Below are 56,761 nucleotides of genomic sequence, written 5' to 3' on the forward strand. Positions count from 1 at the left end.
TGCTCCCCGGTGACACCTTCACCAGCCGCGCGCCGGATCCGGTGCTGCAGCAGGTGGAGCATTTCGGCGACCCGACGGCCACGGTCAACGACGCGTTCCGCCCGGTGAGCCGATATTTCGACCGGATCGTCCGGCCGGAGCAGCTGCTCTCGACGCTGCCCCAGGTCGCCAGGGTGCTGACCGATCCGGCGGACGCGGGCCCGGTGACGCTGGCCCTCCCTCAGGACGTCCAGGCGGAGACGTACGACTTCCCGGACGCGCTCTTCTCACCGGTGACCCACCGCCCGCCGCGTCCGCGGCCCGATCGCCGAGCACTCACCGAAGCGGCCGGCGCGCTGCGGGCGTCCCGGAAACCGTTGCTGGTGCTGGGCGGCGGCGTCCGCTACTCCGGCGCCGGTGAACGTGCGCTGGCCTTCGCCGAGCGGCACGGCATCCCCATCACCGAAACGACGGCCGGGCGCACCCTGGTGCCGCACGGCCATCCGCTGCACGCCGGTCCGCTGGGCGTCACCGGTTCAACGTCGGCGAACGTCCTGGCCGCCGAGGCCGATGTCGTACTCGCCGTCGGCACCCGCTTGCAGGACTTCACCACGGCGTCCTGGACGGTGTTCTCCCCCGACGTCCGGCTGATCACCCTGAACGCCGCCCGGTTCGACGCCGTCAAGCACGGTGCGCTGGCCGTCGTGAGTGACGCCGACGCGGGTCTCACGGACCTGGCCGCCCAGCTGGAAAGCTGGCAGGTCGATCCTTTGTGGACAGAGCGGGCGGCGGCGGAACGCGGCCGATGGGACGCGCATATCGACGTGCTGCGCGGTGCCGCCGGCGAAGTGCCGACCTACGCCCAGGTCGTCGGCGCGGTCAACGACCTCTCCGAGCCGCACGACTACGTGATGACCGCGTCCGGCGGGATGCCGGGAGAACTGATCGGCGGCTGGCGCGGATCGGGATCGGTCAGCATGGACGTCGAGTACGGCTTCTCGTGCATGGGGTACGAGCTCGCGGGCGCGTGGGGTGCCGCGATGGCGCACACCGGCGGCCTGGTCACCACGATGCTCGGCGACGGTTCGTACCTGATGCTGAACTCCGAACTGTTCTCGGCGGCCTTCGCCGGACATCCTTTCGTGGCGGTGGTCTGCGACAACGACGGCTTCGCGGTCATCGCCCGGCTACAGGAGGGGCAAGGCGGCAAACCGTTCAACAACTTCCTCGCCGACTGCCGGAGCGCGCATGCCACTCCCCCGCGGGTCGACTTCGCGCGACATGCGGAGTCACTGGGCTGCGCGGTGTTCACGGCGTCCTCTTTGGACGATGTGCGCGCGTCGTACGCGAAGGCACGGGAAGCCGCGGTGGCCGAGAACCGTCCGGCGGTGGTCGTGGTGCGGACCCAGCCGAACTCCTGGACCGAGGCCGGTGCCTGGTGGGAGGTCGGCGTCCCGGAGCACCTCGCCGGCAGGGAGGGATTCGAAGCCGGAAAAGCGACGCAGGTGCGCTACGTGAACCGCAAGTAGGTGACTACTTGCGGTCGAAGGAGGCGAAGTAACCGGCGGCCATGTCCTCGTCGCCGTGTCCGGCTTCGGACGCGCGAGCGAAGCGGGCTCGCCCCGCTTCGACCGCGTCCATCCGGACACCGGCGCGAGCCGCGGCTTCCAGCACCAGCCGGGCGTCCTTCTCGGCGTTGTCGACCGAGAAGGCGGTGGTGTAGTCGTTCTTGAGGATCGCGGCCGATTTCGCCTGGAAGTAGCCGTTGTCCATCGGGCCGCCGGTGACGACGTCGACGAAGTGCCGCGGGTCGACACCGAGTCCTTCGGCCAGCGCCAATGCCTCGCCGACGCCGTGGGTCAGCGCGATCACCCAGGTGTTCAGCACCAGTTTGAGCCTGCTCGCCGCACCGGAGCGGCCGTCTTCGCCGACCCACAGCGTGCGCTTGCCGATCGCGTCGAACAACGGCTGGACGGTCTCCCGCGCCTCGGCCGTGCCCGCCGCGAGCACGACCAGCTGGCCCTGTTCGGCGGGCTGGCGGGTGCCCTGCACCGGAGCGTCGACGAAGACGAGACCCTGCTCGTCGGCGTACGCGACCAGTTCGTCGACCGCGTCGCCGACGGTGCTGAGCTGCACCCAGATCGTGCCGGCGGCGGGGGCGGCCGCGCGGATCGCCTCCAGCACCGCCGGGCCGTCGGTGAGGACCGTGATCACGACGGACGCTTCCTCGACGGCGTCCGCGGCGCTCGCCGCGACCTGGACACCGTCCCCGGAGAGCGCTTCGGCCTTGGCCGCGGTGCGGTTCCAGGCCCGGACCGCGAACCCGGCCTTGCTCAGGTTCCGGGCGACCGGGGCGCCGATGATTCCGGTGCCGAGCACCGCGACCGTCTCCGTCATGACTGGCTTTCACTCCTCGAGATAGTGGAATGTTCGTTAAAGAATGAGAACACAGGAAAACCGCGCGAGCGCGGGGTCCTGTCACGAAACCTGGAACATCACAACGCCTGGATGGTGGTTTCGACTACTTGGGTGAGCGCCTGCCGGTCCGCGGTCTTTCCGAGCACTCGCAAGCCGTACATCGCGGCGAGAGTGAACTGCGCCAGTGCCCGCGGATCCCGGCCCTCGCCGATCTCGCCCTCCTGCCGCGCGGCGGCGAACTCGGCGTGGAACGCGTTCTCCACCCGCTCGAAGTTGTGACGGACGCGGGCGGTGACCTCGTCGTCCATCCCGCCGAGTTCGAGGGCGGCGTTGACGGCGAGACAGCCGCGATGTCCGGCCGAGGAGTCCAGCTCGTCGTCGACCACGTCCATCAGGACGCGTCTGATCCGCGCGCGGATGGTCCCCGGCGCGGCCAGCATCTCCTCGACCCGGGTGGCAGACGTCTCCTCGTAGCGGCGCAGCGCCTCGCTGAACAGCTGCCGCTTGCCGGAAAACGTGTTGTACAGGCTTCCCCGCCCCAGGCCGGTGCCGTCGACGAGGTCCTGCGCCGACGTGGCCGAGTACCCCTTGCGCCAGAACGTTCCGACCGCGGCGTCGAGCACCTCGGTGGTATCGAATCCCTTGGGACGGGGCATGCCGCCAGCATCCCACGTTCTGTAACGACCAGTCAAATACCGGTCGTTCAGTGCTCCGACAGCAGGGAGCCGAAGCCGCGTACACGGTCGGCGATGCCGTTCTGGCGCAGGGCATGCCAGTACAGGACGACGTTGTTCGAAAGGACCGGTTTGCCGAGCCAGAATTCGGCGGCCGCCGCGACCCGCGCCATGGCGACGTTGGTGCCGACCTGGACGATGGCTTCGACGTCGGCGCCGTCGACCTCCTTGACCGCGTCCCGGAGTTCCGTCTCGGAGACGTGCGAGATCTTGGCCGGGCTGGGCATGCCGAGGCCGTGGAGGTTCAGCAGGTCGTAGCCGCTGTCGCCGAAGAACCGGCGCACCGAGTCGTCGCCGACCGGCAGGTACGGCGTGATGACCGCGATTCGGCGGACGTCGTGCGCCGCGAGCGCGGCGTTGATCGCGTCCGGGCTCATCGTCACCGGACGGCCGCCCGCCGCTTCCCGCATCGCGGCGTGGACACGCCCGTGCGCGGGCGTTCCCTCCCAATGACTCTCCGGTGAGACGCCGATGATCACGCAGCCGGGGTCGCAGCCGATGACGCTGCGGACCGCCGGCCGCGTCGACCGCCGGATACCGGCCATGACGTGGCCGAAGCCGGGTTCGTCGACCATCGGGTCGTCGTCGATGACCATCCGGCCGGTGTGGTTGGTGACGCCGTCGGGGCGCAGCGCGTCCAGTTCCGGCTGGGCCGAGGTGTTGGTGGACGGGACGACGACGCCGACCTTGAGGCGGGGACCGAGAGAGTCGGGCACTGGTTCTCCTTCGCTGGTCAGAGCCGGGCGCGGATCGCAGACACCAGTTCCGCGACCCCGTCTTCCTTGAGGACGCTGTAGTGATCGCCTTCGAGCGTGACCACCTCCGGTGGCGTGGCCGAATACCCGGAGCTGTTCTCGACGAACGAGTAGTCGTCGCCGTCGGCCTTGAACAGCGTCACCCTGGCGGCGATCCGCCGCCGCGCGAGTTCACGAAAGCTGTAGTCGAACTCGTAGGTCTCCTCGACGATCCGGACGATCCTCCGGATCAGCTGCTCGCCGAGGGCGGGCATCAACTTCGCCACGAAGGCCACGAAGCCGTCTTCGTCGCGGACGGTCTCCCGGCAGGCCAGCGGTTCCGGTCCGGAGATCGTCCCGAGGAACACCGACAGCAGGATTGTCAGGTACGCCGGGTTCGTGTAGCTCGCCACCCTGTCCCCGCTATCCCCGACCTCGGGGTTGCCCGGGCAGATCAACAGCAGGTCGTCCACACGCTGCCCCAGCCTCTCCAGCTGCCAAGCCGTTTCGAAGGCGACCCGCGCGCCGAACGAGTAGCCCCAGAGCGTGTACGGACCCTCCGGCTGGACGCGCCGGATCTCGGCGACGTCGGCCTTCGCCATCTCCTCGACAGTGGCGTACGGCGTCTCGTCGGCGTTGATCCCGTGAGCCTGCACGCCGTGGAACGGCCGTCCCAAGCCGCTTTCCGAAGCCAGCGGCCGCAGGTTCATCGGATAACCGCCGAGTCCCGGCCAGCAGAACACCGGGCGGCCGCCGCCCGTGGCCAAGGGGACCAGTCGTGACGAGGGTCGAGCGGAGTGCTCGCCGATGCGGGCGGCCAGCTCGGCGAGCTTCGGGCGTTCGAAGACGACCTGCAGCGGCAACCGGGTGCCGTACTCGCGATTGATCCGGTTCACCAGGGAGACCGCGGTCAGCGAGTTGCCGCCCGCGGCGAAGAAGTCGTCGCGGACCGAGACGTCGTCATAGTTCAGCGTCTTGCCCCACACCTCGGCCAGCCACCGTTCGTGGCTCGTCGAGGGCGCGACGTACGGCGCGCCGCTGCTCGCGGAGCGGACGGCGCCGGTCTCCGCCAGCGCGTTCGCGTCGACCTTTCCGTTCGCTGTCAACGGCAACGTGTCCAGCACCAGCACCCGGTTGGGGAGCATGTAGCCGGGCAGGGTGGTCGCGAGCTCGTCGCGGATGATCTCCGCCGGGCCCTTCATGTGCACGGCGTCTTCCCGCATGCCCTCGCTGCGTATCTGCTCCGGGCTCACCTTGCCGCCGAGGAAGAAGTACGACGGTCCGGGGGCGATGCCCTGCCCGGTGAGGATGTCGTCGATCCGCCGGGCGGCGGGCAGCGGGTGACCGCTCTTCGAGCTGTAGCCCGACGACATGAAGCCGAATCCGGAACCGTTGCGCTGCAAGCGATGCAGCTTGGCGCCGAGACCGGCGTACTCGAGCCGCTCGTCGGCGGTGCGGCTGACCGCGGTGATGCCGAAGGCCGCGCGCCCGTACACCTGCTGGTTGATCGCGATCACGCGCTTGGACTCGATCAGCTCGGCGGAGATCCGTTCGAAGTCGCCGTCCCGCCAGCGGTAGGTGCCGGCGGGGAGCCCCTCGACGCGCCCCGGATGGGTTTGCACGAACAGCTCGATGTCGTCCCGTCGTGGCTCGCCGTCGTCGGCGTGCAAGGAGAACGTGCCGAGATAGTGGTCGCCTGCGGCGGCCTCGGCGCGGACGGCGACCGCGGGGTCGAACGCCGCCGGGGTGATCGTGAGGCCGTATCCGGGGAGGATCTCCTCGAACACCCCGACCATATGGCCTGCCTCGAATTCGAGAACCTCGCGGATGTTGTTCCGGTAGACCGGCTCGATGGCGCCGGTGTGGCCGATGAAATGCACCGAATGCCCGGTGCCCGCGCTCGCGCCGATCCGGACCAAGGTGTGGCCGATCGGGTGGTAGTAGTACATCCCTGCGCCGAGGCCGTCGAGACCGCTGGTCTCCAGGTACAACTGCGTCGCGTAAAGCGCGCCCGGCGAGGCGTAGGAGTACTTCGGGAGCAGCCGCTCGTCGCTACGGAACCGGCCGAACCACCGCAGGAGCTCGCCCAGTTCGGCGAACGCGAGCTCGCCGGGTTCACGAGAGTACGTGCCGACGGGGCCCGGCGTCAGGAGCGCAGCGAGGTCGTCGCGGGTGACGGCGCCACCCTCGTAGTGGCGATAAGTCTTGCGGGCGAAGACCTCCCGGCGCTGATGAGCGGTTTCCCGCTTGCCCGGCAACGCGATCACCGGACGATCCCCGGCGTCGCGCACGCCTGGATTCGACAGCTGTGCCTTGACCTGCAGCTTGTCGGCCTTCGACTGGTGGTGCCCGCCGTGGTTGCCCTGATCCATCACCGCGGCCTCGCGCGGATTCAGCTCCACGCACGCGACGAGCGCCTTCGACCCGGTCCGCGGGTCGTCGGTCACCACCGCCGCGGCCCGGCGCACCCAGGTGTGCTCCTCGATCGCCACCGCGATCTCGTCGAGCTCGACGCGGTAACCGCGCAGCTTGACCTGGTTGTCGGCGCGGCCGACGAACTGGAGGGTGCCGTCCGCGTTCCAGCGGACGAGATCTCCGGTGCGGTACAACCGTTCGGTCGGGATGAACGGGTTCGGCACGAAGTTCTCGCTCATCTGCTCGGGCCGGTTCAGGTAGCCACGGGCCAGCTGGACGCCTCCGATGTACAGCTCGCCCGTCTCCCCGATGTCGACCGGGGCGAGGTCGGCGTCGAGCACGAAGCACTGGGTGTTGTCGACAGGCACGCCGATCGGGACCGTCGCGGCGCTGTCGTCGAGCGTGTCCGGGTCGACGACGTGGGCGGTCGCGTTGATCGTGCATTCGGTCGGCCCGTAGAGGTTGACCAGTCGCGCCGACGGCAGCTCGCGGGCGAGTTCCTTGGCGAGCCGTCGCGAAAGCGCCTCACCGCCGGAGAACAGCTTCCGCAAGGAGGTGCAGCCGCCGAGGCGTTCCGTGTCGAGCAACGCCTGCAGCGATGTCGGCACGCACTGCAAGGTGGTGACGTCGTGCTTCACCACCGTGTCGATCAGGGCTTCGGGATCCCGGAAACTCCCCGGCGCGCCCAGCACCACGCGGGCACCCGCGGCGGGCGCCAGGATCTCCCATTGCGCGGCGTCGAAACTCATCGGTGTCTTCTGCAGCACCGTGACGTTCGTGTCCAGATGTCCGCAGGCCTGGAGCCAGCGCAGCTGCGACACGACACTGTGGTGCTCGATCATCACGCCCTTCGGTTTCCCGGTGCTGCCGGAGGTGTAGATGACGTAGGCGAGCGAGTCCGGCGAAGGCCCGCGCGGGATCCCGCCGCGGGCATCGGCCACCGACACGATCCGTGTCCCGTCGGGCACCCATCCGGCGAGCCGCCCGGCGAGACGCGGCTGCGTGACGACAACGCCGGTGTGGCTGTCTTCGAGCATGTACCGCAACCGATCTTCCGGATACTCGGGGGACAACGGCAGATAAGCCGCCCCGGAAAAGAGAATGCCCCAGACGCCGACCATCAGGTCCGCGGAAGGCTCGACGTACAGGCCGACGGTGTCGTTCGCGCCGATTCCCAGCCCGGCGAGGTGCGCGGCGAGTCCCGTACTTGCTTCTTCGAGTCCACGAAAAGTCATTTCGCGGTCACCGTCGACGACGGCGACCGCCTCCGGCCGCGTTCCCGACCAGTGTCCGAGCAGCTCCGGAAGGCAGGTACCGGAACGGACGCGGTCAGGCGGCGCGGCGTGGTGAATCGAAGACATGTTCATCCCCCATGGCGAATATCGCGGTTTTGTTCCCCTGTCGGAAAGTGTGGGTGTGACCTTCCGGAGATACCGGACAGAGAACAAGACGCCCCGCCGACCATTCTTTGCCACCCTTTGGGGCGACCGAGCTCGACGGGCGCCGGGGATCATCGCGCCGGCAAGGACCGTTCGATGCCGCTCGCCGCGCGGCGGCCAGCCGAGCTGGCCGGGATCCTCGACGACGTCAGCGTCCGAGCAGGCGCCGGATCTCGGTGACGGCCGCTCGCCCCGCCCGGTTCGCGCCGACGGTGCTGGCGGACGGGCCGTAGCCGACCAGATGCAGCCGCGGTTCGGCGACGACCCTGGTGCCGTCCATCCGGATCCCGCCGCCCTGCGCGCGCAGGCGCAACGGCGCGAGATGGTCGATCGCGGCACGGAATCCGGTGGCCCACAGGATGATGTCGGCGGGTTCGAAGGTGCCGTCCGCCCACTCCACCCCGTCCGGCGCGATCCGCTGGAACATCGGACGCCGGTCGAGGATGCCCGCGTCGAGCCCCGCCCGCACCTCGGGCGTCACCGCCAGATCGGTCACGCTCACGACGCTTTTCGGCGGCAGGCCCTCCCGGACCCGCCGGTCGACCTTGGCGACGGCCTCCCGGCCCCAGTCCTCACTGAACGGCTCGTCGCGCCAGACCGGCGGACGCCGCGTCACCCAGCGCGTCGAGCGCGTGAAGGGCGCCATCTCCAGCAGCAGCTGGACGGCCGACGCGCCACCGCCGACCACGACGACGCGTTTGCCGCGGAAGTCGCCGACGCCGGTGTAGTCCGCGGTGTGCAGCTGGCGGCCGCGGAAGGTCTCCTGCCCCGGGTAGTACGGCCAGAACGGGCGGTCCCAGGTGCCGGTCGCGCTGATCACCGCACGCGCGGCCCAGGTTTCCGCAGCGCTCGCCACGACCAGCCTCTCGTCCTCGGCGCTCACCGACAGGACGTCGACGGGCCGATGGACTGGAAGGTCGTAGGTGCGCTCGAAACGGCCGAAGTACTCGGCGACGGCCTCGGCCGCGGGCTGTTTCGGATCCGGAGTGCCGAAGGACATGCCCGGAAGGTCGTGGACGCCGTGGACCTTCTCCATCACCAGCGAAGGCCAGCGATACTGCCAGGCACCACCGGGTCGTTTGCCGTGGTCGAGCACGACGAAACCCGCCTCGTTGGCGAATCCCGCGCGGCGCAGGTGATACGCCGCCGACAGACCGGCCTGACCGGCCCCGACCACCACCACGTCGACTTCGTGATCCGCCTTCATACCGGGTTCAACGGCTGACGGAAGCCGCTATTTCGTCCGTTGCGTCACAGCCCGCACGATGGCGACGACCAGGAGCACCCCGGCGAGCACCACCAGCACCGGAGCCGCGCGTTTCACCACGGATCCGCCCACGTACTCCATCAGGTCGATGGCTTCGCCCTCCGTCACCGGCTTGACCGCTTGCAACGGCGGGCGTTCCTGGGGTTTCTCGGGCTCGGGCGTGCCGAGTTTGCCGGACAGGCAATCCGCGAAGGAGTCGAGGATCTTGCCGCCGACCTCGGAGATCATCCCGCGCCCGAACTGCGCGGGCTTACCGGTGACCGCCAGCTCCGTGGCGACGGCGCCATGGGTGACACCGTCCTTCTCGGTCAAGGTGAGCGTCACCGTCGCCGACGCCGTGCCCGCTCCCCGCGCGTCCTTGCCCGCGGCCTTGATCACGACCTTCTTGGTGTCGGCGTCCTTCTCGACGAAGTGTCCGGTTCCCTTGTAGAGCAGGGAGATCGGCCCGAGCTTGACCTTCACCGTGCCTTTGAAGGCGTCTCCGTCGACTTCGGTGACGGTGGCGCCCGGCATGCACGGCGCCACTCGTTCCGGGTCGATGACGGCCTTCCAGACCTCGTCGACCGGGGCGGGAACGGTGAATTCGTGGTCGAGCCGCACGGGCCGACCTCCCTTCTGTGTCTTTTACGAACCTGCCGCGGCGAGAACCGCCCTGCCGGTCAGCACCCTGGCGAGGTGCTGCCGGTATTCGACATCGGAATTGCCGTCGGCCGTGGGGTTCGTGCCCTCGGCCGCGCGTTCGGCCGCGCCGCGGATCGCCTCGGCGGTGGCCGCGCAGCCGACCAGCGCCTCCTCGACCCCGGCCGCCCGCACCGGTGTCGAGCCCATGTTGGTCAGCGCGACCCGCGCTTCCTCGATGGTGCCCGCCTCGGTGCGGACGCAGGCCGCGACCGCGACCATCGACCACGCCTGGGCGACCCGGTTGAACTTCTCGTAGTGGGCGCGCCAGCCGGTGTGTTTCGGCACGCGGACCTCGATCAGGAGCTCGTCCGCGGCGAGCGCGGTGGTGAACATGTCCTGGAAGAAGTCCGCCGCGGCGACCGTCCGCCGTCCGCCCGGCCCGGCGACGACGAGTTCGCAACCGAGCGCGAGCACGGGGGCGAGCAGGTCACCGGCGGGATCGGCGTGCGCGATGGCGCCGCCGAACGTGCCTCGATGGCGGATCTGCGGATCGGCCACCGTGTCGGTGGCGGCCTTGAGCAACGCGGCGTGCTCGGCGACCAGCGCGTCCCGCTGGACGTCGTAATGCGTGGTCATCGCGCCGATCACCAGCGCGTCGCCGTCGTCGCGGACACCACGGAGTTCGGCGACCTTCCCGAGGTCGACCAGTGTGGTCGGCGTGGCGAGCCGCATTCGCAGCACCGGAAGCAGGCTTTGCCCGCCCGCCAGTACCTTGGCGTCCTCACCCGCTTCGGCGAGCGCGCTGATCGCTTCGTCCACTGTGGACGGAGCGACGTAGTCGAACGGGGCCGGGATCACTGGGCACCTCCGGTGGCGTCGATCGAACCGAGACCGCCACCGGCTTCGGAGCCCAGCCCGCCCGCGGCGGCCGACCCGTGCTGGACGGCGTGCCAGACCCGCATCGGGGTCAACGGCATTTCGATGTCGTTCACCCCGAAGTGCCGGACGGCGTCGACCACGGCGTTGACCACCGCCGGGGTCGAGGCGATCGTGCCCGCCTCGCCGACTCCCTTGGCGCCCAACGGGTTCGTCGTCGACGGTGTCTCGGTGCGGTCGGTGGTGAAGCTGGGCAGGTCCGCCGCCGACGGGAGCAGGTAGTCGGCGAACGTCCCGGTGGTCAGCGTGCCGCCTTCGTCGTGGACGGCCTCCTCGAACAACGCCTGCGCGATGCCCTGCGCGAGCCCGCCGTGCACCTGGCCTTCGACGATCAGCGGATTGACGGCCACGCCGACGTCGTCGACGCAGACGTAGGAGCGCAACCGCACACGCCCGGTTTCGGTGTCGACCTCGGCCGCGCACAGATGCGTGCCGTGCGGGAAGGAGAAGTTCTCCGGATCGAACGTGTCCGACGAATCCAGCGACGGTTCGACGCCGTCCGGCAGGTTGTGCGCCGAGAACACGGCCCACGCGATGTCCTGGATGGACGTCGAGGAATCCGTGCCCTTGACCGAGAACTTGCCCGCCGAGAATTCGAGGTCGTCCTCGGCGCACTCCATCAGATGTGCCGCGATCGGCTTGGCCTTGGCGAGCACCTTGTCCGCCGCCTTGACCACCGCGATCCCGCCGACCACCAGCGACCGCGAGCCGTAGGTGTCCATGCCCTTGTGCGAGGACTGGGTGTCGCCGTGGATGACCTCGATGTCCTCGAACGGGATGCCGAGTTTGTCGGCGACGATCTGGCTCCACGCCGTCTCGTGGCCCTGGCCGTGCGCGGAGGCGCCGGTGATGACCTCGATCTTGCCGGTCGGCAGCACCCGGATCTCCGCGTGCTCCCAGCCGCCTGCCGCGTAGTCCAGCGAACCGAGCACCCGCGACGGCGCGAGACCGCACATCTCGGTGAACGTCGAGATGCCGATACCGAGCTGGACCGGGTCGCCCGATTCCCGTCGCTCCTTCTGCTCGCGGCGAAGCCCGTCGTAGTCGAAGAGTTCCTTGGCCTTGGCGGTCGCGGCCTCGTAGTTGCCCGAGTCGTAGGTCAGCCCGGCCACCGTGGTGAACGGGAACTCCTCGTGCTTGATCCAGTTCTTCTCGCGGATCTCCATCGGGTCCATGCCCAGCTCGACGGCGAGTTCGTCCATCATCCGCTCGATCCCGAAGGTGGCCTCCGGCCGCCCGGCGCCGCGATACGCGTCGGTGAGCGTGGTGTTGGTGAACACGTTGGTGCAGGCGAAGTGGTACGCCGGGAACTTGTAGATGGCGTTGAACATGAACGCGCCGAGGATCGGCACGCCAGGGCCGACGAGGCCGAGGTACGCGCCCATGTCGGCGAGCAGTTCGACCTTGAGGCCGGTCACCGTGCCGTCGCGGTTCGCGGTGATGGTGAGGTCCTGGATCTGGTCGCGGCCGTGGTGCGCGGCGACCATCGTCTCCGACCGGGACTCGTTCCACTTGACCGGTTTGCCGAGCCGCTGGGCGATGAGCGTCGACATCATCTCTTCGGGCAGCACGGCGATCTTGCCGCCGAACCCGCCGCCGACGTCGGGCGCGATCACCCGCACCTTGTGCTCGGGCAGGCCGAGCGTGGCCGCGGTCATCGTCTTGAGGATGTGCGGGACCTGGGTGGCCGACCACATGACCAGCTGGCTGCCCGTCGGGTCGACGACGCACGCCCGCGGTTCCATGAACGCCGGCACCAGGCGCTGCTGACGGAAGCGTCGTTTGAGCACGACCTCGGAGTTCGAGATGGCGTCCTCGACGCTGGAACCCGTTCCCGCGTCGGCGGAGTCGAAGACCCAGACCGCGTTCTGGTTGGTGCCGAGGTCCTCGTGCACCAGCGGCGCGCCCTCGGCGAGCGCGTTTTCGAGCCCGAGAACGACCGGCAGTTCGTCGTACTCGACGTCGATCGACTCGAGCGCGTCGTGTGCTTCGGCCGACGTCCGGGCGACGACCACCGCGACACCCTCACCGGCGAAGTTCACCGTGTCCGAAGCGAGGATGGGCCGCCTCGGCGACTTCATGTCCGGGGTGATCGGCCACGCGCACGGCATGCCGATGGCGCTTTCCGGGTCGAGGTCCTTCCCGGTGAACACCGCGACCACACCCGGCGCGGACTTCGCCTCGGTGACGTCGATCGAGACGATCTTGGCGTGCGCGAACGGACTGCGGAGCACCGCGAGATGCAGCATGCCGGGCAAGGTCAGGTTGTCGGTCCAGCGGGTCCTGCCGGTGATGAGGCGCTCGTCCTCCTTGCGGCGACGGGACTTGCCCACCTCCGGTTCGATCGTGGAGGTCATCACTCACCACCCGCGCCGACACGGGAAGCGGTGTCCGAGGCGAGCCGCTCGGCCTCCGGACCGGCACCGGGCCGCATCTGGTGGGCGGCGTCGCGGACCGCGCGGACGATGTTCTGATAGCCCGTGCACCGGCAAAGGTTGCCTTCGAGACCTTCCCGGACGGCCTTCTCGTCCGGATCGGGATTGTCGGCGAGCAGGTCGATCGACTGCATGATCATGCCGGGCGTGCAGAAACCGCACTGGAGCGCGTGATTCTCGTGGAAGGCCTTCTGCACCGGATGCAGTTCGCCGTCGCGGGCGAGTCCCTCGATCGTGGTGACCTCGCAGCCGTCGGCCTGGACCGCGAGTACCGAACAGGATTTCACGCTGTGCCCGTCGAGGTGGACGGTGCAGGCTCCGCAGTTGCTGGTGTCGCAACCGACCACGGTGCCTACCTTCCCGACCCGTTCGCGCAGATGGTGCACGAGGAGGGTTCGGGGCTCGACGTCGTCTGTGTAGGTGGTTCCGTCGACGGTGACGGTGATGCGCATCAGGCCTCCAAAAGCAAGAGAAACCCCGCGCTGGTCCGGGGTCGTTCGGGAGCGGCCGGTCATTCGGTTGTCACGGACCGACCCCGGGGCGACCGTGATCGGACTCACAGTCGAGCGTGCTACTCAGGTCCGGCCAGGGCAACCCCCACCAGGGGGTGACTCCTCGACGGTGGCGCAGATGCGTTGAAAGAGCAGGGTTATCGCCGCAGGCGCGGAGATGCGGCGAGTGTCCATTCGGTACTGACTCATAAGTGGTAAGGACGGTCATCGAGAGGAAGGCAAGAGAACCGTCCTCACCATTCATGAGGCCAGGCGGCGTTCGCCCCGGTGACCACGGTGGCGACCCGGTCGCCGGGGATGTCGTGCAAGGTCAGCGCGGCCAGGCCGGCGGCCCCCGCCGGTTCCGGGAGGATGCCGAGGGTTTCCGCGCCCAGCCGCATGGCCGCGCGCAGATCGTCGTCTTCGACCAGCACGAAGTCGTCCACGAGCGAGCGCAGGCGCCGGATGGATTCGGGTTCCGGGGTGCGGATCGAGATGCCACCGGCGAACGAGTTCACCCGGTCGACGGTGACCGGCTCACCGGCCCGCCAGCTCGTCACCATCGCCTGAGCCGACGTGGTCCCGACACCGACGATCCGGACGTCCGGCGTCTGCGCCTTGAGCCAGAGCGCGACGCCGGCGATCAGCGCGCCGTCGCCGACCGGCAGCACGACCGTGTCGATCCCGCCCGCTTCCGCCAGTTCCAGCCCGATCGTGCCCGCCCCTTCGGAGATCGCCGGCTCACGGCCGTCGACCACGAAGACGCGATCCGGGGCTTCGGCGGCAAAGATGGCCGCGGCGACCTTCGCCTCGCCGTCGACCCGGCGCACCCGCGCGCCCAAGGTCTTCATCCGCCGCAGTTTGACCGGGGAGATGTCGGCGGGGACGAACACCTCGGCCCGCAGACCGTGTTCGCGGGCGGCGTACGCGACGGCCTGCCCGAAGTTGCCGCTGGTGCCGCACACCATCGTGGTGCCGGGTTCCAGCCCGGCCGCGAAGTAGTCCGCGCCCCGGCCTTTGAAGCTGCGCAACGGATTCAGCGTCTCGATCTTCACCAGCACGTTTCTGCCGAGCCGTTCGTTCAGCTGTTCGTCGCTGTACTGCGGGGAATTCAGGAAAACGGGATCGATCACCTTCGCCGCCTCGGCGACGTTGTCCAGCTTCAGGTCCATGACGCTCAAGCTAGGCCCGGAGCCGATCATGGCGATTGTAAATTTTCCCGCCCGCGTGCAAAAATCTTGCGTGCCTCTCGACGAGATCGACCACCTGCTGCTCGACCTCGTCCAGGCCGACGCGGCCCGTCCCCTGCACGATCTGGGTGATGCCGTCGGCCTCTCCCCCAGTGCGGTCCAGCGACGGCTGACCCGGCTGCGCGCCACGGGCGTGATCCGCGCCGAGGTCGCCGTGCTCGATCCGGACGAGCTCGGCGCGGGGATGACGTCGGTCGTCCTCGTGGCGCTGACCGACGACGACGAAAAGCACCACACGGCCTTCCGCGAGCGGATGCTGGCCGAGCGTCGCGTCCAGCACTGCTACAGCATCGTCGGGCAGTGGGATTACGTTGTCGTCCTGCTCAGCCCGGATCTCAAGGCGAGCCGGTACCTGTCCAGGAAGCTGTTCGACGAGCACGTCAAACGGTTCGAGACGCTGCCCGCCTTCGAGGTGGTCAAGTCGAGCCAGTCGGTGCCGGTGCCCGGCGTCAGCCGTGGATCCGGCCGCTGAGTTCGGCGAGCCGCGAGCCCGAACCGCTCCACCGCAGCGCGATGATCTCCGCCGCGATCGACACCGCCGTCTCCTCGGGGGTCCGCGCGCCGAGATCGAGGCCGATCGGCGAGGACAGCCGTTCGAGTTCCGCCTCGGTGACCCCGGCCTCGCGCAGCCGCGCGAACCGGTCGTCGTGGGTCTTGCGCGAACCCATCGCGCCGACGTAGCCGACGTCGAGGCGCAACGCGACCTCCAGCAACGGCACGTCGAACTTCGGGTCGTGGGTGAGCACGGCGATCGCGGTCCGGCCGTCGATCCGGCCGGCGTCGGCTTCGGCCTCGAGATAGCGATGCGGCCAGTCGACGACGACCTCGTGCGCGTCGGGGAACCGGCTCTTCGTCGCGAACACGGGCCGCGCGTCGCAGACCGTGACCTGATAGCCGAGGTACGCGCCCATCTTCGCCATCGCGGCCGCGAAGTCGATCGCGCCGAAGACCAGCAGGCGCGCGGGCGGTTCGAAGGAATTGACGAAGACCGTCATCCCTTCGCCGCGGCGCTGCCCGTCCGGCCCGTAGCGCAGGGTTCCGGTGCGGCCGCCGGCGAGCATGCCGCGCGCGTCGTCGACGACGGCGTCGTCCATCCGCGACGAACCGAGCGAACCGGCGACCCGGTCCGGCCAGACGATCAGATGCTCGCCGACCAGGCCCTCCCGTTCGTGCTCGGTCACCGTGACCACGGCGACCGGCTGTCCACTGTGGACCGATTCGACGACATCGCCGAGCTCCGGCATCGAGTCGCGGTCGATGTGCTGGACGTAGATGTCGATGATCCCGCCGCAGGTCAGCCCGACGGCGAACGCGTCGTCGTCGCTGACGCCGTAGCGCTGCAGCACGGGCGCGCGGTCGGCGACCACCTGCTGCGCGAGCTCGTAGACGGCGCCTTCGACGCAGCCGCCGGAGACACTGCCGGTGACCGTGCCGTCCGGGGCCACGAGCATCGCCGCCCCAGGGCTCCGCGGCGCCGACGAGAACGTCGCCACCACGGTGCCGACCCCCACCGTCTCGCCTGCCGCCCAGCGGCGGTGCAGTTCGTCCAGTACGTCACGCATCGGCGATCTCCACCAGCAGTCGTTCCAATGTGGCCAAGCTGTGCCCGGCGAGCAGCCGATCGAGGTACGGGAGCGCGGCCACGATGCCGGACTGCACGGGAGCGTAACCCGCCCGCCCCGCGTGCGGATTCACCCAGAATACGACGTGCGCGAGCCGCCGCAGCCTGGCGAGCTGCTCGCCGAGCAGGCCGGGGTCGCCCCGTTCCCAGCCGTCCGAGAACACGGTGACCACGGATCGCCTGGCCACGCCACGTTGTCCCCAGCGGTCGAGGAACGCCCGCAGGGTCTCGCCGAGCCTGGTCCCGCCCGCGAAATCGGGGACCGCGGCGGCCGCGGCGAGCATGGCGTGCTCGGGATCGCGCAGCCGGAGCTGGCGAGAGACCCTGGTGAGCCGGGTGCCAAGGGTGAACACCTCGACCCGGCCCGGAGCGCGCCGCGTCACGACGTGCGCGAACCGCAACAGGGAGTCGGCGTACGGCCCCATCGAGCCGGAGACGTCGATCAGGAAGACGACGCGGCGTGGTTTGACGCCCTTCCGCCGGTACGCCAGGCGCACGGGCTCGCCGCCGCCTGCCAGCATCGCCCGGAGCGTGCGTGACGGATCTAGAGTGCCCCGCCGGGCGGCGCGACGGCGGGGCGACGACCGCAGCGGGAGGGCCGGGCGCAGTTTCGCGAGCAGTTCCCGCAGGTGAGCGCGTTCGGCGACGCTCAGTTCGGCGAGATCGCGATGGCGCAGGATCTCTTCGTCACTCGCCGCCACGCGGAGTTCGTCGGGCTCCGCGCCGGACTCGCCCTGTCCCGGCGCCTGCGCGAGGGTGGCGATCCTGGCCCGCTTCGGGGCCGCTTCCCGGCCTCGCCGTCGTGGTCCGGCTTCCTTTTCGGTGAACCAGCCGTCGAACGCGGCGTCGTAGCGCGGGAGGTCGTCGGGGTCGGCGCACAACGTCAGCCGTCCGGCCCAGTAGAGCTGCTCGGGATCGGCTAGGTCGATCGCGTCGACGGCTCCGAGGTACGCCTGCACTCGGTGCGCGTCGCACGGCAAACCGGCTTCGCGCAAAGCCTCCGCGAAGCCGACGAAACTCGCCAGTGGGTCGCTCACCCCTCCATTGTGCGCGCAATTCGGCACCTGGTTGCGGTACTTGCGCGCGCAAGTACCGCAACCAGGTGCCGAATTGCGAGGTCAGCGGCGGGCGAAGACCGGGGTTTTCTCGCGCAGGGGGCCGATGCCGCCCATGAAGGCCCCGAAGGCGGTGAGCTGCGGGAAGCGGTCCGATATCCGGAGTGGCAGCGGCACGGTCCGCTCGTTCAGGGTCCCGTCGAGGGCGGGCTCGATGAGCATCTTGTGCTCCACCAGTTGCTGCTTCTGGGCGAGCGTGACGGCCACCGACCGACGGCGCTGCACCCGGGCGAGATCCCGCGCGGTCAGCGTGCCGCGCAGCAGCGGGGCCGCGAGGATCCGAGCGGCCGCGACGGCGTCCTGCACCGCGATGTTGACACCCATCCCGCCGACCGGCGACATCGCGTGCGCGGCGTCGCCGATGCAGAGCACCCGGCCCGAGTACCAGTGCGGCAGCTTCGACATCCGGACCTTCAGCAGTTTGACGTCGTCCCAGTCGCGGATCTCGCTCACCTGCTCGTCGTTCCAGCCGAACAGGCCGCCGATGCGGGCACGGAACTTGTCGATCCCTTCGGCCCGCCGCGCGGTGTCCTGCCCCTTCCGGATCAGATACGAGGTCTGGAAGTAGTCGCCGCGGTCCATGGTCACGCCGGCGAGCCCGCCCTCGAACCGGCCGAACACCTGGGCCTCTTTGCCGGTGTCTTCGAGTTTGGGCACCCGGACCCACCAGACGTCCATCGGCACCTCGTACTCCTTCGGCACGAGTCCCGCTTCCGCGCGGATCAAGGAATCCCGGCCGTCGCAGCCGACCACGAGCGGCGCGGCCAGTTCCCGCTCCTCGCCGTCGGAATCGCGGTAGCGCACGCCGCCTCCGTCGCGCAGGCCGAGCACCTCGGCCCCCATCCGCAGGGTGAACGTCGGTTCCCCGGCCGCGGCTTCGGCGAGCAGGTTCAGGAAATCCCATTGCGGGACCATGGCGATGTACTTGTGCGGCCCGGGAACGCGGCTGAAATCGGCGGCGACGATCGTCCTGTCGCCGATCAGCATCCGCATCTTCTCGAGCCGTTTCGACGGCAGTTCCGCGAACCGCTCGCCGAGGCCGAGTTCGTCGAGCAGCATCAGCGTCGGCGGATGCACCGTGTCGCCGCGGAAATCGCGGAAGAAATCCTTGTGCTTCTCGAGAACGGTGACTTCGACCCCGGCTCGCGCCAACAGGAGCCCGAGCACCATCCCCGCCGGACCGCCCCCCACCACACAACACTGTGTACGTTCCATAGTCGAGTTTTAGCGTGCCTCGTGGACCATTACCACGTATTCGGCTCCGAAGAGGACCTAGGTCCCGAGTCCCGCGATGAGGATCCCGACCATCTTGCGCGCGTTGTAGCGCGGATCGCTTTCGGCACCGATGCAGAGGTTCCCGACCCCGCGCATGACTTCCATCGCCTGGAGATCGGAGCGGATCTCGCCCGCCTCCGCGGCGGCGTCGAGCAATCGGGCGCACACCGGCAAGAGGGTGTCGAGGAAGTAGGCGTGCAGCGTCTCGAATCCGGCGTTGTCGGACTGCAGGACCGCCGCCAGGCCGTGTTTGGTGACCAGGAAATCGACGAAGAGGTCGATCCAGCGCCGCAACGCCTCGTACGGGGAATCGCTCGACGCCAGCAGTTCCGGTCCGGCTTCGGCGCACGCGTCGACCTGGTGCCGGTAGACGGCGATGATGAGGTCGGCCCTGGTCGGGAAGTGCCGGTAGATCGTGCCCATCCCGACGCCCGCCTTGGCCGCGATGTCGCGGACCGGCGCCTCGACCCCCGAGGTGACGAAGACGGCGGCGGCCGCGTCGAGCAACGTCTTCTCGTTGCGCCGGGCATCCGCGCGTTTGGCCTTGGTGCCTTCTTGAGCCATCACGCCACTCCTCCACCGCCGAGCCGGGTTGCCAAACGGAACATTGCTCCGTATGGTTAGCGGAGCAAGGTTCCGCTTGCTCATCTTGCCATGGAGGACACCGTCATGCAGTACCGCACCTTGGGCAGGACCGGTGTGCAGGTCAGCACCCTCGCGCTGGGCGCGATGAACTTCGGCGCGATCGGGCGCACCACCCAGGACGAGGCCACCGCCCTCGTCGACACCGCGCTGGCGGCCGGGATCAACCTCGTCGACACCGCCGACATGTACAGCGACGGCGAGTCGGAGAAGATGGTCGGGAAGGCCATCGCGGGCCGCCGCGAAGACGTCGTGCTGGCCACGAAGGCGAGCATGCCGATGGGCGACGAGCGCAACCATCAGGGTGCTTCACGCCGCTGGCTGGTCACCGAACTGGACAACAGCCTGCGTCGCCTCGATGTCGACCACGTCGATCTCTACCAGATCCACCGCTGGGATCCGAAGACCGGCGACGAGGAGACGCTCTCGGCGCTGACCGATCTGCAGCGCGCGGGGAAGATCCGCTACTTCGGTTCGTCGACGTTCCCGGCGTACCGCATCGTGCAGGCCCAGTGGGCCGCACGCGAACACCGGCTGAGCCGGTACGTCACCGAACAGCCCGGCTATTCGATCCTGCAGCGCGGAATCGAAACCCATGTGCTGCCCGTGACCGAGGAATACGGGATGGGGGTGCTGGCGTGGAGCCCGCTGGCGTCCGGCTGGCTGTCCGGTGCGGTCCGGGAAGGCCGCGAGATCAGCACGAACCGTTCCGCGGTGCTGCCGCAACGTTTCGATCTGTCCCGGCCCGGCAACCGGGTCCGGCTGGAAGCCGTCGAGCGGCTGGTCAAGGTGGCCGACCAGGCAGGGTTGAGCCTCATCCAGCTCGCGCTCGGCTTCGTCGTCGCGCATCCGGGCGTGACCAGCGCGCTCATCGGGCCCCGCACACTGGAGCACCTGGAGTCTCAGCTCGCCGCCGCGGACACGGTGCTTTCCGCCGACGTCCTCGACGCGATCGACGAGATCGTCGCCCCTGGCACCGATCTCGCCCCGGAGGAGAAGCACGACACCCCGCCTTCCCTGCTCGACGCTTCGCTGCGGCGCCGCTGACGCTCAGGCGAGCAGGTTGTCCAGCTTGGCCCGGACACGGGTGAGGTCTTCGCTGTACTTGAGCACCGAGCCGAGCGTCCGCGCGGCGGCCGCGGCGTCCAATTCGGACATTCCGAGGGCGAGGAGCGCCTGAGCCCAGTCGAGCGATTCCGCCACGCCGGGCGGCTTCAGCAACTCCATCGCCCGGAGCCGCTGTACCGCCGTCGCGACCTGCGCGGCGAGCGCTTCGCCGAGGCCCGGGATCTTGCGGCGCAGGATCTCGATCTCACGGCCGAGGCCCGGATGTTCGAGCCAGTGATAGAGACAGCGGCGCTTCAGCGCGTCGTGCACCTCCCGCGTCCGATTGGAGGTGAGCACCACGAGCGGCGGATGTTCGGCACGCACCTCGCCGAACTCGGGGATCGTCACCGCGTTCTCGTCGAGGAGTTGCAGCAGGAAGGCTTCGAACTCGTCGTCCGCCCGGTCGATCTCGTCGACCAGCAGCACACACGGCGCGGTCTGCAACGCCTTCAGCAGCGGCCGGGCCAGCAGGAAACGTTCGGTGTAGAGGGACTGTTCGGCGGCCTCGACGTCGAGGCCGCCGTCACCGGAGGCTTCCAGTGCCCGCAAATGCAGCAGCTGACGGGGAAAGTCCCATTCGTACAGCGCCTGCGCCGCATCGATCCCCTCGTGACACTGGAGCCGGATGAGCGGCACGCCGAGCGCTTCGGCCAGCCCCAAGGCGAGCGAGGTCTTGCCGGTACCCGGCTCGCCCTCGCAGAACAGCGGGCGGCCGAGTGCCACGGCGAGGAATCCGGCTGTGGCGATGCCGTCGTCGGCGAGATAGCCGACCGATTCGAGGGCTTCGGCCAGTTTCTCGGGCGATTCGACGGTCACTTGCCGATCGTAAGCCTCGCCGAGCCGGAGATCAGCCTGAAAGATCCTCGCGGCGGTCCACGTCGTGGCCGGTGCCGAGGTCGCCGCATTCGACGAGCCGCAGGTCCTGACGTCCCTTCAGCCAGTCTCGGGCGCCCCTGTCCCCGGAAGCGCTCGCCACGATCTCCGGCCACCAGCAGCGGCCGAGCACGACAGGATGACCGGGAACGCCTTCGTAGGCGGCACGCGCGACCGTGTCCTCACCCGCCCCGGCGGCGACCCGGCGGACCACGTCGGCGCCGACCCCGGGCAGATCCACGAGATGCACGACAACGGCTTCGACGTCGGTTCCGGTGAGCGCGCTCAGACCCGCCCGCAGTGACGCACCCATTCCGGATTCCCAGTCGTCGGCCACAACGGCGGCTTCGGGAGCGGGCAAGAGCGCGCGGACCTCCGCGGCCGAGGCACCCAGCACCACCCGGACCGGCGCGCAGCCCGCGTCGGTGAGCACCCGCAGCGCCCGGACGACGAACGGCTCGCCGTCGAGGACGGCCAGCGCCTTCGGCCCGCCGAAGCGGCGCCCGGCCCCCGCCGCGAGCAGCAACCCGGCGAGCTCAGCCATGCCGCGCTCTGGTCGGCGGCGCCGACGCCAGGTCGGTCTCGATGGCGCGCGCCGCCGCGAGCAGGGGCGGCAGCAGTTCCTGTTCGACCGACTCGCGTGTGGTGCGGCTGGCGTGCGTGGAGAGGTTGACCGCGGCCACGACCTTGCCCTGCCGGTCGCGGATCGGCGCGGCGATCGAGCGGAGGCCCTCTTCGAGTTCCTGGTCGACCATCGCGTAGCCCTGCTCATAGACCCTGACCAGCTCGGCGAGCAGTTCCTCCGGCCGGCTTTTGGTGCGCACGGTGAGCTTGTCGAGCTTCGCCCCGGCGAGGTAGTCCCGCAGGTCGGCGTCATCGAGGCCGGCCAGCAGTACGTGTCCCATCGAGGTCGCGTGGGCCGGGAAGCGGGTGCCGACGTTGATGCTCACGGTCATGATCCGCGAAACGGCTACGCGTGCGACGTACACGATGTCCATGCCTTCGAGCACGGAGACCGAACTCGACTCGTGCACCTCGGCGGAGAGCCGTTCCAGATGCGGCTGGGCGACCTCCGGCAGCGACAGGCTCGACAGATACGAGTAGCCGAGTTCGAGGACCCGCGCGGTCAGCGAGAAGTACTTGCCGTCGGTGCGCACGTACCCGAGGTCGACGAGGGTGAGCAGGAACCGGCGGGCGGCCGCCCTGGTCAGCCCGGTGGACCGGGCGACGTCGCTCAGCGTGAGTTCCGCCGCGTCCGCGTTGAACGCCTTGATCACCGCCAGCCCGCGCTCGAGCGACTGGACATGATGCGCTCCGCGCTCGGTGACCTCGCCTTCGTCCATATGAGAACCCTAAGGCGTATCTGGCAAGTCTGTTCGATGGGCTTCGTGATCCAGGCCGCCACGTTCCGTCAGGGGCTGCCTGGGCACGGAGACCGCGAACAGACTTTGCCGGGCACGCCTTAGCCTTCACCTTCTTCCTGGGCGGCAGGCTCACCGAGTTCGGCCAGTACCCGCTGGGCGACGGCGAACGCGGTGTTGGCGGCCGGGGCACCCGTGTAGACGGCGGTGTGGAGCAGGACCTCGGAGATCTCCTGCGCGGTAAGTCCATTGTGGACAGCGGCACGGACGTGCATCGCGAGCTCGTCGTGGGCGTGCAGCGCGGTGAGCGCGGCCAGGGTGACGCAGCTGCGGGTCTTGCGGTCGAGCCCGTCACGCGACCAGACCGATCCCCAGGCACCCTTGGTGATGTAGTCCTGGAACGGGCGGCTGAACTCGGTGGTGCGGGCGACCGCCCGGTCGACGTGCGCGTCCCCGAGGACTTCGCGGCGCACCTTCATACCGGTCTCGTAGGTGTCGTCGGTCATCGGGCGGCCTCCAGGTGTTCGAGGATCAACGCGGTGAACCGCTCCGGCTGTTCGAAACTCCCCAGATGCGCGGCGCCTTCGACGACCTCCAGCCGCGCGTCCGGGATGCCATCCGCGATCACCTGGGCGTGCTCGACCGGGGTGGCCGGATCCTCGGCCCCGGCGACGACCAGGGTCCGCGCCGCGATCTTGGGTAGTTCGTCGACGAGGTCCATCCGTTCGATGGCCTCACAGGACGCCGCGTATCCCTCGGCGGGAACGCTCGCGATCATCTCGCGCAGATATCCGGCCTGCTCGGGGTGGGCGGCGGTGTGACCGGCGGTCAGCCAGCGGCCGACCCCGGCCTCGGCGATCGCGGCGGTGCCGTTCTCCCGGACCTTCTTCGCCCTGTCCGCCCACATGCTCGGCGGCCCGAGCTTCGCGGACGTGCAGCACAGCACGAGGCTTCGGATCCGGTCCGGCTTGTTCACGCCCAACCACATCCCGGTCATCCCGCCGAGTGAGAGACCGACGACGTGGGCGCGCTCGGCATCGTGCTCGTCGAGCAGCGCGAGCAGATCACCACCGAGATCCGCGAGCGTGTACGGCCCCGGCGGGACCGGGGAGGCTCCGTGCCCGCGGGTGTCGTAGCGGATCACTCGGAAACCCTGCTCCACCAACGGTTTCACCTGCGGTTCCCACATGCGGTGGTCGCTGCCGAGCGATCCGCTGAACACCACGACAGGGCCGTCCGCGGGCCCTTCCGCAACGCTGTGGACTTTCACCGGCTCAGACATCGAAGAACACCGTCTCCCCCTCGCCCTGCAACCGGATGTCGAACCGGTAGCCGTCGCCGGTCTTGGTGGCGACCAAGGTGCTCTGGCGGGCTTCCGGGACCGAGGCCAGCACCGGATCCCCGGAGTTGTCGTTGTCCTCGAAGTAGATCCGGGTGACCACCCGGTGCAGGAGTCCTCGTGCGAGCACCGAGACGTCGATGTGCGGCGACTGCGTGCTGCCCGCCGGACCGGGCAGCGGACCGGGCATGATCGTCCGGATCTCGTAGTTGCCGCCGGGATCGGTGGGACAGCGCCCGAAACCCCGGAACCCGCTCGCGACCGCCCCGCGCGGGTCGTCGGGGTGGTCGAACCGGCCGTCGGCGTCGGCCTGCCACGTCTCGATCATCGCGTCCGGGACCGGTTCGCCCGCACCGTCGAGGACACGGCCGTGGATGCGGATCGCGGCCGGTTCGTCCGCGGGGACGACGTCCGGCCCGTCCGGCCAGGGCAGGCCGATGGACAGGTACGGGCCGACGGTCTGGGAAGGCGTCGTCTCCGGCATCAGTGCTCGTCCTCCTCGTCTTCGAAGACCGAAGCCTCGCGGCCGCGCACGACGATGTCGAACTGGAAGGCCAGCGCCCACTCGGCTTCCGTGCGGTCGAGGTCGAAGCGGGCGATCATCCGCTGCCGCGCCTTCTCGTCCGGGATGGAGTTGAAGATCGGATCCTGCGAGAACAGCGGGTCTTCCGGGAAGTACATCTGGGTGACCAGCCGCTGGGTGAACGCGGTGCCGAACACGGAGAAGTGGATGTGCGCCGGCCGCCAGGCGTTGTCGTGGTTCTTCCACGGGTACGCGCCCGGTTTGATGGTGGTGAACGTGTAGCGCCCTTCGGAGTCGGTGAGCGTCCGGCCCGCGCCGTCGAAGTTCGGGTCGAGCGGCGACGGCCAGCGGTCGCCGGTGTGCCGGTACCGGCCGCCCGCGTTCGCCTGCCAGATCTCCACGAGCGAATCCCGGATCGGCCGCCCGTCGCCGTCGAGCAGCCGCCCGGTGACGATGATGCGCTGGCCCTGCGGCTCCCCCGCGTGCCCCTTGGTGAGGTCGTTGTCGAACTCGCCGATCCGCCCCTGCCCCAGCGCCGGTCCGGTGACCTCGGTCAGCAGATGCGGGAGCACGATCAGCGGTTGTTTGGGGTGCCGCAACGCCGTCGACCGGTAATCGGCGTGGTCGAGCGGCGGATGAGTGCCCTCCGGATCGCGCCGGTAGCGCGGGAGCCTCAGTTCTGCGGGTGCGGACATAGCTGTTCCCTCCAGCGCGGGTCAGTGGATCACTGGGCTTCGAGGACGACGGCCAGCCCCTGGCCGACGCCGATGCAGATGGCCGCCAGCCCCCACCGGCCACCGGTGCGGCGCAGGTGATGGGCCAGGGTGCCGAGGATGCGACCGCCGGAGGCGCCCAGCGGATGCCCGATCGCGATCGCGCCGCCGTTCACGTTGACGATCTCCGGGTCTAGCTTCGACCAGTCCCGCAGGCAGGCCAGCGACTGCGCGGCGAAGGCCTCGTTCAGTTCGACCGCCGCCAGGTCTTCCCAGCCGATCCCGGCCCGTTCCAGTGCGATCTCGGCTGCGCGCACCGGGCCGATGCCGAAGACGTCGGGGTCTACGCCCGCCGCGCCACGGCCGGCGATCCGGGCCAGCGGCGCCTTGCCGAGCCGTTTCCCTGCCGCCGCGTCACCGAGCAGCAGCGCGGAGGCGCCGTCGTTCAGCGGCGACGCGTTCGCGGCCGTGACCGTCCCTTGTGGACGGAAGACGGGCTTGAGCTTCGCGAGCTTCTCCGGACTGGATTCCGGCCGGATGCCTTCGTCGCGGGTGAGTTCGACACCCTCGACGGGGACGACGTGGTCGTCGTAGAACCCCTCGTCCCAGGCGCGGGCGGCGTTGACGTGACTGCGGACGGCGAACGCGTCCTGCTCGTCGCGGCCGATGCCGTAGCGCTCGGCGAGCTGTTCGGTGGACTCGCCGAGCGAGACCGTCCACTGCTCGGGCATCTTCGGGTTGACCATGCGCCAGCCCAGCGCGGTGGAGTGCAGCGTCTGGTTGCCCGCCGGGAAGGCCTTCTCCGGTTTCTGCATGACCAGCGGCGAGCGGCTCATCGACTCGACCCCGCCCGCGACGGCGAGCGACGCGTCGCCGACCTGGACCGACCGGCTGGCCTGCATGACGGCGTCAAGACCGGATCCGCACAGGCGGTTGACCGTGGCACCGGGCACGCTCGTCGGCCAGCCCGCGAGCAGTGCCGCCATCCGCGCGACGTTGCGGTTGTCCTCGCCGGCGCCGTTGGCGTCGCCGAGCACGACCTCGTCGACGGTGGCCGGGTCGAGGTCGTTGCGCTCGGCCAGCGCCCGCAGCACGGTGGCGGCGAGGTCGTCCGGGCGAACCCGGGACAGGGCGCCGCCGTATTTGCCGAACGGGGTACGGATGGCGTCGAACAGGAAGACGTCGGTCATGCGCTCGCCCTTGTGAGGTCTCGGAGGATGCGGAGTTGTGCCTCGGTCGGCGCCGGACTGGTCGCCAGGTCGCCGGACACCTTCAGTTTCCACCCGGTCGCCTCGACGACCTGATCGACCTCGACGCCGGGGTGCACTTCGGTGAGGGTGAGCTCGGCGGTCTCCGGGTCGGGCCGCAGCAGGCCGAGGTCGGTGACCACCAGCGTCGGCCCGGCGCCGGGGAGGCCGAGGCGCTCGCGGTCGCCCTTGCCGGTGCCGTGGCCGAACGAGGTCACGAAGTCGACCTTCTCGACGAAGGTGCGGGTGCTCTGCCGGAGCACCACGAACACCTCGCGGCAGGAAGCGGCGATCTCCGGCGCGCCGCCCGCGCCGGGGAGACGCACCTTGGGGTTGGCGTAGTCGGGGCCGATGACGGTGGTGTTGATGTTGCCGAACTTGTCCAGCTGGGCGGCGCCGAGGAAGCCGACGTCGATCCGGCCCGGCTGGAGCCAGTAGTTGAAGACCTCGGGAACGCTGACCACCGCGTCCGCGGTGTCGGCCAGTTCGCCGTCGCCGATGGACAACGGGAGCCTGCTCGGCTTGGCGCCGAGGCAACCGGATTCGTAGATGAGCGTCAGGTTCGGCGCGTGCCCGCGGCGGGCCAGGTTGGCGGCCGTGCTCGGCAGGCCGATGCCCACGAAACAGGACATCCCGTCGCCGAGCGCGCGAGCGGCGGCGACGCTCATCATCTCGTCTGAGGTGTACTCGGTCATGCCTTCACTCCCGTCAGCTCGTCGAGCCAGCGGGTGAAGCTCTCCCTGTCCCGGCCGATCGCGTCCCATGCCTGGTAGGCGTCGTTGTCCCGCTCGTAGTAGCCCGCCGCGTACGACGGCCTCGCGCCGCCGGGCACCTCGGCCACGGCGGTGACGGCCCACGACGGCAGCACGATCGCGCCCGGCCGGGGCTCCAGCTCGTCCACGATCTCCTCGACGGTGACCAAGGATCGCTTCGCCGCGAGCACCGCCTCCTTCTGCACGCCGGTGATCCCCCAGATCTGGACGTTGCCGGACCTGTCCGCGCGCTGGGCGTGGACGATCGTGACGTCCGGGTTGAGGGCGGGCACGGCGGCCAGCCGCTCACCGGTGAACGGGCAGGTGATGGGTTTGATCGTGTCGGTGTGCGCGGCGAGATCGGTGCCGGTGTACCCGCGCAGGACGGCGAACGGCAGGCCCGAAGCGCCGGCGACGTACCGATTCGCCATGCCCGCGTGACTGTGTTCCTCTATCTCCAGCGGTACCGGCCAGGAGTGCTGGACGGCGTCACGGAACCGGTGCAGCGAGCCGACTCCAGGGTTGCCGCCCCACGAGAAGACCAGCTTGCTCGCGCAGCCCGCGCCGATGAGCTGGTCGTAGACGATGTCCGGGGTCATGCGGACCAGCGTCAGGCCGGTGCGGCGCTGACGGATGATCTCGTGACCGGCGGCTACGGGGATGAGGTGCGTAAAGCCCTCGAGCGCGACGGTGTCCCCGTCGTGCACCAGCCGTGCCACGGCCTCCTTCAACGACAGCAGCTCAGCCATCCCCACTCCCGGCTCGCCCGAAGCGCTTGTTCGTATCGCGCACACATGTTCTGCATATGAACATAGCACAGGCGAGCCGGGCATGGCACTGCTTCGACCCGGCGAATCCGGATCAGCCTGCGCGACCGCGCAGCCAGGTGCGGTACCGGCGAAGCGCGACGGCCCGCAGCACCGTTTCCACGACCAGCGCCAGTTTCGGGTCGACTCCGGGCTTCGTCGGCCGTCCCGCGCCGAGGCGCCGCAACTGCCGCCGGACGCGGGCCATGCTCGCGGCGGACGCGACGGCCTTGTCACCGATCCGGACCGGCTCGAGGTCCACCTTTCGCTTGCTGTTCTTGCCGACGTCGACACGGCTCGTCACCGGCCAGATCCCGGGATCCGCGAAGGAGACCGCGAAGAAGGTGGCCGACCTCCTCTGATCAGCTGATCCCGCTGCCGGGCGGGAACCATTCGACGGCCTTGTAGTCCCCCGTCTCGACCGTCTCGAACGGAACACTGCTCAGACAGGGCGGCACGACAAACTTGTGCCCGGGATCAGGACCCCAGCTGTAGCCGACCCGGTCGCGCCTGCCGTCGTCGTACACCGTCATCCCGATCCGGCGGTCCTTGAGGCCGGGCACGTCCGTGTCCTCGACGATGCCGGTTACCACGGCGACGGGGCCGCCGACGACCAGGCAATCGACCCTGCCCTGAAAGTAGGCGGAAAACCCCTCGCCCGCGTGGCTCACCCGGAACGTCCCCCTGCTGTCCGGGAAGAGACCGTGCGCGTCGAAGGCGAACCGGACGTCCTGGCCGTCCTTGCGAAGCATCTTCGCGGCGCCGACCAGACTCGGTTCGGACGGTTTCCCCTTGCCCTCTTCGGCGGCGGACACCGGGCCTGCCGCGACGAGTGTCGCGGCGAGGACCATCGCGGCGCCGACGGCGGCCAGTTCTCGTGATCGTTTCATGTTCCCACCCCTGGAATCCCCTGCTCGCGGACCCTTTCCGCACTCATCACCATCCCGGCGTGCCCGGCGGTGACGACTCCCCCGCGCAGGGGAAGCGCCTCCCTCATAGCGGGGATTTCCATGTTTGGGATACCAACCGTCGCACACTAGGCTGACGTCGTGACCTCGAAGATCGCGGTGACCCGGTGGATTCCCGACGAAGCGCTGAAAGTGCTCGCCGAAGCCGGGGAGGTGAAACTGTCGCGCGCCGACCGGCCGCTGACGCGGGACGAACTGCTCGAGTTCGTCCGTGGCGCGTCCGCGATCGTCGGCATGCTGCACGACCGGCTCGACGGCGAGGTCGCCGACGCGGCGGGCCCCGGACTGAAGGTCGTGGCGAACGTGGCCGTCGGCTACGACAACGTCGACGTCGCGGCGCTGTCGGAGCGCGGGGTCACCGTCACGAACACCCCCGGCGTGCTCACCGATGCCACCGCTGATCTGGCGTTCGGGCTGATCCTCGCGGTCACGCGGCGGCTCGGCGAGGGCGAAAGGCTGATCCGCTCGCGTACCCCGTGGTCGTTCCATCTGGGTTTCCTGCTCGGTTCCTCACTGCAGGACAAGACGCTCGGGATCGTCGGGCTCGGCCAGATCGGGCAGGCGGTCGCGCGGCGGGCGCTCGGTTTCGGCATGCGGATCGTCTACTCGGGACGATCGCGGGCCGCCGAGGACGTCGAGAAGACCCTGGGCGCGAAGTACATGTCCTTCGGCGACCTGCTGCGGAGTTCCGACGTCGTGTCGCTGCACTGCCCTCTCACACCGCAGACCCGGCACCTCATCGACGCGGACGCGCTGAAGTCGATGAAGCCGGGCGCGTACCTGATCAACACCACCCGAGGCCCCGTCGTCCATGAGGCCGCGCTGGCGGACGCGCTCGAAACAGGCGAGATCGCCGGAGCGGGCCTCGACGTTTTCGAGGCCGAACCCGAGGTCGAACCGCGCCTGCTGAACCGTGAAAACGTCGTCTTGACGCCGCATCTGGGATCGGCGACGGTCGAGACCCGTACCGCCATGGCCGTGCTCGCGGCCGAGAACGTCGCGTCGGTGCTCACCGGCGGAAACCCGCTGACGGAGGTTCGTCCATGACTCGTGTGGTCATCGCGCCCGACAAGTTCAAGGGAAGCTTGACCGCGGTCGAGGCCGCTGAGGCGATCGCCCACGGCGTCCGCGACGCGCTGCCCGAGGCCGAGGTCTCCTCCTGCCCCGTCGCCGACGGCGGCGAAGGAACGCTCGACGTCCTCGTCGCGGCGGGCGGCCGCCTGGTGGAACTCCCGGTCCGCGGGCCGCTCGACGAAACCGTCGCTGCGCGATACGTGACGCTCGACGGAACGGCCTACATCGAATCGGCCCGCGCGTGCGGTATCGAATTCGTGGAGCCGAGCCCGGAAGTGGCGCTGGCCGCCCACACCTGGGGCGTCGGCGAACTCCTCGCGCACGCCCTCGACAACGGCGCGCGGCGCCTGGTGCTGACCGTCGGCGGAACGGCGAGCACCGACGGCGGCGCCGGAATGCTGGCGGCACTGGGCGCCGGGGTCTTCGACGCCTTCGGCGCGCCGGTCGGGCTCGGCGGCGGCACGCTGAGCCGCGTCGCACTGGCCGAACTCGGCCCGGTGCGCGAACGGCTCGGCTCCGTCGAGGTCGCCGTCGCCACCGACGTGACGAATCCCTTGCTCGGCCCCCGTGGCGCGGCCGCGATCTTCGGCCCGCAGAAGGGAGCGGGCCCGCGCGAGGTCGAGCAACTGGACGCGTCCCTGTCCCGCTGGGCGCAGGCGTTGCGGAACGCCGGGACCCCCGATGTCTCCGATCTTCCCGGGGCGGGCGCGGGCGGCGGAGTCGCCGCGGGCGCGATCGCGGGGCTCGGCGCGAGCGTCGAATCCGGGTTCCAGCTCATCGCCGGGCTCACCGGCGTCGCCGACGCCATCGAACGCGCCGACCTCGTCATCACCGGCGAGGGCTCATTGGACGAACAGAGCCTCGATGGCAAGGCCCCGGCCGGCATCGCGGCCCGCGCACAGGAGCACGCGGTGCCGCTGATGGTGCTGGCCGGACGGATCCAGCTGGACCAGAGCCAGCTCGCCGGCCTCGGGGTCGTGGGCAGCGCCGCCCTGATCGACCACGCGCCTTCGCTCGACCACGCCCGTGCGCACGCGGCGGAACTCCTACGCGAACGCGCCGGCGAGCTGGTCCGCATCTGGGCCCGAGGCTAAGCACGCGCGTAGCGGCAGTTATTCGGACGTCGCGAAAGCCACTTTCGCGACGTCCGACGTCCCGAAAGTGGCTTTCGCGACATCATCGTCGGAGGTCGACCAGGCGCCTTGCCCGACTCGGCAAGCCTGAACCCGCCGGGCTCAGCTGCCAGGCTGGGGCTGAGCCTGCGGGAGTACGGCGAAGGCGACTTCGCCGGTTTCGTCCTGCTGGACGTCGAGCACCTTGTCGTCGAGCAACGCGGCCGCTTCCGGCTCCAAGAACACCTTCGGGCCGCCGTCGGCGCCGAGGACCTTGTCTCCGGTTTCCGGTTCAGGGGCGACGGAAACCGCGAGCTGGGGACTGTCCCCCTGCTGGGAATGCATCGCGAACCGCAGGCCGCCTCCGTCCTGGCCGTTCTCCTGGCCGGTCAGTGCGGTGATCGCCTCGGCGGCGGCTTCGGTGACTGTCAGCATCTCTGCCCTTCCTTCGTCGCGGTCTTGCACTTGACCGACCACGCTAGGGGCTGTCGGCATGGCCCGCCGTCTGAGTGAAGATCACTTCTCGCCGACGTCGGGCTCCTCCTCGGCCAGCCGCATGGCGTGCGACTCCCCTTCACGGATCTCCGCGGGCGTTGTCCCGAAACGGTCTGCCCCGCTCCAGTGCTCGGGTGGTTCGACACCCTCTTCGAGCGGGTCGACGCGGAGTTCGTCCTCGTCGAGCGCCTCGCTGGGATCCAACGTTTCCGGCTCCGCGGTCTCACGGTCGCTCATCGGCCGCTCCCTCCTGGTCGGACGTCGGCCGGGACGTGCTGTACTCGACCCGGCTCCTGTGGCTTACCCGGCGTCTCCGCAGGCCAAACAGGGGCGCTGTCGTGGGGATCACAGTTTCTCAGGTAGTTCATTAGCTTCACAAGTTTGTGAAACAAGGAGTAGCGTCGTCGGTATGACCACCACCAGGTGGGCGCCAGGGCACCGGATCATCCGGCGCGCGCCGGAGCGGCATCACGAACTCGGCAACCATGCCGCTTGGTACGTCGTCGCCGGCGTCGCCGCCACCGGCCTGCAGGCGGTGCTGTTCCTCGTCCTGCAGCCGATCCTCGGCCCCCAGTTCGCCAATCTGGTCGCGCTCGCGGTCACGACCGTCGGGAACACCGAGTTCCACCGCAGGGTCACCTTCGCTGCCCGGAAGAGCAACGCGGGCAAGCGGCACTTCCAGGACTTGGTGACCTTCGCCTTCTACGCCGCGTACGGCTCGATCGTGCTCGCGTCGCTCGACGCGGTGATCACCGAGCCGACCGCGCTGGAACAGACAGGCGCCCTGCTCGCTGCCAGCGTCGTGGGCGGCATCGCGCGCTTCGCGGTCCTTCGTTGGTGGGTCTTCGCGCGCCGGAACGCCTAGGCCGTGTCAGGCTTGCCGGACACCGCCTAGTGTCCTTCAAGTGGCAGAGATCAGCGGCCCGCACGACGGCGGCTCCGAACCCGATTACCGATTCACGCTCGCCAACGAACGGACCTTCCTCGCCTGGCTCCGGACGGCGCTGGGCCTGCTGGCCGGCGGCGTCGCCGTCCATCAGCTGGTTCCCGATCCGAACGCGCTGAGCACCGTCCTGGCGGGACTGTGCGTCCTGCTGGCCGCCGTCGTCGCGGCGAGCGCGTATCCACGCTGGCGGCAGGTGCAGAGCGCGATGCGCGCCGGACGGCCGCTGCCGAAGAGCGGGATGCTGGTCCTGCTGACCGCCGGGATCCTCGCGATCACCCTGACGGCGGGGGCACTGGTGATCTTTTCGTGAGCCAACGCGATCACGGAGCGCAAGCGGAACGGACCGGGCTGGCCTGGCGCCGGACCGCGCTCGCGGCTACTGCCTGCACACTCCTGCTCTTGCACGCCGCCGCCCGGCGAGACTGGGGGACGGCGGTCGTCCCGGTCGCGTTCGCGGGCGCCATGGTGATCACCTTCGTCGTCGCCGGCGCGATCCGTGAACGAGCACTGCGCCGTCCGGGAACCCCGAAACCTCTTAACAGAGTCCTTGCTGTCACGGCATCGGCACTCGTCGTAGCGACGGCGGTCGCGCTGATCGCGGTGCGCTAACCGCCGCGCACATCCTGCGACGCCGAAGTCCCTTTTCCCGACGCGGAGTCTCGGTTGTATTAAGCCGACTCCGGCGAATGGGCTATCTCTAGTTGAAATCTTTACTGCCGTCCGATCGGCGCCTACGATTACGCTGCGTCGCAACGGCGGCAGATGGATCTGATCTTACGGAGCATCTGCCGCCCTCAATCGTTACGGAGTGTTGACCCCTCGACTGCGACGGTCGCAGGGTCGGCCGGGGAGGACGACCATGCAAGCAATCTCCAGCGCGTCCAGAACCGTCACCGCCGATGCGGTCCCCGGATACACGACTCCGGAGAACCTGCCTCGACCGGGCGGACGGCTGACGAAGGAGGATCTCGATCCTCTGGTCAAGGACGCGGGCGACGGGAATCCCGCCGCGATCCAGTCACTGCTGCGGATGATCGGGCCGGTCGTGGTCCGGTACTGCCGGGCCAGAATGGGTGGCCGCGACCTGTCCTACCTGTCGGCGGACGACGTCGCGCAGGAAGTGTGCATGGCCGTGCTGAAGGCACTGCCCGGCTACCAGGATCGCGGTGGTTCGTTCCTCTACCTCGTCCACGCCATCGCCGCCAACAAGGTCGCGGACGCCTACCGCGCGGTCTCCCGCGACCGGTCGGAACCGGTCCCGGAACTGCCGGAACGGCCCATCGGCGACAACGAACCCGAAACGCACGCCCTGCACCTGGACCTCGGTGCCCGGCTCAGCCGCCTGCTCTCCACCCTCCCGCGGGTGCAGCAGGAGATCCTCGCCCTCCGCATCGCCGTCGGCCTTTCCGCCGCCGAAACCGCCGAGGCGCTCGGGATTTCCGCCGGCAACGTGCGCGTGACGCAGCACCGCGCACTGGCCCGCCTGCGGACGATGGTCAAGCAGGACGAATTCTGAGCTTTTCTCCCCTGCCGAAGATCGTTGACCGGCGGCTCTCAGGCGCCAGGACCCCGCGCCTCCCACCTTTTCTTTCTCCGAGCCCGGCGGCTCGACGCCGCGACTCGATGAGGCCGACCGCGCGCGACTCACCCTCCCGCCGCGGGAAGCCGGTAAGCGCGCTTCGCAGTGCCGTCGAAGAACTCGAGCCGCTCGGCGTCGCTCAACGAGCCTGTCAACGAGAACGCCGTGTCCACGACGACTTCGTACGCGGCCGCGAGCTCGCAGACCGGCCAGTCCGAGCCGAACATCAGCCGCGAAGCCCCGAAGGACTCCAGAACGTGCTCGGCCCAGCGCGCCAGCTGCCCGACCTTCCACCGCGCCCAGTCCGCCTCGGTCACCAGCCCCGAAAGCTTGCAGTACACGTTGTCCAGCTCCCCCAAAGCCGCGACACCGTCCGCCCACGGCTGCCATTCGCCCGTGGCGATCGGCGGCTTCGCGGCGTGGTCGAGCACGAAAACCTGGTCCGGCAACGCTTTCGCGGCGGCGAGCGCGGCGGGGAGTTGCGGTGGTTTCACCAGCAAGTCGTACGCCAGCCCGGCCTCGCCGAGGGCGGCGAGACCGCGCAGGACCTCGGGCCGCGTCAGCCACGACGGATCCGGCTCGTCCTCCACCTGATGCCGGATCCCCACCAACGGCCCCGAAAACGAAGCCACGCGCTCGGCGACGGCGGGCGCGGTGAGGTCGGTCCAGCCGACGACGCCCACGATGAGCGGTTCGGCCCGAGCCGCCGCGAGGAACTCGCGCGTCTCCTCTTCCGACGAGACCGTCTGCACCAGCACGGTCCCCTTCACCCCGGTCGCCTTGGTCACCGCGCGGAGATCGTCCACTGTGTACGGACGGCGGATCGGATCCAATGCCGAACCGGTCATCCACGGGTAGTCCCGCCGTGACGGATCCCAAAGGTGATGGTGCGCGTCGATCACGCCCGTTCCTCCTGTCGCAGCACGGTGTCCTCACGCAACAGTCCCGCACGGATCAGGTCCGTCCACAACTCGCGCGGCACCGGACGCCGGAACCGTTCGGCGTTGAGCCGGACCTGGCCGGGATCGTGCGCGCCGACGACGACGGACACCACCGACGGATGCGCCGCGGGCAACGCCAGCGCGGCTTGCGGGAGTTCGACGCCGTGCCGCGCGCAGACGTCGGCGATCCGCTGGGCGCGCTCGACCAGTTCGGCCGGCGCCTCGGCGTAGTCGTACATCGTGCCCGGCGACGCGGTGGCGAGGATCCCGGCGTTGAACGCCCCGCCTGCCACCACGTCCACGCCGCGTTCCGCGCACAGCGGGAGGAGGTCGTCGAGCGCGGGCTGGTTGAGCAGGGTGTACCGGCCCGCCAGCAGGATCACGTCAAGATCGAACCGGCGGACGAACTCCGTGAGCATCGGCGCCTGGTTCATCCCGGCCCCGATGGCGTCGACGACACCCTGCTCCCGCAGTTCGAGCAGCGCGGGGAACGCGCCGCCGACGGTGTCCTCGAAGTGTTCGTCCGGGTCGTGCACGTAGACGACGTCGACGCGGTCGAGCCCCAGCCGCTCCAGACTGTCCTCAAGCGACCGGAGGATCCCGTCGCGGCTGAAGTCCCAGCGGCGTTTGTACGCGGCGGGAACGACGAAACCCTGCGAGTCGGTGCGCGAAGCGCCGGCGGGATCGGGTTCCAGCACGCGGCCGACCTTGGTCGACACCACGAAGTCAGGGCGGTCGTACGCCGAAAGTGCCGCGCCCAGCCGCCGTTCCGACAGCCCGAGACCGTAGTGCGGGGCGGTGTCGAAGTACCGGATGCCTTCGTCCCACGCCTGCCGGACGGTCGCTTCGGCCGTCTCGTCGGCGATGGCGTGGTACAGGTTGCCCAGCTGCGCGCAGCCGAGCCCCAGCGGGGACAGGGGGATCTTCACGGAAGCTCCCACACCAGGCCGAGGCCCGAATCGTTGCCCGAGTAGTCGTCTTCGACGTCGAGCAGTTCCGCCATCCGTGCCTGCCACGGGATGTTGGCCGGATGATCACGCAGGACCGCGCGCATCTTCGCGTAGTCCTCGACCTCCACGACGTGGAAAAGGTCGAGACCGTCCCGCCAGATCCGCCACGAACGCACGCCCGCACCGCGCAGGGCTTCGTCCAGTTCAGGCGGGATGACGGCGTGGACCGACTCGTATTCGGCCTCCTTGCCCGGCTTCAGCCGGGTGTGGAGTGCCACTCTTTGTAGTGCGACACCGTGGGTCACCGCGCCTCCTCAGTTCGAAACATGGCACTCTGTCAATTGACACTCAAACATCCGAGGTCTTCGGGGAGGGCGGTGGAACATGCCGGTCACCGATGTCGCGATCGACAAGATCAAGGACATGATCATCACCGGTGAGCTTGCTCCGGGCGACAGGCTGCCGAAAGAGGCCGAACTGGCCCAGCGGCTCGGCCTGTCCCGCAGCTCGCTGCGCGAAGCGGTGAAGGCGTTGTGCCTGATCCGCGTGCTCGACGTCCGCCAGGGCGACGGAACGTACGTCACCAGCCTCGAACCGAATCTCCTCCTCGACGCGATGACGTTCGTGGTGGACTTCCACCGGGACGACACCGTGCTGGACTTCCTCGCCGTCCGCCGGATCCTCGAACCGGCGGCGACGGCGATGGCCGCGATGCATATGAACGACGAGGACATCGCGGAGCTAGGCCGCCTGCTCGACGAACTGGCCGACTCGCCGACGGTGGAGGCGCTGGTCGCGAACGACCTGCAGTTCCACCGCAAGATCGCCGACGGCTCCGGTAATCCGGTGCTGTGCTCGCTGCTGGACAGCCTGTCCGGCCCCACCGCGCGCGCCCGCATCTGGCGCGGCCTCACGCAGGAGGGCGCGGTCGCGAAGACCCGCGAGCAGCACACGGCGATCTACGAGGCCATCGCCGCCCGAGAACCCGAACTCGCGCGTTCGTGGGCGACCGTGCACGTGGCGGGGGTGGAGCAGTGGCTCCGCAACGCTCTCGGCACCGCCGACGACCCCACCACGGCCGCCGAAGCTTCCTGACACAGCACCCTCCCGAGGCTTCCGATAGCTCTTGCGGCGTGCAATGAAGGGGCCTTTCATCGCAAAATTTGCAATGAAAGGCCCCTTCATTGCATCGGTGTACTAGGTCTGCGCCTTCCCGCCGGCATAGCGGGAGATGATCAACGCGACCAGGATGATCACGCCGTAGATCGCCTTCAGCCATTCCGGCGGCACCTGCGCGACCTGCAGCAGGTTGGTGACCGTCTGCAGGAGCAGCACGCCGGTGAGCGCCCCGACCAGAGTGCCCTTCCCACCGTCGAGTGAGACACCGCCGATCACCGCAGCGGCGAACACCTGAAGGATCAATCCGTCGCCCTGATCGGCGCCGAGCGCGCCGACGTAGCCGGTGAACGCGAGCCCGCCGAGCGCGGCCAGCACACCGGCCACGACGAAGACACCCCAGGAAATCCGGTCGACGCGGATACCTGCGGCCCGCGCGGCTTCCCGGTTGCCGCCGATGGCGTACAGCGAGCGGCCGATCCGGTGATACCGCAGCCCCAGCCCGAACACGGCGAACAGCGCCGCGGCCAGCCACACCGACATCGGCAGCCCGATGAACGTCGTCGTGGCCAGCGCGGTGAACACGTCCAGCTGGTCGAACAGCGTCTTCCCTTGCGTGGAGCCGATCTGCGTGCCGCGCAGCACCGTCAGCATCGCCAGCGTGACGATGAAGGCGTTCAGCTTCAGCTTGACGATCAGGAACCCGTTCACGAAGCCGACCGCGGCACCGGCCACCAGCACGGCGAGGATGCCCGCGAAGCCGGGGATCTCCGTGCCGAAGCCCGAAGACGCCACCGGGATGACCAGCATCGCGCCCAGCGCGGGCGCCATGCCCATGGTGGATTCCAGCGACAGGTCGAACTTCCCGGTCAGCAGCACGAGCGATTCGCCCAGCACCACCATCGACAGCGCCGCCGAAGCGGACAGGATCCCGACGATGCTGCCGAAGGTCAGGAACGTGTCACTGATCAGTCCTCCGATGATCAGCACCACGATCAGCGCGGGCACGAGGGCGAGTTCACGCAGCCAGCGGAACTTCCGGCGGTTCGGCGGTGGTGGCCCCAGCGAGGCCGATTTCGGATCCGTCATCAGTTCGGTCATCCGCGCTCGACTCCTTCGATGTCGGCCACCAGGTCGCCGTCCGACCAGCCCGCCCGGTGTTCGGCGACCACGGCACCGGCGCGCAGCACCAGCACCCGGTCGCTCAGGCGGAGATCGTCCAGCTCGTCGCTGACGATCAGCACCGCCTTGCCCTCCGCCCGCACCCGGTCGACGACCGCGAGCAGCGCTTCCTTCGACTTCACGTCCACGCCCGCGGTCGGGTTGATCAGCACGACCAGGCGCGGATCCCCGGCCAGCGCACGGGCGAGGACGACTTTCTGCTGGTTGCCGCCGGACAGGTCGGACACCGGCTGATCGGCGTCAGCCGCGACGATGTCGTAATCCGTCAGCGCCTTCGACGCCTTCGAGTACCGGACGCCCGGTGACGCGAGGCCGCCCTTGCCGAGGCGATCCAAAATGGACAGTGTGGCGTTGTCCATGATCGAGTGTTCGAGCACCAGTCCTTCGTGGTGCCGGTCTCTCGGCACACAGCCGATGCCGGCGCGGATCGCGGCCGGGATGTCGCCCGGCTTCAACGGTTTCCCGTCCACCCTGATCGTGCCGGAGGCCGGGGAACGCAGCCCGTACACGGTTTCGGCGACCTGGTGCTTGCCGCTGGCGTTGCTGCCCGCGAGGCCGATCACCTCACCGCGGTGGATCCGGAAGGTCACGTCGCCGAACCCGTCACCGGAAAGCCCGTCGACGGTCAGCACCTCGTCGGCGTCCGGCGCCAGCGCCTCCCGCGTCGAAGCGTCGCGGACGGAAAGCCCACCCTGCTCGCCGGTCATCGCGTCGATCAGCTCGGCGCGGCCGACCTCCGAAACCGGCGCGGTCAGGATGTGCTTCGCGTCGCGCAGCACGGTGACCGCCTGGCACACCTCGTACACCTCGTGGAGGTGGTGCGAGATGAACAGGAACGTCACCCCGCTGTCCTGCATCTGGCGCATCCGCGCGAAGAGCCGCTCGATCGCCTGGCTGTCCAGCTGCGCCGTCGGCTCGTCGAGCACGATGAACCGGGCACCGTAGGACAACGCCCGCGCGATCTCGACGAACTGCCGGTCCTCGACCGAAAGCTCGCCGGCCGGGGTGTCGACGTCGACGTGGACGTCCCACGAGTCGAGCAGTTCCCTGGCCTGGCGACGCAAGCGCTGCCAGCCGATCGCGAACCCCTTACCGGACTGGCGGTTGAGGAACAGGTTCTCCGCGACGGTCAACTGCGGGACGACCATCGCGTGCTGGTAGACACAGGCGACCGCGCGTTTCCAGTCGTCCTGTTTGGACAACGGCGGCGCGGGCACGCCACCGAACTCGACGTGACCGGTGTCCGTTTTGGACAGTCCGGTGAGGATGGAGACGAGCGTCGACTTCCCCGCACCGTTGCGGCCGACGAGCGCGTGCGACTCGCCGGGATACACGGTGAGGCTGACGTCGGACAGCGCCACGGTCGGGCCGTAGCGTTTGCCGACGCCCTGTGCGCTGACCACCGGCACGGCGGCGGACCCGGCGGGCAGCGCGCTCACAGGTTGTTCCCCCAGAGGGCCTTGTCGTCCACGTTGTCCTTGGTGACGACGGGCGCGGGGAGCTGGTCTTCCAGTATCCCCGGCCGGACCTCGACGACGGTGCTGCCGTGATCGGTCGGCCCGGCCTTGAAGGTCTCCCCCGCCATCGCCTTCCTGATCCAGTACATGCCGTACTTGGCGTAGTCGTCGGCGGGCTGGGAGACGGTCGCGTCGAGTTCGCCCGCGCGGATCGCGGCGAGCTCCTGCGGGATGCCGTCGTTGCTGACCAGCACGACATGCTTCGGGTCGCCGACCGGGAAGTAGAGGTTCTTGCGCTTGAGCGCCTGCTGCGTCGGCGCCAGATAGACGCCGCCCGCCTGCATGTACACGGCCTTGATGTCCGGATTCGCGGTCAGCAGACTGTCCAAACCGGACGAAGCCTTGTCCGCCTTCCACTCCGCGGCGACCTCCAGCACCTGGACCTGCGGGTGCTTGGTCTTCATGCACTGCCGGAACGCCTCGGAACGGTCGCGGCCGTTGACCGAAGCCAGGTCGCCCATGACCTGCACGACCTTGCCCGACGTGACCTTCGCGCCGATCGCCTCACAGGCCTTGGTGCCGTACGCCTTGTTGTCCGCGCGCACCACCATCGCGACCTTGCCGCTCTCCGGCGCGACGTCGACCGCCACCACCGGGACACCTTTGTTCTCCGCCGCCTTGAGCCCCGCGACGACGGCGGCGGAGTCGAGCGGCGTCACGACGAGACCCTTGATGCCCTGGTTGAGCAGGGTGTTGATGTCGGTGATCTGCTTCGCCGGATCGCTGTCCGCGTTGACCGTCGGCAGCGCGTCGACGCCCTGCTCCTTGGCCTTCTGCGGTACGTAGTTGTTGTAGGCCTGCCAGAACGGCGAGGTCAGCAACGGGATCGTCGCGCCGACCTTGCCGCCCTGCGCCCCGCCGGACCCCGGCTTCGGCGCGTTGTCCTTCGTGGATCCACAGGCCGACAGGGCCAGCCCGAGCGCGGTGGCCGCGGCGGCCACCTTGATCACCCTCGTACGCACCGCATCCTCCTTGATGACAGCGAAAAACCTACTGCTGGACCGGACCGCGCGGGCGCAGCCCGTACATCCCTCCGTCGACGGCGAGCGCCGTTCCGGTGGTCGAAGCCGACAACGGACTGGCGAGGTACACGACCGCGTTCGCGACCTCGTCCGCGGTCACCAGCCTGCCCATCGGCTGACGGGCGGCCAGCGCGGCCCGTTCGGCCTCCGGGTCGCCCGCGGCGTCGAGCAGCCTGCCGACCCACGGCGTGTCGGCGGTGCCGGGGCAGACGCAGTTGACCCGGATCCGGTCGGCGAGGTGGTCGGTCGCCATCGCCAGGGTCAGCGAGAGCACCGCGCCCTTGCTGGCCGAGTACAGCGCGCGGCTGGGCAGGCCCGCCCACGCGGCGATCGAACAGGTGTTGACGATCGCGGCCGACGGCGAGTTCTTCAGCTGCGGCAACGCCGCCCGCGCCAGCCGCACCATGCCCACCACGTTGATGTCGAGCACGCGGTGCCATTCGTCGTCGCTGTTGGCGGTGACGTCACCTTGAGCGCCGATCCCCGCGTTGTTGACCAGGATGTCGAGCCTGCCGAAGCGCTCAGCGACCGCGTCGATCGCGGACCGGACCTCGTCGTCGGACCCGACGTCGCAGCGGAATCCGGCCAGGCCTTCGGGAAGGTCGCCGGGATTCAGGTCGAGCACCGCGACCTTCGCCCCGCGTGAGGCGAGCAGATCCGCGGTGGCCCTGCCGATTCCCGACGCGCCTCCGGTGACGGCCGCGACGAGGCCTTCGAACTCACTCACTTGCTTGTCTCCGTCCATTCAGGACCGTCGGGGAAGGTGAACCGGCGCAGCGTCGCGTCGTGCATCCGTGCCGAGAAGCCCGGCGCGGACGGGGCGACGTAACGGCCGTCGATCACGGCTGCCGGGTCGGTGAAATGCTCGTGGAGGTGGTCGACCCATTCGATGGACCGGTCCACGTCGGAAGCGGACACGGCCACGTAGTCGAACATCGACAGGTGCCGGACGAGTTCGCACAGCCCGACACCGCCGGCGTGCGGGCACACCGGGACACCGAATTTGGCCGCCAGCAACAGGATCGCCAGGTTCTCGTTGAACCCGCCGACCCTGGCGGCGTCCAGCTGCAGCACCGAGATCGCGCCCGCCTGCAGCAGCTGCTTGAACATCACGCGGTTCTGGACGTGCTCACCGGTGGCCACCCGGATCGGAGCGAGCGCCTTGGCGATCGCGGCGTGCCCGAGCACGTCGTCCGGCGAAGTGGGCTCCTCGATCCAGTACGGGTCGTACTGCGCCAGTGCGGTCATCCAGGTGATCGCGGTCGAAACGTCCCAGCGCTGGTTCGCGTCGACGGCGACCCGGATGTCCGGGCCGACGGTCTCGCGGGCGAGTTTCATCCGGCGGACGTCGTCCTCGAGATTGCCGCCGACCTTCAGTTTGATCATCTCGAAGCCGTCCGCGACGGCCTGTTCGGCGAGCCGGACGAGTTTCGCGTCCGAGTAGCCGAGCCAGCCGGGGGAAGTGCTGTACGCGCGGTACCCGTCACGCTCGATCCGGGCGATCCGCTCCGCGCGGCCCGGTTCGGCGGCGCGAAGGATGTCGAGCGCTTCCTGCTCGGTCAGCGCGTCGGACAGGTAGCGGAAGTCGACGAGGGAGACGAGATCCTCGGGCGACATCTCGGCGGCGAACCGCCAGACCGGGAGTCCGGCGATCCGCGCGGCGAGGTCCCAGGCGGCGTTGACCACCGCGCCGATCGCCATATGCGCGACACCCTTTTCCGGGCCGAGCCACCGCAACTGCGAGTCGCCGACCAGTGCCCTCGACAGGTCGCCGAGCGCGGCGGCGCCGGTGGGCACGTCCCTGCCGACGACGTGCGATTCCAGCGCGCGGATCGCCGCGGCCTGGACGTCGTTGCCGCGTCCGATGGTGAAGGCGAGTCCGTAGCCGTCCGGGCCGCCGTCGGTGTGCAGCACGACGTACGCGGCCGAGTAGTCCGGGTCCGGGTTCATGGCGTCCGAACCGTCCAGCTCCCGAGAGGTCGGGAAGCGGACGTCGAGCACCTCCATGCCCACGATCTTCGCCATCACGCCTGCCTGACGGTCTGGCGCTGGCGGCCGAGGCCGTCGATCTCGAGCTCGATGACGTCCCCTTCGCGCAGGTACGGCTTGGGATCCGGCTGACCGAGGGCGACGCCCTGCGGAGTGCCGGTGTTGATGAGGTCGCCGGGGCGCAGCACCATGAACCGGCTCAGGTAGTGCACGATCTCGGCGACCGTGAAGATCATGTCCTTCGTCGACGAGTCCTGCTTCTTCTCGCCGTTGACCCACAACCGGAGGCCGAGGGCCTGCGGGTCGGTCACCTCGTCGGCGGTGACCAGCCACGGGCCGAGCGGGTTGAAGTTCTCGCACGACTTGCCCTTGTCCCACTGGCCGCCGCGTTCGAGCTGGAACTCACGCTCGGAAACGTCGTTCGAGACGGTGTAGCCGGCGACGTATTCGAGGGCTTCTTCGACGCTTTCGAGGTAGCGCGCGGTCTTGCCGATGACGACGCCGAGCTCGACCTCCCAGTCGGTCTTGGTCGAACCGCGCGGCACGAGCACGTCGTCCTCCGGGCCGACGACGACGTCGGAAGCCTTCATGAAGACGACCGGCTCGGCCGGGACGGCGGCGCCGGACTCCTCGGCGTGCTGCCGGTAGTTGAGGCCGATGCAGACGACCTTGCCCGGCCGCGCGATCGGCGCGCCCACCCTGGCCCGCGTGGCTTCGGGGCCGGCTTCGGGCAGCTCACCGGCGGCCAGCGCGGCCGCGACCCTGGCGACGCCGTCACTCGCGAAGAAGCCGCCATCGATGTCGGCGGTCAGCCCCGAGAGGTCGCGCAGCGTGCCGTCTCCAGCACGTACGAACGGACGCTCACTTCCCGGCTCCCCGAGACGCAACAGCTGCACGGATTTTCCCTTCCGGCCGAACCGCCAACAATCAACGGCTCCAACAGCAACGAACAGACATCCGATGTATACCCGACGACCTTCGGCCAGATCTAGAGGTCGCCTCGATTTGTCTCGAAAATTGATCGGATCAGTCGCGACAACTCGGAGTGCCATGGGTCACAGCGGGAATAGTTACCTACTCTAAGCAAGTTGTTGTCGGCGGAACCATCCCTGGGGAGAGGAAGAGCATGACCATCGCGCCCGAGCGAGTGGAAGAGTCCGTCGCGCGACCGCACATGACCGGCCGCGCCCGGTTCGTCCTGATCCTCGGCGGCCTGTCCGCCTTCGGGCCCCTGTCCATCGACATGTACCTGCCCGCGCTGCCGCAGATGGCGGGAGAACTGCGCGCGGCGGACGCGACCGTCCAGCTGACACTGAGCGCGTTCATCATCGGGCTCGCCCTCGGCCAGCTGGTCCTCGGACCGCTGTCCGACGCCATCGGCCGCCGCAAACCGCTCGTGGCCGGGCTCGCCCTCTACATGGTCGGCTCGATCCTGTGCGCCGTCGCCCCGACCGCCGAACTGCTCATCGCCGCCCGCGGTGTCCAGGCCTTCGGCGCGGCGGCGGGCATCGTGATCGCCAGGGCGACCGTCCGCGACCTCTACTCCGGCACCGCGATGACGAAGTTCTTCTCGCTGCTCATGCTGGTCAACGGGCTCGCCCCGATCCTGGCGCCGATCATCGGCGGCCAGATCCTGAACTGGACCTCGTGGCGCGGCGTGTTCGTCTGCCTGACCGTGTTCGGCGCGATCCTGCTCGCCGTCGTCTTCTTCCTGCTGCCGGAACCCCTGCCGGAGGAACGCCGCACGCCCGCGCGCTTCGGCTCGGTGATGCGGAAGTACGCGAGCCTGCTCCGCGACCGCAGCTTCCTTGGCTACGCGCTGGCCTCCGGGCTGATGTTCGGCAGCCTGTTCGCCTACATCTCCGGTTCTTCCTTCGCCCTGCAAGGCGTCTACGGCCTGAGCCCGCAGGCGTACAGCCTGGTGTTCGGGCTCAACGGCATCGGCATCGTGGCCGTCGGCCAGCTGAACGGGCGCATCGTCGGCCGCTTCCCGGAACGGACCCTGCTGACCGTCGGCCTCGTCATCGCGGCGGTCGCCGGCTTCGGCGTACTGGCCGCGGCGGCGCTGGACCTCGGCCTGATCGGGCTGCTGATCCCGCTGTTCGTCCTGGTGTCGAGCATCGGCATGGTGGCACCGAACGCGAGTTCGCTCGCGCTGGCCGAGCAGGCGCGGTCCGCCGGTTCGGCGTCGGCGCTGCTGGGCGTGCTGCAGTTCGTCGTCGGCGGGCTGGCGACGCCGCTGGTCGGGCTGGGCGGCGCGGGCACCGCCGTCCCGATGGGGATCACGATGGCGGCCTTCGGCGTTCTCGCGCTGCTGGCCTTCGGGACCATGACGGGGCCTTCGCGTGCTTCGCGGGCTTTGGTCGCTCAGGAGGCCTAAGCCTCCGCAGAGCGCAATGAAGGGGCCTTTCATAGCAAAATTTGCTATGAAAGGCCCCTTCATTGCACGGGTCAAACCAGCGACTTGAGGTCGCCGGTCCTCAACTGTTCCGCCGTCACCGCAGCGCGTCCCTCGACGAGAGCCTTCAACGCGTCCCCGTCGTCCCACTGGTTGACGTTCATCGCGGCGGTCACCTGTCCGTCCCGCAGCCAGAACGCCGTGAAGTCCCGCGCCGCGAGGTCGCCCCGCACCACGAGCTCGTCGCTTTCTGGGTCGGCGAGGCCCCGGTACTCGCAGCCCAGGTCGTACTGATCCGAAAAGAAGTAGGGACTCCGCAGGTACGGCTCGTTCTCTCCCAGCAGGTTCCCGGCGACGTGCTCGCCTTGCCACTTCGCGTTCGACCAGTGCTCGACGCGGACGCGTTTTCCGTAGCGGGGATGGAAATGCGCGGCGATGTCGCCGATCGCGTAGACGTCGGGCGCCGCCGTCCGCAGGCCGGCGTCGGCGCAGACTCCGCCGTCGTCGGACAGTTCCAGCCCGGCGGCGTGCGCGAGGTCGACCCGCGGCGCGGCGCCGACGGCCACCAGCACGACGTCCGCGGGAAGCTCGTCACCGCTCTGCAAACGAACGCCGGTCACCCCGTCCGGGCCGCCGGTGAACCCGGCGACACCTTCACCCAGCCGCCAGTTCACGCCGTGCTCCGTGTGCAGATCCTTGAAGACCCCGGACACCTGATCGCCCAGCACCGCGAGCAGCGGCGAGCCGATCTGGTCGACCACGGTCACCTCGGCGCCGTGTTCCCTGGCGGCCGCCGCGGCCTCGGTCCCGATCCAGCCCGCGCCGACGATCACCACCCGTCCGGCGTCCTTGAACGCCGAACGCAGCGCCAGCGCGTCGTCGAGGGTGCGCAGGGTCCGCAGTCCCGGCAGGTCCCCGCCGGGCACCGGCAGCGATCGCGGCCGGGAGCCGGTCGCGAGCACGAGACGGTCGAAGCGGTGTTCGCCGCCCGCGTCGTCGAGCACGTGCCGCGCGCCGAGTTCGATCTTGGTCGCGGTCGCGCCGCTCTTGAACGCGATGTCCTTCTCTTCGTAGAAACCCGCGTCGTGCACCCAGTCGGGTTCATCGGTGTTGCCCATCAGGAGCCCTTTGGACAAGGGCGGTAGTTCGTACGGGCGATGCGTGTCGGTACCGAGCAGCAGGATCTCGCCCGGGTAGCCGCGTTCTCGCAAAGTCCCGGCGGCCGTCGCGCCCGCGAGACCGGCCCCGACGATGACGATTTTCCTGGGTTCGGACATCCATGACCTCCCAAGCAGTCCCCTCCCCCGGACGCTACTCCCGTTCGTCCTCGTCCGGCCTAGCGAAACCGGAAGTCGATCACGATACGAAGGATCGGTTAACCCATCAGTAGGAATGTCGGGCAACCCGCGTCACGGCCTCGAAACCGCCCCGTCCCAGCCACGGACGAGAAAGGGAGATCATGGGATACGGGAGGATGAGGACGTTGGCACCGCGGGACGAATGGTCGGTCGGCTGCCGGGATCTCGCGGGCAGGCGCAGGGACGTGACGGTGTTCGTGAGCAGCGACAAGATCGTGCTCGTGGCGCCGCCCGGCGAGGCCGCCGTGCTCGGGCCGCTGGACGTGGGGCGCCTGCGTGCCGCGCTCCGCGACGCCGTGGTCGCGGTGGCCGAACATCCGGATCACAGCGAATGACAACTACCGTTCCTACTTCCGAGTAGGTAGAGTCGGCCCCTTCGGAAGGAGCCGGCCATGACCACCTACTTCGTGACGGGCGCGACGGGTTTTCTGGGCAAACGCCTGGTCGCGCGCCTACTACGGCGACCTGAGACCGTAGCCGTCCATGTTCTCGTGAGGGAGACCTCACGCGGGAAGCTCCCGAGCCACGAGAAGCTCGTTCCCGTCACCGGCGACCTGACCGAACCCTCGCTCGGCATCGATCCCGCCCGCGTGGGGCCGCTAGACCACGTCGTGCACCTCGGCGCGATCTACGACCTCACCGCGGACGAAGCGGCGAACCGCGCGGCCAACGTCGACGGCACCCGCAACGTCCTGGAGTTCGCCGCCGCCGCGAAGGCCGGGCTCTTCCACCACGTCTCGTCGATCGCGGTCGCCGGAAAGTACGCCGGGCGCTTCACCGAGGCCGATTTCGACCTCGGCCAGAGCTTCGCGTCGCCGTACCACGCGACGAAGTTCGAGGCCGAGAAACTCGTGCGACGGCACGGGAAAACGCCGTTCCGCGTGTACCGGCCGTCCGCCGTGGCCGGTGATTCGCGCACCGGCGAGATGGACAAGATCGACGGCCCGTACTACTTCCTCCCCGCGATCTCGCGGCTCGCCACCCTGCCCCGCCGTCTCCCGCTGGCCGCCCCGGATCTCGGCGCCACGAACATCGTGCCGGTCGACTACGTCGTCGAAGCGATGGAGCACCTCATGCACGTCGACGCGCCCAGTGGCAGCACGTACCACCTCGCGTCGCCTCGACCTCAGCCGCTGCACGAGGTCTACAACGCCTTCGCACGGGCCGCGGGCGCGCCGAAGATCTCCGCTGTCCTTCCCCCTCGTCCGTCCGGAGCGCTGAAGCGCGCCGGAACCCGGCTGGCGAAATCCGCCGCCGCCGGTTTCGACCGCGTTCCCGGCGGGCGGTCGGCCCGCGCGGCGGTACTGACCGAACTCGGCATTCCGCTCGAAGTCCTGCCCCATCTGAGTATGGAGGTCGACTTCGACACGAGCGCGACCACGGCCGCGCTCGAAGGCAGCGGGATCACCTTGCCCCCGTTGAAGGAGTACGCCGGTCCGCTTTACCGATACTGGCTCGAGCACCTGGACCCCGATCGCGGCCGCCGCCGTCCGGGCCCGGAACCGCTCGACGGCCGCAAGGTCCTGATCACCGGCGCCTCGTCGGGCATCGGGCGCGCGTCCGCGCTGGCCGTCGCCGCGAAGGGCGGCGAAGTGATCCTCGTGGCCAGGCGCGCCGACGAGCTCGAAGAGGTCCGCGAGCAGATCGTCGCGGCGGGCGGGAAGGCGTCGGCGTATCAGTGCGACCTCACCGACGGCGGCGCGGTCGACGCACTGGTCAAGGACGTGCTCGCCGCGCACGGCGCCGTCGACATGCTGGTCAACAACGCGGGCCGCTCGATCCGGCGCTCGCTTTCGCTGTCCACCGAACGGTTCCACGACTTCGAACGCACGATGGCGATCAACTACTTCGGCCCCGTGCGCCTGACGCTCGGCCTGCTGCCGTCGATGACCGCGCGCGGGTTCGGCCACGTCGTCAACGTGACCACCCAAGGACTCCAGACCGACACCCCGCGGTTTTCCGCTTACCTGGCCTCGAAGGCCGCGCTGGAGGAGTTCGGGCTGACCGCCGGACGGGAAACGCTTTCCGACGGCGTCACCTTCACCTCCGTCCGGATGCCGCTGGTGCGCACCGACATGATCACGCCGACCGGGTCCTATCGCGGTATGCCGTCGAGCTCTCCCGAACGCGCCGCCGCGCTCGTGGTGAAGGCACTGGAGAAACGGCCCGAGATCCTGAACCTGCCCGAGGGCACGGCCGCCGAACTGGTGACGCTCGTCGCACCCAGGACGGCGCGGTTCTTCGCACATCTCGTCTACCGCGCGATGCCCGAATCCGCGCCGGAAACCCGTGGCCTGCCCCGGAAGGCTCCGCTCGCCTCGGTCGCGGGCGCGGTCACCAGGCTGGTCTGGCGCCGCCGTCCCTGAGCTGTTGGCGGAGCCGAGGATGGCCTCGTGAACCGGGCATGACGTGAACCCGCCCTGGCCGAAGGCCCCGCTATCGCGGTGGCAGGGCGCCCTTCTCGCCCGTCGGGACAAGTTTTGCCAGGTCGCGGCCTGCCGACGTCGATCGCGGCGCGGGTTCACCAACAGGCACTGACCTCCTCGCCGCCGGGCTCGATCGGGGGACGCCCCCGGCCGCTACCATCGGTTTCCGATACGCCGGGGGTCGGCGGACTCGGGCCGAGGCAGGACGAGGAGGGAAGGGGCAGTGTGGACGTCGCCAGTCCCCCGCTGACGACCGGACCGGACGCCGGGGTGGTACGTCCGTCCAGGACAGTGCTGCGGCTTTCCCTGCATGTGGCGTGGGTGCTCGCGCTCGCCGTCGCCACCGAACTCCGGGTGGGGCGCTTCGGTTTCCACCCGTCGGACCAGGGTTTCATCCTCGCCCAGGCCTGGCGCGTGCGGCACGGCGAGGTCCCGCACTCCGACATCATCTCCGCACGGCCACTGGGTTCGGCGTACCTGCACATCGTCGACTTCGTGCTGCCGGGCCCGCTGTTCTTCGTCTCCAGCGTGCTCAGCATGCTGGAGATCATCCTGGCGACCATCGCGTTCGCCGCACTGGTCACCCGCCGCCGCGTCCGTGACTGGGGGCCGGGGCTCACCGGGCTGACAGCGGCCGCGTCGCTGCTGAACCTCAACGCCTTCCCGCTGATGGCCTGGCACACGATCGACGGGATCTTCCTGACCGCCTGCGGTGCCTGGGCGCTGGATTCGGGGCTGCGCAACGGGAAGGCGTGGCCGCGGCGGCTCGGCCTCGTACTGCTGGGCACCGCGGTGTTCGTCAAACAGAGTTTTGCGCCGGTGCCACTGATCGCGTTGTGCTGGTTGCTGCTGCACCCGTCGTTGCGGGAAGGCGCGTTCCGCACCGGCCGCTGGTGGGGTCGCCTGGCCTGGGATCTGCCGGCGCTGGGCGCCTTCTTGGTGTTCTACCTCGGAATCGTCGCGTTCGACGGCGGGCTCGGCGCGATGGCCGAGCAGCTCACCGGCGGTCTGCCCGCGTACGGCGAGCGACTTCTCGGTCTATGGCTGGAAAATCCCGAAACGCTGCTGCGGCCGCCGGTGCGGGGCCTGACCTTCTTCGCGATCGCCGGGGTGCTTCTTGCCCTGCTCGGGGTCTTCCGCGAACGCGCCGGATTCGCCGGGGCGGTCCTCGCGCGGCTGCTGCTCCTGGCGGGGGTGGCGGTGGTGGTCGGCACCGTCGTGGATGGACACTTCACCGGTGCTTCGCGCTGGGCGGACGTCCTCTGGTGGATCCTCGGTGTCGCGCTGCTGGTGAACTGGGCGGCGAAACGGCGGTTCCCGCGCATGGGCGCGCTCGTCTTCGCGACCGGCTTCATGACCAGCCTCTCCTGGGGGAACGACACCCCGACGTTGTTCACCGGAACGCTGGCGCTGACGGCGATCCTGGAACTGTCGGACGCGCTGCCCCCGCTGCCGGATCCGCCTCGCCGGATCGCCTTGGCCGGCGCCACCGCGATGGGCCTGGTCGCGGTGCTGGCGTCGGGCTGGGCCGTGGTCGTGCACCACGACGAAGCCGCGTACCTCGACATGGCGCGCGAGAAACTGACCGGTGACCTCGGCACGGTGACGCCGTCGATGCGCGGCATCCGGACGAACCCTGGCACTTTCACCTACATCTCCCAGATCCAGGACTGTGTCACGCGCTATCCCGCGGGGCGTACGGCGGTCCTGCCCGACAACCCGTTCGCCTACCCCGCCTTCGACCTGCGCAATCCGTTCCCACTGGAATGGCCGCTGCCGCTGGAGATCGTCGCCGACGCACCGCAACGCATGCTCGCGAGGGCCGACGAGCTCAACCGCGAAGGCGACTATCTGGTGCTGTTCCAGACCGTGAGCATGCCTGTCCTGGCCAAGGGCGGTCCGGTGCCCGCCGAGGTCGCGGGCGACGCGCCGATCTTCGACTATCTCGGGCTGGAGAACGCGCTGCGGTCGAGGCTCACCGGCCAGACCGTCACCTGCGGCAGCTTCGTCGGCAAGTGGGCTCCGCGCCCCTGACGCAATTCGTCACCTACTTGCGATGGCCGGGTTACTCGACGCCGGCGTCCTCCGGGCGGCCGGAAGCGAGACCGGCGAGGACGTCCAACGCGGCCCCGAGCGTCTCGAGCGGCGGCGACGAGACGGCGAGGCGCACCGCGTTCGGGGCGTGACCGGGGACGACGGCGAACGCGGCCGCCGGGGTGACCGCGATCCCGCGCCGCGCGGCCGCGGCGACGAAGGTCTCGGCGCGCCAGTGTTCGGGGAGTTCCCACCAGCAGTGGTACGCCTGGGGATCGGCGCGCACCGTGAACCCGGCCAGCCGCGCCGCCGTCACCCGCTGGCGTTCGGCGGCGTCGAGCCGTTTCGCCCGTTCGACGGTTTCCAGGGTGCCGCCGGTGATCCACCGGGTGGCGGCTTCGACGGCGAGCCTCGGCGCGACCCAGCCGCCCGAGCGCACGGCCGCGGCCAGCCGTTCCGTCCATTCCGCCGGGACGGCGAGGAATCCGGTGGTCAGCCCCGGGGCGAGCCGCTTCGACATGCTGTCGGCGAACACGGTGCGTTCCGGCGCATACGCCGCGAAGGGCCGGACCTCGGGCCGGAGGAAGGTGTAGATCCCGTCCTCGATCACCGGGATGTCCATCCGCCGCACGGTTTCCGCCAGCTCGACGCGCCGCGCTTCGTCCATTGTGGACCCGAGCGGATTGTGCAGCGTCGGCTGGACGTACAGCGCGCGGACGGACGCGGCTTCGAGTGCCTCGGGAATGAGCCCCATGTCGTCGGTCTCGATGGGCACCAACTGGACGCCGAGCCGTCCGGCGAGCGCCTTGACCACCGGGTACGTGATGGCTTCGACGGCGAGCCGTTCCCCCATCGGCACGAAGGCGGCGATGGCGGCCGCGATGGCCTGACGCCCGCTGCCGGCGAAGAGGACTTCCGGCGCCCAGCCGTCCTTCGCGAACAGGCCGCCGACGGCGTCCCGCGCCTGCTTCGAGCCGGACACGGTCCCCGGACGCAGCGCCGCTGTCAGGACGTCTTCACGCAGCAGCGACTCCAGCGCCTTCCCGACCAGCGCCGTTTGCTCGGGCAGGACGGCGAAGTTGAGTTCGAGGTCGACGGTCGCGCCGCCCGGTTCGGCGAGCGCGGTCTCCAGCGGCGGCCTCCCGGCGCGGACGAACGTGCCGCGGCCGACCTCGCCGACCACGACGCCTCTCCGGACGAGTTCGCCGTAGACCCTGGCAGCGGTCGAGTTGGCGATCCCGCGTTCGCGGGCGAACCGCCGCTGCGGGGGCAGCCGGTCGCCAGGGCGGAGCCTGCCAGCCTCGACGTCGGCGGAGATCTCGTCCGCGACTATCCGGTAGTCCTCCATGCCGTCCTTCGATCGCACCGAGTGCATTCATGGGATTGCACTGGGGATGATGCCATCGAAGAGCGTTGTGAGCCGACTGCGACCTACGGAACACCACAACGGCGGAGTCCTAGGTTAGCCTAACCTGCGTGGAGACCGTGGAAACCCTCACCGAGCAGAGCACGACGTCCCGCCTGCACGCGGACGCGCTGACGCTCGCCTACGACGGCCGGACCGTGGCCCAGGACCTCGGGGTGGTCATCCCCGACCGGTCGTTCACCGTCATCGTCGGCCCGAACGCCTGTGGCAAGACGACCCTGCTGCGCGCGCTCGCGCGGATGCTCAAACCCCGCCAGGGTTCGGTGTTCCTCGACGGCCAGGTGATCAGCTCGTTCCCGGCCAAGGAGGTCGCCCGTCGGCTCGGCCTGCTGCCGCAGAGTTCGATCGCGCCCGACGGCATCACCGTCGCGGACCTCGTCGCGCGCGGCCGGTACCCGCATCAGCGGCTGCTGCGCCAGTGGTCCCGCGAGGACGCCACCGTGGTCGCGGAATCCATGCGCGCCACCGGGGTCGACGACCTCGCCGAACGGCTGGTCGACGAACTGTCGGGCGGCCAGCGGCAGCGCGTGTGGATGGCGATGGCGCTCGCCCAGGAGACCGATCTCCTCCTGCTCGACGAGCCGACGACCTATCTGGACATCGCGCATCAGATGGACATCCTCGACCTGTGCGCGCAACTGCACCAGGAACAGGGCCGGACGCTGGTCGCGGTGCTGCACGACCTCAACCACGCCGCCCGGTACGCGACGCACATGATCGCGATGCGGGACGGAGAGGTACTGGCGACGGGCGCGCCCGAGGAGGTCGTCACCGCCGCCAACGTCGAAAAGATCTTCGAGCTGCCCTGCCGTGTCATGCCGTGCCCCGAGACCGGGACTCCGCTGGTGATCCCGAAAGCCGGGCGCCGCGCCGCCTGAGGTTCGTCCGGACAGCCGCCCCGATGGACGATTTCGTGACCGTCGGGCGGCATTAGGTTTGCCCGGGGAGGTTCCATGACTCAGGAAATCTGGTCCAAGGTCGACGAATACATCTTCGACGCGCTCATCCCGGCCGACCACACCCTCGACGAGGCTCTTCTCGCCTCGGACGAGGCCGGGATGCCGCCCATCGCCGTCGCCCCCAACCAGGGCAAACTGCTCCATCTGCTGGCGAAGATGATCGGTGCCCGCTCGATACTGGAGATCGGCACGCTCGGCGGCTACAGCACCATCTGGCTCGCCCGTGCCCTGCCGCCGGACGGGCGTCTCGTGACGCTCGAGTACTACCCGAAATTCGCCGATGTCGCGCGGAAGAGCATCGACGCCGCCGGTGTCGGCGAGCTCGTCGACATCCGGATCGGGGAGGCGCTGGACCTGCTGCCCGGCGTCGAAGGCCCGCTCGACATGACGTTCATCGACGCGGACCGGGTCAACAACCCGGCCTACTTCGAGGCGGCGCTGAAGCTGACCAGGCCGGGCGGGGTGATCGTGATCGACAACGTCGTCCGCGCCGGAGCGGTGGCCGACCCGGCGAACACCTCCGACGAGATCGAAGGACTCCGGCGGATGCACGAACTGATCGCCGCCGAACCGCGGGTCGACGCGACCGCGTTGCAGACCGTCGGCAAGAAGGGGTACGACGGGCTGACGATCGTCCTCGTGACGTCCTAGCGACCCCTTGACCCACTCGGGCCTTACCCGTACATGAAGGCCCCCTTCATTGCGTCTAGAGCAGCGAAGGGGGCCTTCATGTACTTCCACACCACGGCGGCGGTGTGGTGTGCGCAAAGGCCGTTTCGCGTGATCCGACGGCCGACACACGTGATCCGACGGCCGACTCGCGTGACTGGATGGACGACACGCGCACGGCCGGCTTCCGCCGCGAGTCGTCCGCCCAAACACACATGTCGGCCATCCAGTCACGTGTGTCGGCCATCCAGTCACGCGAAACCGGTCCTGCGTCAGCGCGGGCGGGGTGCCGTCGTGGTCGCGGGGACCGGCCATCGCACCGGCAGTCCCTGGTGGAAGGCGTTCATGAAGCGCTGCCACATCTCGGCCGGGATCGTCCTGCCGGTCAGCTTCTCCCCGGCGGCGTCCCGCATCCGGCGTGGTTCGTCGGAGCCGACCCAGACCGCGGTCGCGAGCTGGGGCGTGTACCCGACCGCCCAGCCGCCCGCGTTGTCGTCCGTCTCGTTGTACTGGAAGTCGCCCGTCTTCAGCGCCGCCGGACGGTCTTTCAGCCCGGTGGTCAGCACCTGGCTGATCGTGCCCGCGACCCGGCGGCTCAGTGCCTCGTCGCCCTTGAACGCGGGCGTCTTGTCCGGGGGCCGTTCCCAGACGATCTCACCGTTCTCGTCCCGGATCTTCGACACCAGATGCGGGGTGGCGCGCATGCCGTCCGCGGCGAAGGTCGCGTAGGCACCGGCCATGTCGCTGGGCCGCAAGGGATACCGGCCGACCGCGATCCCGGGTCCGATCAGGAACCCGTCCTTCTCGCGCAGGGTGACCGCGCCGTCGACGGCCTCGGGGATCCCGGCCGCGCGGGCGCCGTTCCGGACCGTTTCCGCGCCGAGTTTCTTCGCCAGGTCGACGAAGGGGCCCTGCGCGTCCCGGCCCATCGCCTCACGCAGCGTGCATTTGCCGGTCTCGCCGCACTGGTCCGGGAACTTGAAGGTCTCGCCGAGGAATTCGACCTGCGCGGGCGCCTTCAGCGGTTCGTCCACGTTGACGCCTTGTTCGAGTCCGGCGGCGAGGGTGAACGGCTGGAAGGCCGAGCCGGTGCCGTACGGGGTGCCGGCGTAATCGTGCACGCTCCAGCCGCCGCCGTTGTAGGCGCGGATGGCGCCGGTCCCCGGTTCGACGGCGACCAGCGACGCGCGGAAGTGCTCCGGCTGCCCCTGCAAGCGCTCCTTGACCGCTTTCTCGGCTTCTGCCTGGGCACGCGGATCGATGGTCGTCTCGACCTTCATCGCGCCGCCGCGGAGCCGGTCCAGCGGGTAGCCGACCTGCTCCAGCTCGGCCAGGACCTGCTGCTTGACGTGGTACTTCTCGTAGGTGACGCGACCGGCGCGGGTCTCCGACGGCGCCTGGATCGCGTCCTCCGGATAGGTCATGCCGACCGCTTCGGCCTGGCTGACGTAACCCCGCGCGACGAGCTTGTTCACCACGTAGGACCAGCGCTTCATGGCGTGCTCGTGGGTGGAGGCGTACGGGTCGTGCACCGACGGCGACTGGATCATGCCGGCGAGGAAGGCCGCCTCGCTCCAGGTCATCGAGTCATCGAGTTTGCGGCCGAAGTAGGCGTTCATCGCCGACGCCGGGCCGTAGGTGCCGCGGCCGAACGAGATGATGTTGATGTAGCTCTCGAAGATCTCCTTCTTGGTCTGCTGCTGGGTGATCTTGGTGGCGAGCACCAGTTCGGAGAATTTGCGGGTGAGGGTGGCGTCCTCGTTTCCGGTGGATTTCTTGATGTACTGCTGCGTGATCCCCGAGCCGCCGCCGACGCCGGTCACCAGCGCGCGGCCGAGTCCGGTGAGGTCGAAGCCCTCGTTGTCCCAGAAGGTCGGGTCCTCGGTCGCGACGATCGCGTCACGCAGCTTCGCGGGGATGGCGTCGTAGGGCACGAACAGCCGGTCGCCGCCGGGCGGGATCACCTTGAGCAGTTCGGAACCGTCCGCGTTCTGCAGGACGACGGTCTTGTCGAGGTCGGCGAGCACTTCCTCCGGGCTGCGGACGTCGAGCAGGACGTACGCGATCCCGAACGTGACCACCGGGATGCCGACGAGCAGGCCGAGCGTCCAGGCGGCGATCCGGCGCCACCTGCGCTTCTTCCCTTTCGGCTCGGGGGTGGCCGTGGTCTCCGACTCGGGTGCGACTGACTCATCCGGGTTCTCCACGCCAGGTAAGACGCCCGAACGAGTGAAAAGGTTGTGGGAAAATCACCGAATCGTGTCCCGACTCCAGGGCAAGCGGGGCATTACTTGAAGAATTCTTCATTTGATAAAGTGTTCGTATCGGCAAGTCGAGCGAAGGAAGCCGGTATGCCCGTCCCCCTGTACCAGGCCAAAGCGGAGTTCTTCCGCATGCTGGGCCACCCGGTCCGGATCCGTGTGCTGGAACTGCTCGCGGAGGGCCCGAAGGCCGTCCGTGAACTGCTCGCCGAGATCGAGGTCGAGGCCTCCAACCTCTCCCAGCAG

At 69.3% G+C, this 56,761-nt stretch carries 56 protein-coding genes and 1 pseudogene (2 of these 57 only partly in view); 17 read left to right on the forward strand and 40 right to left on the reverse strand.

Translation table 11 applies throughout. The annotated features are described in order from the left end of the window. Positions 1-1,508 carry the 3' portion of a 3D-(3,5/4)-trihydroxycyclohexane-1,2-dione acylhydrolase (decyclizing) gene (iolD, locus tag DL991_RS23930; protein WP_199754041.1) on the forward strand. The gene continues 334 nt to the left of window position 1, outside the view, so the window shows 1,508 of its 1,842 coding nt (coding positions 335-1,842); its start codon lies off the left edge, out of view; the stop codon is at positions 1,506-1,508. Positions 1,509-1,512: 4 nt separating this feature from the next. On the opposite strand, the gene DL991_RS23935 is transcribed toward iolD, so the two are convergent. From DL991_RS23935 to DL991_RS23980, 10 genes are all read right to left on the reverse strand, one after another. Beyond that, a complete protein-coding gene (locus DL991_RS23935) occupies positions 1,513-2,376 on the reverse strand; it encodes an NAD(P)-dependent oxidoreductase (RefSeq protein WP_125786577.1) in 864 nt (287 codons plus the stop codon). A 98-nt stretch (positions 2,377-2,474) separates the two neighbouring features. Then, the gene (locus DL991_RS23940) at positions 2,475-3,053 is read right to left on the reverse strand and encodes a TetR/AcrR family transcriptional regulator (protein WP_125786578.1); all 579 of its coding nucleotides are present in this window, start codon (positions 3,051-3,053) and stop codon (positions 2,475-2,477) included. A 47-nt stretch (positions 3,054-3,100) separates the two neighbouring features. Next, the gene (locus DL991_RS23945) at positions 3,101-3,847 is read right to left on the reverse strand and encodes an arylmalonate decarboxylase (RefSeq protein WP_125786579.1); all 747 of its coding nucleotides are present in this window, start codon (positions 3,845-3,847) and stop codon (positions 3,101-3,103) included. 17 nt (positions 3,848-3,864) lie between these two features. Beyond that, positions 3,865-7,641, reverse strand: a complete 3,777-nt coding sequence (locus DL991_RS23950; RefSeq protein WP_233598953.1) for an amino acid adenylation domain-containing protein — start codon at positions 7,639-7,641, stop codon at positions 3,865-3,867. Positions 7,642-7,867: 226 nt separating this feature from the next. Beyond that, a complete protein-coding gene (locus DL991_RS23955) occupies positions 7,868-8,926 on the reverse strand; it encodes an NAD(P)-binding domain-containing protein (RefSeq protein WP_125786581.1) in 1,059 nt (352 codons plus the stop codon). A gap of 27 nt (positions 8,927-8,953) precedes the next feature. Then, positions 8,954-9,586 (reverse strand): SRPBCC family protein, encoded by a 633-nt coding sequence (locus DL991_RS23960; RefSeq protein WP_125786582.1) that lies wholly within the window; start codon positions 9,584-9,586, stop codon positions 8,954-8,956. A 24-nt stretch (positions 9,587-9,610) separates the two neighbouring features. Continuing rightward, positions 9,611-10,465: a xanthine dehydrogenase family protein subunit M gene (locus DL991_RS23965; protein ID WP_125786583.1), complete on the reverse strand. Its 855-nt coding sequence runs from the start codon at positions 10,463-10,465 to the stop codon at positions 9,611-9,613. Then, the gene (locus DL991_RS23970; protein WP_125786584.1) at positions 10,462-12,900 is read right to left on the reverse strand and encodes a xanthine dehydrogenase family protein molybdopterin-binding subunit; all 2,439 of its coding nucleotides are present in this window, start codon (positions 12,898-12,900) and stop codon (positions 10,462-10,464) included. The genes DL991_RS23965 and DL991_RS23970 overlap by 4 nt, the downstream gene beginning before the upstream one ends. Then, positions 12,900-13,430 carry a (2Fe-2S)-binding protein gene (locus DL991_RS23975; protein ID WP_125786585.1) on the reverse strand — a complete coding sequence of 177 codons (531 nt, stop codon included), beginning with the start codon at positions 13,428-13,430 and terminating at the stop codon, positions 12,900-12,902. Before DL991_RS23975 ends, DL991_RS23970 begins: the two co-directional genes overlap by 1 nt. Positions 13,431-13,723: 293 nt before the next feature. Beyond that, positions 13,724-14,641: a threonine/serine dehydratase gene (locus DL991_RS23980; protein WP_125786586.1), complete on the reverse strand. Its 918-nt coding sequence runs from the start codon at positions 14,639-14,641 to the stop codon at positions 13,724-13,726. A gap of 70 nt (positions 14,642-14,711) precedes the next feature. On the opposite strand from DL991_RS23980, the gene DL991_RS23985 reads away from it, so the two are divergent. After that, positions 14,712-15,191 carry an Lrp/AsnC family transcriptional regulator gene (locus DL991_RS23985; RefSeq protein WP_125786587.1) on the forward strand — a complete coding sequence of 160 codons (480 nt, stop codon included), beginning with the start codon at positions 14,712-14,714 and terminating at the stop codon, positions 15,189-15,191. Here the strand turns inward: DL991_RS23985 and DL991_RS23990 are convergent. From DL991_RS23990 to DL991_RS24005, 4 genes are all read right to left on the reverse strand, one after another. Next, positions 15,169-16,281, reverse strand: coding sequence for an XdhC/CoxI family protein (locus DL991_RS23990; protein ID WP_125786588.1), 1,113 nt, complete (start codon positions 16,279-16,281; stop codon positions 15,169-15,171). The two genes, DL991_RS23985 and DL991_RS23990, sit on opposite strands and share 23 nt — an antisense overlap. Then, positions 16,274-17,377, reverse strand: a complete 1,104-nt coding sequence (locus tag DL991_RS23995; protein WP_125786589.1) for a VWA domain-containing protein — start codon at positions 17,375-17,377, stop codon at positions 16,274-16,276. The genes DL991_RS23990 and DL991_RS23995 overlap by 8 nt, the downstream gene beginning before the upstream one ends. 81 nt (positions 17,378-17,458) lie before the next feature. After that, positions 17,459-18,670: an FAD-dependent oxidoreductase gene (locus tag DL991_RS24000; protein WP_125786590.1), complete on the reverse strand. Its 1,212-nt coding sequence runs from the start codon at positions 18,668-18,670 to the stop codon at positions 17,459-17,461. 57 nt (positions 18,671-18,727) lie between these two features. Next, entirely contained in the window at positions 18,728-19,294 is a 567-nt protein-coding gene (locus DL991_RS24005) for a TetR/AcrR family transcriptional regulator (protein WP_125786591.1), read from the reverse strand. A gap of 105 nt (positions 19,295-19,399) precedes the next feature. Between DL991_RS24005 and DL991_RS24010 the strand changes: the two genes are divergently transcribed. Then, the gene (locus DL991_RS24010; RefSeq protein ID WP_125786939.1) at positions 19,400-20,419 is read left to right on the forward strand and encodes an aldo/keto reductase; all 1,020 of its coding nucleotides are present in this window, start codon (positions 19,400-19,402) and stop codon (positions 20,417-20,419) included. Between the two features lie 3 nt (positions 20,420-20,422). Here the strand turns inward: DL991_RS24010 and DL991_RS24015 are convergent, their stop codons facing one another. The 12 genes from DL991_RS24015 to DL991_RS24070 all read right to left on the reverse strand — a co-directional run bounded on the left by DL991_RS24015 (position 20,423) and on the right by DL991_RS24070 (position 28,983). After that, on the reverse strand, positions 20,423-21,295 hold the full coding sequence (locus DL991_RS24015; protein ID WP_125786592.1) for a MoxR family ATPase: 873 nt from the start codon (positions 21,293-21,295) through the stop codon (positions 20,423-20,425). Between the two features lie 31 nt (positions 21,296-21,326). Continuing rightward, positions 21,327-21,896: an NTP transferase domain-containing protein gene (locus DL991_RS24020; RefSeq protein ID WP_125786593.1), complete on the reverse strand. Its 570-nt coding sequence runs from the start codon at positions 21,894-21,896 to the stop codon at positions 21,327-21,329. Beyond that, entirely contained in the window at positions 21,889-22,695 is an 807-nt protein-coding gene (locus DL991_RS24025; protein ID WP_125786594.1) for an IclR family transcriptional regulator C-terminal domain-containing protein, read from the reverse strand. Before DL991_RS24025 ends, DL991_RS24020 begins: the two co-directional genes overlap by 8 nt. A gap of 119 nt (positions 22,696-22,814) precedes the next feature. Beyond that, entirely contained in the window at positions 22,815-23,219 is a 405-nt protein-coding gene (gene pcaC / locus DL991_RS24030; protein WP_125786595.1) for a 4-carboxymuconolactone decarboxylase, read from the reverse strand. Further along, on the reverse strand, positions 23,216-23,995 hold the full coding sequence (gene pcaD / locus DL991_RS24035; RefSeq protein WP_125786596.1) for a 3-oxoadipate enol-lactonase: 780 nt from the start codon (positions 23,993-23,995) through the stop codon (positions 23,216-23,218). Before pcaD ends, pcaC begins: the two co-directional genes overlap by 4 nt. Then, positions 23,988-24,536, reverse strand: a complete 549-nt coding sequence (pcaG, locus tag DL991_RS24040) for a protocatechuate 3,4-dioxygenase subunit alpha (protein WP_125786597.1) — start codon at positions 24,534-24,536, stop codon at positions 23,988-23,990. Before pcaG ends, pcaD begins: the two co-directional genes overlap by 8 nt. Continuing rightward, entirely contained in the window at positions 24,536-25,270 is a 735-nt protein-coding gene (gene pcaH, locus DL991_RS24045; RefSeq protein ID WP_125786598.1) for a protocatechuate 3,4-dioxygenase subunit beta, read from the reverse strand. Before pcaH ends, pcaG begins: the two co-directional genes overlap by 1 nt. A 29-nt stretch (positions 25,271-25,299) precedes the next feature. Then, positions 25,300-26,478, reverse strand: a complete 1,179-nt coding sequence (locus DL991_RS24050) for a thiolase family protein (RefSeq protein ID WP_125786599.1) — start codon at positions 26,476-26,478, stop codon at positions 25,300-25,302. Then, entirely contained in the window at positions 26,475-27,230 is a 756-nt protein-coding gene (locus DL991_RS24055; protein ID WP_125786600.1) for a CoA-transferase subunit beta, read from the reverse strand. Before DL991_RS24055 ends, DL991_RS24050 begins: the two co-directional genes overlap by 4 nt. Then, positions 27,227-28,036 (reverse strand): CoA transferase subunit A, encoded by an 810-nt coding sequence (locus tag DL991_RS24060; protein WP_125786601.1) that lies wholly within the window; start codon positions 28,034-28,036, stop codon positions 27,227-27,229. The genes DL991_RS24055 and DL991_RS24060 overlap by 4 nt, the downstream gene beginning before the upstream one ends. A gap of 112 nt (positions 28,037-28,148) precedes the next feature. Beyond that, positions 28,149-28,397 (reverse strand): hypothetical protein, encoded by a 249-nt coding sequence (locus DL991_RS24065; protein ID WP_199746413.1) that lies wholly within the window; start codon positions 28,395-28,397, stop codon positions 28,149-28,151. 58 nt (positions 28,398-28,455) lie between these two features. Continuing rightward, on the reverse strand, positions 28,456-28,983 hold the full coding sequence (locus DL991_RS24070; RefSeq protein WP_125786602.1) for a hypothetical protein: 528 nt from the start codon (positions 28,981-28,983) through the stop codon (positions 28,456-28,458). Between the two features lie 159 nt (positions 28,984-29,142). Here DL991_RS24070 and DL991_RS24075 point away from each other — a divergent pair, with 159 nt between their 5' ends. Together DL991_RS24075 and DL991_RS24080 are read left to right on the forward strand one after the other, a co-directional pair. After that, positions 29,143-30,108, forward strand: coding sequence for a D-glycerate dehydrogenase (locus DL991_RS24075; protein WP_125786603.1), 966 nt, complete (start codon positions 29,143-29,145; stop codon positions 30,106-30,108). Then, positions 30,105-31,229: a glycerate kinase gene (locus tag DL991_RS24080; RefSeq protein ID WP_125786604.1), complete on the forward strand. Its 1,125-nt coding sequence runs from the start codon at positions 30,105-30,107 to the stop codon at positions 31,227-31,229. The genes DL991_RS24075 and DL991_RS24080 overlap by 4 nt, the downstream gene beginning before the upstream one ends. A gap of 141 nt (positions 31,230-31,370) precedes the next feature. Here the strand turns inward: DL991_RS24080 and DL991_RS24085 are convergent, their stop codons facing one another. Continuing rightward, positions 31,371-31,682, reverse strand: a complete 312-nt coding sequence (locus tag DL991_RS24085; protein ID WP_125786605.1) for an iron-sulfur cluster biosynthesis protein — start codon at positions 31,680-31,682, stop codon at positions 31,371-31,373. A gap of 96 nt (positions 31,683-31,778) precedes the next feature. Further along, positions 31,779-31,979 (reverse strand): annotated as a pseudogene (locus DL991_RS24090) (hypothetical protein); the annotation flags it as partial. A gap of 172 nt (positions 31,980-32,151) precedes the next feature. Between DL991_RS24090 and DL991_RS24095 the strand changes: the two are divergent. From DL991_RS24095 to shbA, 4 genes are all read left to right on the forward strand, one after another. After that, positions 32,152-32,607: a GtrA family protein gene (locus DL991_RS24095; protein WP_125786606.1), complete on the forward strand. Its 456-nt coding sequence runs from the start codon at positions 32,152-32,154 to the stop codon at positions 32,605-32,607. A gap of 40 nt (positions 32,608-32,647) precedes the next feature. Continuing rightward, positions 32,648-32,998, forward strand: a complete 351-nt coding sequence (locus tag DL991_RS24100; protein WP_125786607.1) for a YidH family protein — start codon at positions 32,648-32,650, stop codon at positions 32,996-32,998. Continuing rightward, positions 32,995-33,297, forward strand: coding sequence for a DUF202 domain-containing protein (locus DL991_RS24105; protein WP_125786608.1), 303 nt, complete (start codon positions 32,995-32,997; stop codon positions 33,295-33,297). Before DL991_RS24100 ends, DL991_RS24105 begins: the two co-directional genes overlap by 4 nt. Before the next feature lie 250 nt (positions 33,298-33,547). Beyond that, positions 33,548-34,204 (forward strand): RNA polymerase sigma factor ShbA, encoded by a 657-nt coding sequence (gene shbA / locus DL991_RS24110; RefSeq protein ID WP_233598954.1) that lies wholly within the window; start codon positions 33,548-33,550, stop codon positions 34,202-34,204. 128 nt (positions 34,205-34,332) lie between these two features. On the opposite strand, the gene DL991_RS24115 is transcribed toward shbA, so the two are convergent. The 3 genes from DL991_RS24115 to DL991_RS24125 are packed head-to-tail and all read right to left on the reverse strand — an operon-like array spanning position 34,333 to position 36,436. Continuing rightward, a complete protein-coding gene (locus tag DL991_RS24115; RefSeq protein ID WP_125786609.1) occupies positions 34,333-35,169 on the reverse strand; it encodes an amidohydrolase in 837 nt (278 codons plus the stop codon). Then, entirely contained in the window at positions 35,166-36,137 is a 972-nt protein-coding gene (locus DL991_RS24120) for an aldo/keto reductase (protein ID WP_125786610.1), read from the reverse strand. The genes DL991_RS24115 and DL991_RS24120 overlap by 4 nt, the downstream gene beginning before the upstream one ends. Beyond that, on the reverse strand, positions 36,134-36,436 hold the full coding sequence (locus tag DL991_RS24125; protein WP_125786611.1) for an L-rhamnose mutarotase: 303 nt from the start codon (positions 36,434-36,436) through the stop codon (positions 36,134-36,136). Before DL991_RS24125 ends, DL991_RS24120 begins: the two co-directional genes overlap by 4 nt. 106 nt (positions 36,437-36,542) lie before the next feature. Between DL991_RS24125 and DL991_RS24130 the strand changes: the two genes are divergently transcribed. Then, the gene (locus DL991_RS24130) at positions 36,543-37,253 is read left to right on the forward strand and encodes a FadR/GntR family transcriptional regulator (RefSeq protein ID WP_125786612.1); all 711 of its coding nucleotides are present in this window, start codon (positions 36,543-36,545) and stop codon (positions 37,251-37,253) included. Between the two features lie 102 nt (positions 37,254-37,355). On the opposite strand, the gene DL991_RS24135 is transcribed toward DL991_RS24130, so the two are convergent. Genes DL991_RS24135 through DL991_RS24160 form a run of 6 tightly spaced genes read right to left on the reverse strand, consistent with a single transcriptional unit; the run spans position 37,356 to position 43,880 of the window. Beyond that, a complete protein-coding gene (locus DL991_RS24135) occupies positions 37,356-38,375 on the reverse strand; it encodes an ABC transporter permease (protein WP_125786613.1) in 1,020 nt (339 codons plus the stop codon). Next, complete coding sequence (locus tag DL991_RS24140; RefSeq protein WP_125786614.1) at positions 38,372-39,895, reverse strand: sugar ABC transporter ATP-binding protein; 1,524 nt, start codon at positions 39,893-39,895, stop codon at positions 38,372-38,374. Before DL991_RS24140 ends, DL991_RS24135 begins: the two co-directional genes overlap by 4 nt. Continuing rightward, entirely contained in the window at positions 39,892-40,935 is a 1,044-nt protein-coding gene (locus tag DL991_RS24145) for a sugar ABC transporter substrate-binding protein (RefSeq protein WP_233598956.1), read from the reverse strand. Before DL991_RS24145 ends, DL991_RS24140 begins: the two co-directional genes overlap by 4 nt. 28 nt (positions 40,936-40,963) lie before the next feature. Then, complete coding sequence (locus DL991_RS24150) at positions 40,964-41,722, reverse strand: SDR family NAD(P)-dependent oxidoreductase (RefSeq protein ID WP_125786615.1); 759 nt, start codon at positions 41,720-41,722, stop codon at positions 40,964-40,966. After that, on the reverse strand, positions 41,719-43,020 hold the full coding sequence (locus tag DL991_RS24155; protein WP_125786616.1) for an enolase C-terminal domain-like protein: 1,302 nt from the start codon (positions 43,018-43,020) through the stop codon (positions 41,719-41,721). The genes DL991_RS24150 and DL991_RS24155 overlap by 4 nt, the downstream gene beginning before the upstream one ends. Next, positions 43,020-43,880, reverse strand: a complete 861-nt coding sequence (locus DL991_RS24160; protein ID WP_125786617.1) for a fumarylacetoacetate hydrolase family protein — start codon at positions 43,878-43,880, stop codon at positions 43,020-43,022. Before DL991_RS24160 ends, DL991_RS24155 begins: the two co-directional genes overlap by 1 nt. A 230-nt stretch (positions 43,881-44,110) precedes the next feature. Between DL991_RS24160 and DL991_RS24165 the strand changes: the two genes are divergently transcribed. Further along, positions 44,111-45,364 carry a Bcr/CflA family multidrug efflux MFS transporter gene (locus DL991_RS24165; RefSeq protein WP_125786618.1) on the forward strand — a complete coding sequence of 418 codons (1,254 nt, stop codon included), beginning with the start codon at positions 44,111-44,113 and terminating at the stop codon, positions 45,362-45,364. 71 nt (positions 45,365-45,435) lie between these two features. Here the strand turns inward: DL991_RS24165 and DL991_RS24170 are convergent, their stop codons facing one another. Continuing rightward, the gene (locus tag DL991_RS24170; protein ID WP_125786619.1) at positions 45,436-46,659 is read right to left on the reverse strand and encodes an NAD(P)/FAD-dependent oxidoreductase; all 1,224 of its coding nucleotides are present in this window, start codon (positions 46,657-46,659) and stop codon (positions 45,436-45,438) included. Between the two features lie 197 nt (positions 46,660-46,856). Between DL991_RS24170 and DL991_RS24175 the strand changes: the two genes are divergently transcribed. From DL991_RS24175 to DL991_RS24185, 3 genes are all read left to right on the forward strand, one after another. Further along, positions 46,857-47,075, forward strand: coding sequence for a hypothetical protein (locus DL991_RS24175; RefSeq protein ID WP_039922712.1), 219 nt, complete (start codon positions 46,857-46,859; stop codon positions 47,073-47,075). A 57-nt stretch (positions 47,076-47,132) separates the two neighbouring features. Next, positions 47,133-49,106 (forward strand): SDR family oxidoreductase, encoded by a 1,974-nt coding sequence (locus DL991_RS24180; protein WP_125786620.1) that lies wholly within the window; start codon positions 47,133-47,135, stop codon positions 49,104-49,106. A gap of 285 nt (positions 49,107-49,391) precedes the next feature. Continuing rightward, positions 49,392-51,200 (forward strand): hypothetical protein, encoded by a 1,809-nt coding sequence (locus DL991_RS24185; protein WP_125786621.1) that lies wholly within the window; start codon positions 49,392-49,394, stop codon positions 51,198-51,200. Positions 51,201-51,231: 31 nt separating this feature from the next. Here the strand turns inward: DL991_RS24185 and DL991_RS24190 are convergent, their stop codons facing one another. Further along, on the reverse strand, positions 51,232-52,548 hold the full coding sequence (locus DL991_RS24190) for a PLP-dependent aminotransferase family protein (RefSeq protein ID WP_125786941.1): 1,317 nt from the start codon (positions 52,546-52,548) through the stop codon (positions 51,232-51,234). A 128-nt stretch (positions 52,549-52,676) separates the two neighbouring features. Between DL991_RS24190 and DL991_RS24195 the strand changes: the two genes are divergently transcribed. Beyond that, positions 52,677-53,504, forward strand: coding sequence for an ABC transporter ATP-binding protein (locus DL991_RS24195; protein WP_125786622.1), 828 nt, complete (start codon positions 52,677-52,679; stop codon positions 53,502-53,504). Positions 53,505-53,579: 75 nt separating this feature from the next. Continuing rightward, the gene (locus DL991_RS24200; RefSeq protein WP_125786623.1) at positions 53,580-54,236 is read left to right on the forward strand and encodes an O-methyltransferase; all 657 of its coding nucleotides are present in this window, start codon (positions 53,580-53,582) and stop codon (positions 54,234-54,236) included. Positions 54,237-54,526: 290 nt separating this feature from the next. On the opposite strand, the gene DL991_RS24205 is transcribed toward DL991_RS24200, so the two are convergent. Next, on the reverse strand, positions 54,527-56,461 hold the full coding sequence (locus tag DL991_RS24205) for a transglycosylase domain-containing protein (RefSeq protein WP_125786624.1): 1,935 nt from the start codon (positions 56,459-56,461) through the stop codon (positions 54,527-54,529). 144 nt (positions 56,462-56,605) lie between these two features. Here DL991_RS24205 and DL991_RS24210 point away from each other — a divergent pair, with 144 nt between their 5' ends. Continuing rightward, a protein-coding gene (locus tag DL991_RS24210) for a helix-turn-helix transcriptional regulator (RefSeq protein ID WP_125786625.1) crosses the window boundary here: on the forward strand, positions 56,606-56,761 show its 5' end (the start). 174 nt of this gene lie beyond the right edge of the window; the window shows 156 of its 330 coding nt (coding positions 1-156); it begins with the start codon at positions 56,606-56,608; the stop codon falls past the right edge of the window.

The sequence above is a fragment of the Amycolatopsis sp. WAC 01375 genome (assembly GCF_003947325.1).
Taxonomy (GTDB): Bacteria; Actinomycetota; Actinomycetes; order Mycobacteriales; family Pseudonocardiaceae; genus Amycolatopsis.

Bases quoted from the DNA above. Each gene is read 5' to 3' on its own strand.
- DL991_RS24180 (WP_125786620.1), top strand. From the start codon at position 47,133: ATGACCACCTACTTCGTGACGGGCGCGACGGGTTTTCTGGGCAAACGC.
- DL991_RS24130 (WP_125786612.1), top strand. From the start codon at position 36,543: ATGCCGGTCACCGATGTCGCGATCGACAAGATCAAGGACATGATCATC.
- DL991_RS24200 (WP_125786623.1), top strand. From the start codon at position 53,580: ATGACTCAGGAAATCTGGTCCAAGGTCGACGAATACATCTTCGACGCG.
- DL991_RS24135 (WP_125786613.1), bottom strand. From the start codon at position 38,375: ATGACCGAACTGATGACGGATCCGAAATCGGCCTCGCTGGGGCCACCA.
- DL991_RS24175 (WP_039922712.1), top strand. From the start codon at position 46,857: ATGAGGACGTTGGCACCGCGGGACGAATGGTCGGTCGGCTGCCGGGAT.
- pcaD (WP_125786596.1), bottom strand. From the start codon at position 23,995: ATGTCTGAGCCGGTGAAAGTCCACAGCGTTGCGGAAGGGCCCGCGGAC.
- DL991_RS23990 (WP_125786588.1), bottom strand. From the start codon at position 16,281: ATGCGTGACGTACTGGACGAACTGCACCGCCGCTGGGCGGCAGGCGAG.
- DL991_RS23955 (WP_125786581.1), bottom strand. From the start codon at position 8,926: ATGAAGGCGGATCACGAAGTCGACGTGGTGGTGGTCGGGGCCGGTCAG.
- DL991_RS24050 (WP_125786599.1), bottom strand. From the start codon at position 26,478: ATGACCGACGTCTTCCTGTTCGACGCCATCCGTACCCCGTTCGGCAAA.
- DL991_RS24070 (WP_125786602.1), bottom strand. From the start codon at position 28,983: ATGAAACGATCACGAGAACTGGCCGCCGTCGGCGCCGCGATGGTCCTC.
- DL991_RS24095 (WP_125786606.1), top strand. From the start codon at position 32,152: ATGACCACCACCAGGTGGGCGCCAGGGCACCGGATCATCCGGCGCGCG.
- DL991_RS24190 (WP_125786941.1), bottom strand. From the start codon at position 52,548: ATGGAGGACTACCGGATAGTCGCGGACGAGATCTCCGCCGACGTCGAG.
- pcaG (WP_125786597.1), bottom strand. From the start codon at position 24,536: ATGCCGGAGACGACGCCTTCCCAGACCGTCGGCCCGTACCTGTCCATC.
- DL991_RS24155 (WP_125786616.1), bottom strand. From the start codon at position 43,020: ATGGCGAAGATCGTGGGCATGGAGGTGCTCGACGTCCGCTTCCCGACC.
- DL991_RS24000 (WP_125786590.1), bottom strand. From the start codon at position 18,670: ATGGAACGTACACAGTGTTGTGTGGTGGGGGGCGGTCCGGCGGGGATG.
- pcaC (WP_125786595.1), bottom strand. From the start codon at position 23,219: ATGACCGACGACACCTACGAGACCGGTATGAAGGTGCGCCGCGAAGTC.
- DL991_RS23975 (WP_125786585.1), bottom strand. From the start codon at position 13,430: ATGCGCATCACCGTCACCGTCGACGGAACCACCTACACAGACGACGTC.
- DL991_RS24020 (WP_125786593.1), bottom strand. From the start codon at position 21,896: ATGGCTGAGCTCGCCGGGTTGCTGCTCGCGGCGGGGGCCGGGCGCCGC.
- DL991_RS24010 (WP_125786939.1), top strand. From the start codon at position 19,400: ATGCAGTACCGCACCTTGGGCAGGACCGGTGTGCAGGTCAGCACCCTC.
- DL991_RS24005 (WP_125786591.1), bottom strand. From the start codon at position 19,294: ATGGCTCAAGAAGGCACCAAGGCCAAACGCGCGGATGCCCGGCGCAAC.
- DL991_RS24060 (WP_125786601.1), bottom strand. From the start codon at position 28,036: ATGGCTGAGCTGCTGTCGTTGAAGGAGGCCGTGGCACGGCTGGTGCAC.
- DL991_RS23950 (WP_233598953.1), bottom strand. From the start codon at position 7,641: ATGTCTTCGATTCACCACGCCGCGCCGCCTGACCGCGTCCGTTCCGGT.
- DL991_RS24085 (WP_125786605.1), bottom strand. From the start codon at position 31,682: ATGCTGACAGTCACCGAAGCCGCCGCCGAGGCGATCACCGCACTGACC.
- pcaH (WP_125786598.1), bottom strand. From the start codon at position 25,270: ATGTCCGCACCCGCAGAACTGAGGCTCCCGCGCTACCGGCGCGATCCG.
- DL991_RS23970 (WP_125786584.1), bottom strand. From the start codon at position 12,900: ATGACCTCCACGATCGAACCGGAGGTGGGCAAGTCCCGTCGCCGCAAG.
- DL991_RS23935 (WP_125786577.1), bottom strand. From the start codon at position 2,376: ATGACGGAGACGGTCGCGGTGCTCGGCACCGGAATCATCGGCGCCCCG.
- DL991_RS24055 (WP_125786600.1), bottom strand. From the start codon at position 27,230: ATGACCGAGTACACCTCAGACGAGATGATGAGCGTCGCCGCCGCTCGC.
- DL991_RS24080 (WP_125786604.1), top strand. From the start codon at position 30,105: ATGACTCGTGTGGTCATCGCGCCCGACAAGTTCAAGGGAAGCTTGACC.
- DL991_RS24165 (WP_125786618.1), top strand. From the start codon at position 44,111: ATGACCATCGCGCCCGAGCGAGTGGAAGAGTCCGTCGCGCGACCGCAC.
- shbA (WP_233598954.1), top strand. From the start codon at position 33,548: ATGCAAGCAATCTCCAGCGCGTCCAGAACCGTCACCGCCGATGCGGTC.
- DL991_RS23940 (WP_125786578.1), bottom strand. From the start codon at position 3,053: ATGCCCCGTCCCAAGGGATTCGATACCACCGAGGTGCTCGACGCCGCG.
- DL991_RS23980 (WP_125786586.1), bottom strand. From the start codon at position 14,641: ATGGACCTGAAGCTGGACAACGTCGCCGAGGCGGCGAAGGTGATCGAT.
- DL991_RS24170 (WP_125786619.1), bottom strand. From the start codon at position 46,659: ATGTCCGAACCCAGGAAAATCGTCATCGTCGGGGCCGGTCTCGCGGGC.
- DL991_RS24025 (WP_125786594.1), bottom strand. From the start codon at position 22,695: ATGGACGAAGGCGAGGTCACCGAGCGCGGAGCGCATCATGTCCAGTCG.